This is a genomic window from Arcicella gelida (assembly GCF_034931025.1).
Lineage (GTDB): Bacteria > Bacteroidota > Bacteroidia > Cytophagales > Spirosomataceae > Arcicella > Arcicella gelida.
In genome coordinates, this window is record NZ_JAYGIL010000029.1 from 1 (window position 1) to 57,671 (window position 57,671).

Sequence of the window (57,671 nt, forward strand, 5' to 3'; positions counted from 1 at the left end):
CTTAGCAGTAACAAAATACAGAAAAACCCCGAAAATTGCCAGTATTGACACTTCTTCGGGGTTATTTTATTGGCAATGTGTTGATTATTAAATATTTACAAGATTAAAGGGAAGCCAATGTCAAACGTTGACCAAAACAATAGTTTGTTAACAAAAAAATCCTCAGTAGATAATTACTGAGGATTTTTGTATTTAGTCTCTTTTACTACTCTTTTTCTCTTGTTTTGCCGCTCTTTTTTCCTTGAGGGTTTTGGTTGGTTCTTTTTTAACCTCTTTGATTGAGCCTTTGTCCTTTGCCATTGTATGTTTTGTTTAGTTGATACAAGGTAGTTTAAAATCAGCGATAATTTTGTGCTTGATATTCTTTAATTTTTTTAATTGCTGATTATAACAAACAAAATCAACTCAATAAATCTTCAAGAAATATTTTACCCGCAGATTTACAGAGATAAATATCGCTGATTGTCGCTGACAAAATATCAGTAAATAGAAATTTGAGCATAGTGAATAAAGCCTACCGCCTAAAGCAATTCAATCAATTCTTCAACACTTCAAATTCAACTCTTCGGTTAATGGCTTGATTTTCAGGAGTATCGTTGGCTACTTTTGGTCTGGTTTTGCCATAACCTTTGGCTTTAATTCTTTCTGCTGGAACACCCTGAGTAAGTAAATAATTACGAACAACATCAGCACGTTCTTGCGATAATTTGTTATTTATTTCATCTGTACCCACATTATCCGTATGTCCGCTTACTTCTGAAACTAATTTTGTATTTGTCTTGAAGAAATTGGCAATTCTATTCAGCTCTGGATATGATTCTGGTTGTAAAGCGGCTTTCCCAAATTCAAAGAAAATATTATTCATTTCAACTTTTGTACCTGCTTCGATAGGCTTTACTGTCATGTCTTTGCCTTCTACTTCCAAGTATTTTCCAGAAATTTTACTTAAATCAATGTTCTGAGAAGTACCAATATAACCGTTGATTTTAGTACTGATACCATAATTAGTACCATAAGGCAACACAATTTTATAGATTCCAGTATTTGGGTCTGGCGTGGCGATGCCCAACTCTTTTCCTGTACTTAAATCTTCATAAATAACTTGGGCATTTTGTGGTACTTTCCCTGTTTTACCATCAATTACTTTTCCAGAAACTAATACCACAGCATCCGATTTTGTTGGCTGAATTGGTTTTCTATCATCCGATTTTCTTGTTCCACCACCTATTGGCGTTGTTGTTACGCTTGGTTTGTTATCCGCTTCGATAGGTTTTGGAGCGTCTAACTTTAACCTAAAAATGTCTTTTTTACCCAAAGAGTTATTGCTAGAAACAAAATAAGCATAATCGCCAGCCGCAGAAATGGTATAATAAGCATCATACTGGTCGGTATTGATGGGTTCGCCGATGTTGATGGGTTCTGTCCAATGAATCCAAGTATCGTCTTTTCTTTTACTTACCCAAATATCATTACTTCCTTTTCCGCCTTCTCTATTGCTCGAAAAGTATAGCGTTTTACCATCTGGAGCTAAAAAAGGCGTAGTTTCGGTAAAGTTGGTATTAATCTCGTCGCCTAAATTCATTACTTCCGACCACGTTCCATCATTTTCTAGAAAGGAGGCATAAATATCATCTTCGTCCGAATTCTTTTTTTCAGAAAAAGCCATTAAAAGTACTTTGCCATCGTTTGAAAGAAAACCATATTCGTTTTTTCCTTTGCTGAGGCGTTCGTATTTTGGAATGATTACTTTCTTCGGAATATCCCAACCATTTGCAGACTTTTTAGCAATCGAAAAACCACGAGTTTCGTATTGTCCGTTTACATAAGCACCTTTCAATAAGATTGTTTGTCCGTCTGGTGAAATACTTAGAATTGAATTATATTGATCTCGATTTAAACTTTCGGGCATTCTTCTAGCGGCAGACCAAGCACCCATTACATTTTCAGCAAACCAAATATCTTGCGAACCAGAAATTTGGTCTGTTCCAGCTACGCCATATTTATTTTGCGGATGACTTTTTCTTCCGAAGTACAAAATTCTTCCATCAGGAGCAATGACGGGATTTAATTCAGAGTATTCAGAATTGACCGCAGCACCTAAGCTTTCAGGCTTATTTTGTGCCATCGTATCTGATAAACACATGAATGAAAAGGAAGAAAAAAAGAAAAAAATGAGGTTTTTCATACAAAGAATAACACAATCGAGATTAGGTTTGGAACGAAAATTACACAAAAACATTGTTTTAAGCTTTATTAATCATTTTCCCAATGAGTTCGCCTTCGTGAGAATCATTTCTGAGTTTTTCTATTAAAGAATCAATGTTATCGTCGATAATCAAGAATTTAGCATTGGCTTCTCTGACAAACCCTTCAGTGACCATTTTATTAAGCATCACAATTAAATCATCATAAAAACCATTGGTATTTAATAAACCAATCGGCATTTTATGCAATCCAATTTGTCGCCAAGTAAGAATTTCGAATAATTCATCCAAAGTACCCCAACCACCTGGTAAAGCAATAACAGCATCAGCCTTTTCAGCCATTAATTGTTTACGAACGTGCATAGAATCTACAACGATACATTCAGTTAAGCCTTTATGTTGTACTTCCCACTCTTCCATAAATGATGGAATAATTCCCGTTACTTCACCGCTATTTTCAAGTACTGCATCAGCAACAACACCCATTAATCCGCCACTTCCGCCACCGTAAATTAATCTAAGCGATTGTTTCGCAAGGACTTCGCCAAGATTTTTGGCGGTAGATTTATAAATTTCATTTCGCCCAAAAGATGAGCCACAGTACACTAAAACGTTTTTCATGAATTAATAATATTTATGCGTTGAGGATGAATAAGGACTGCTTGTTTTCCACTTGTTGTTTTAAAAGAATAAAGATACAACGCAATTACTCTGAAACATTGATTTCAGCATCAAGATTTGGGTTGAGATGATGTTTAATTCTAATGCTTTTTACCCATGTTTTTACCCTAGTTTCTGCAAAATGGTGAATGGGTGAAACAATGGAAGCCAAAGTAACCAAACAAAGAAGCGTAATGATTGGCGAACGATTCGACAGTTTGGTAATGGAAGGTTCAAGAATGATATTTAGAAATTCAAACAATAAAAGAAGTGAGACTACTCCTATCCATTCTAAAATGGTAGGATTTACCTGACGTTTATACAACACGACGCTAACCATAATGATGGTCAGGATAAATATGGTAATACCAACGTATTGTACATGTTGCGAACGTTCCAAAGCTTGTTGTGATTGCGTCTCTTTGAGGTGTTCTTGTCTGAAAATTTCTAAGAAAGTATATTTCCCAATCTCTTTAAATTTATCCAAATTATACAAACTGTCTTTTGCGGCACTCGCCAAGATATGGTATTTCAACGCAAGCCTTGCATCTGATTTTTCATAAGCTTGAAATAGTAATTGAGCCGTTTGATTAATCAAAGTATAGGATTTATGTTTTTGAGTTTCAGCTAAAGCTTTCTTGGCAAAGTAAATAGCAGAATCTCTTTGATTACTTTTCCAATAATTCTTGCCCATTTCAAGGTAAATGTCACCTGAAATAGGTAAACGATGATGATTATTGAAAGAAAGCACTGATTGGAAATAGCTTTTTGCTAATGGAATATTACCCATCTTATCATAGACTTGCCCCATCGCTAATGCCGTAGCTGCCACACTTCTGATAGAATATCGTAAAGAAGATTGATAATTCTTTTGAAGATAAACCAATGCAGAATCTAATTTCCCTAAATCTTTATACATAAAACCAATCATCAAATTGATAGGAATGGTGTTTTCAGGAATATGATAGCGATGAATCAAATCACGACATTTAAGTAAGTATTCTAAACCCATACTGTAATCTAATTTGCCATAAGCCAAGCCCAAAGACATAAAAACTCTAGCTTGCAAAACGGGGTCACCGAAAGTTTCACTGAGTTCATTGGTTTTAAGGAGTAATCCTATCGCTTTTTCTTGCTGATTCATCTCCAATAAAAGGGAACTTATGCTTATACCACAAGAGATTTGCCCTTTGATATAATTGATTTTTTGAGCCAAGCGAAGTCCTTCTTGTCCGTAGAGATAAGCCTTTTCAGCATTTTCGAAATGATAAGCACGAGACAAGAAAAGCAAAATGTTTACTCTGTTGCTATCTATCTTTTCTATTTGCAAGGCTTTTAATAAACTATCCTTTGATGGAAATGGATACTTTTCATTTTGTGCAAAAGAAAACATTGCTAAAAAAGTAAAGGCAGTCAGAAAGCAGAAGGTTCTCATAGATTGATAATTTGTATTTAAAGTGAATATAATTAAACTTTAACAATATTCACTAGCCAGTATGGCTAAATACAAGTAATCAATTTTTGACAATTCCTTCCTGCACGTTGCAGGAACAAAACATCGGTTGATATTTCCTTGCTGCACGTTGCAGGAGCAAAACATCGGTTGATATTTCCTTGCTGCACGTTGCAGGAGCAAAACATCGGTTGATATTTCCTTCCTGCACGTTGCAGGAGCAAAACATCGGTTGATATTTCCTTCCTGCACGTTGCAGGAGCAAAACATTGGTTGATATTTCCTTCCTGCACGTTGCAGGAGCAAAACATTGGTTGATATTTCCTTCCTGCACGTTGCAGGAGCAAAACATTGGTTGATATTTCCTTCCTGCACGTTGCAGGAACAAAACATCGGATGTAAATTCTTTCCTCCGAGTTGGAGCGAGCAATCATCGGATGTAAATTCTTTCCTCCGAGCTGGAGCGAGCAATTATCGGGTGTAAATTCCTTCCTCCGAGTTGGAGCGAGCAATCATCGGGTGTAAATTCCTTCCTCCGAGTTGGAGCGAGCAATCATCGGGTGTAAATTCTTTCCTCCGAGTTGGAGCGACAAAATATCAAATAAAAAAGCTAACAGCTCAAAACTAATCGCTCACCGCTAATCTACAATAAAGCCTCCAAAGCTTTTTTCACAGAAGTATATTGATATTGAAAAGATGTTTCCGAAGTAATTCTTTGATTCAAGACATAATTGCCTCCTAAAACGATGCTCGCCATTTCTCCGAATACCAATTTCAATACCCAAGCAGGTACATTGGGCATAAAGAAAGGTTTTTTAAGGATTTCAGCGGAGGTTTTTGTCAATTCATAATTGTTCACAGGATTGGGAGCAACCGCATTATAAACGCCTGTCATCGAATCGTCAGTAAGCGATTGAATAAATAATTCGCACAAATCATCAATATGAATCCAAGATTGATACTGTTTGCCAGTTCCCAAAGCAGCACCCACACCGAAACGCACAGGCAATAATATTTTAGGCAAAGCACCACCTTTGGTACTCAGAACGATACCAGTACGTAATTTTGTAGTTCTGATGCCCAGTTGTTCTACTTCATCAGCCACGGCTTCCCACTGAATACAGCATTCAGCCACAAAATCATTGCCAGAAGGATGTTGTTCAGTAATGATTTCGTCACCAGTATCAGCACCATAAAAACCAATGCCCGAAGCAGAAGTAAAAGCTTGAATTTTATGAGGAAGCGTTTTTAAACTTTCTGTGATTAAATGAAGCGATTTAGTTCTACTTTCAATGATTTCCTTTTTTCTTGCATCCGTCCATTTTTCATCCGCAATCCCAGCTCCTGCCAAATGCACCAAGTAGTCGGCTTCCAGCAAAGCTTTCTCGTCGATGATGCTATTTTTAATGTCCCAATGATAGATTTTTACTTTTCCAGCAGTATTAGTAGGTTTTCTGCTAAGATGCGAAACCGTAAAACCATTGGCAATCAGTATTTGTGTAAGGCGAGTACCAACTAAGCCCGAACCACCTGTGATGAGTACATTCATAAATCGCTATTATTTGAAAAAAAACAGACGATTTTCGCTGTTCATAAGAATAACTCAAAAAGTAATTAAGAGTTTAGAAAGATTGAGGAAGAACAATTTTTAAACAATATACCAAAAATTATCTATCTTCGATTTTATAAGTATAGGCAAATTGCCCAAAAAACCTGATTATAGTAGCGTAATTATAACCCGAAATGATGAATCAACACTTAAAAAAACTTTTACCAATGTTGGATGTATTTGGAATCTTTGAAAGAGATCCATTTGGTAATTCAATGCTTGTAAAAAGAATTATCATGATTGTGTTAGGATGGATAACATACTCTCGTTTAAGAGGCATCAATAAAACAAGAATCAGCGGAACAGAACATTTAGAAGGCTTACCGAATGAAGGCGTACTATTTTTATCGAATCATCAAACTTATTTTATGGATGTGATATGTTTATATCATATTTTCTTTAGTGTAAAATGGGGTTTTCGCAACTCTGTAAACTTCCCGATATATCTGTTTGCACCACGTTCAAAAGTATTTTATGTAGCGGCTTCTGAAACAATGAATGAAGGCGGATTGATTCCAAGAGTATTTTCGCAAGCAGGTGCCATTTTAGTGAATCGTTCTTGGCGAGAAAAAGGGAAAGATGTTAAGAAAGAAGTAGATACAGCGGCAGAAGATAAAGTAGGCAAAGGATTATCCTATGGTTGGGTAGTAAGTTTTCCGCAAGGAACAACCACTCCTTATGCTCCACTTCGCAAAGGAACGGCACATTTAATTAAAACACATAACCCGATAGTTGTTCCAGTAGTGATTAATGGTTTTAGAAGAGCTTTTGATAAAAAAGGACTTCGATTCAAGAAGCGAAATACCACGCTTTCTGTTACTTTCAAAGAGCCGATTCGCTTCGATAAAGATATGCCAACCGAAGAAATAATGGATATTTTAAGAGATAAGATAGAACAAAAAATACCAGTTCAAAAACTGGTTTGGCTAAGAGATAAAGAGTAAAACTATGTTAAACAAAACAAGGGGCATAGTAATTAATTATATTCGTTACCGAGAAACATCTGTAATTGTGAATATTTATACCGAAGAATTTGGGATACAAACCTACATTGAAAATGGCGTAAGAAGTGCGAAATCAAAGAATAAAATAGCCTTGTTTCAGCCACTTACTTTATTAGATTTAGTGATTTACCAGAAAGGAAAAAATGCTGGAGCTAATAAACAGATTCATCGCATTGCAGAAATTAAATGTAATACTCCTTTTCATACTTTGCCTTATGATATTTATAAATCTTCGATTGCTCTTTTTATCACAGAAATCTTAGGGAAATCACTCAAAGAAGAAACGGGGAATCATTTCTTATTTGAGTTTTTACATAATTCAATCATTTGGTTGGATGAAATAGAAGAACATTTTGAGAATTTCCATTTACAATTCTTATTGCAATTGGGTACTTATTTGGGTTTTTCACCTGAAAATGCACATGAAATTTCTAATGAGTTGAGGATACATAATTTGCCAGTACTTAGTTTATCATTAGAAAACCAATTAGACGTTTTGTTGAATACACCATATCATCAATCGCCCAAAATTGATAGAAATAGTAGAAATCAATTATTAGAATCTATCATTTTATTCTACCGACTTCATGTAGATACTTTAGGAGAAATAAAATCTTTAACGGTTTTGAAGGAAGTGATGAGGTAGGAGTATTATGATTGGTCAGTTAGCAAATGGATTAACAACGGTTAGATTCTCAATCCAACTAAAATCATTAACGTTTCTAGTGTAAAGTTCATAACCGTATAATAAAGCTGTAGAGGCTATGATACTATCACCAACTGACATTTTCTTTTTTTGTCGTAAATCAATGGCTAATTCCACCACATTTTTATCTATTGGAATTATATTTAATAGAGAGAATAAACTCTGAAAGTATCTTTTATCTATGAGATTAATTTGATGATACCCTAAAACTTCTAGCCTAGAAATTTCAGAAACATAACTTTCAGATTGATTAATAATAGGTCTCAAAAATTGAAATTCTATCTGAGAGGAGTAGATAATAATATTACTATCGAAAATTTTCATGAGTGTTAATCTCTAAATGGCATTTTTCTATCTTGTCGACTTAATTCAAAATTTTCCATAAAGCTTTCAAAATTATCAATTGTTTTTCCTCCTTGTTCAACAACACGCTGATGATGAGCAATTTCTGTTTTGCTTAATTCATCAGCTTGGTTTGAAACAATAACTCCAAACCTTTTTAGTAGTGGAAGAAGTAATTCCACATCTTTATCGTTAAGAATATCTAAAACTATCCTTGTCATGTTGTTGATTTTTAATCAAATATAATGATTTTACTCGCTAAATCTTTCGCTTCAATTCAAAATGTTTACCCAAGTATAATCGTCTTACTTGTTCGTCGTCTGCTAATTCTTGTGGCGTACCAGCTTTCAAGATTTTTCCTTCAAAAAGTAAATAAGCACGGTCGGTGATTGAAAGTGTTTCATCCACATTGTGGTCGGTAATCAAAATTCCTATATTTCTGTACTTCAATTTGGCTACAATTCCTTGAATTTCTTCCACGGCAATCGGGTCAACCCCAGCGAAAGGCTCATCCAACAAAATAAATTTGGGGTCAACAGCCAAAGCACGAGCAATCTCAGTTCTACGACGCTCACCACCAGAAAGTACTTGTCCCAAGTTTTTACGCACGTGTGTCAACGAAAATTCTTCTAAAAGCGATTCCGTTTTTTCACGTTGTTCTTGTTTAGAAAGCTTAGTCATTTCCAAAACTGCTAAAATATTTTCCTCTACCGAAAGACTTCTAAAAACTGAAGCTTCCTGTGCCAAGTAACCAATTCCCAATCTGGCACGTTTGTACATCGGTAGATTCGTTACTTCCAAATCATCCAAAAACACTTTCCCTGAATTTGGTTTTACCAAGCCTGTGGCCATGTAAAACGAAGTAGTTTTTCCAGCACCATTAGGCCCGAGCAAACCCACAATTTCTCCCTGAGCTACTTGGTAACTAACATTATCATTAACGGTACGCTGTCCGTATTTTTTTACTAAATTTTCTGTTCTTAAAATCATAATTTGAATCAGAAGTAAAATCTTTTTTTAATATTATCCATGGCTGGTATCCCTACCAGCCATTAAAACCCCTAAACCTTAATACCCTTCAACATCAACTGAAAGGATTTTCTTCCTTGCCATTCGTTGATTTCTATGGTGTAGCATATTGAAAAGGGTTTGCCTTCTTGTAGTTGGTCAAAATAGTCTTCCACCATTCCGAATCCTACACAAGTATAAGCAGGAGAACCTTCTTGAAAAACATTTATTTTTAAATGCTTTTCTTTCATTTTCAAAGGCTTACCGTATAAATATACATTTTCAGAAACAAAAACGGGAGTCATATTGTGGGGACCAAATGGCGACATCTGAGAGATGATTCTATGAAATTTATCCGATATTTCTACCAAAGGCAATTTCAAATCTATGTCAATCATGGGCGACAATTGTTCTGGCAATATTTTTCGATTGACGACCTCTTCAAATTTACGTCTAAAATTTTCTATCTCAGCGATTTCCAAGGTTAAACCTGCGGCAAAAGTATGTCCACCAAATTGTATCAAATGTTCTGAACATTCTTCAATGGCATCATATACATCAAAACCTGGAACAGACCGAGCCGAACCCGCAGCGTGTCCATGCGATTCTGTCAAAATAATCGTAGGACGGTGATACTTTTCGATACATCTACTTGCTACGATACCGATAACGCCTTTGTGCCAATCGTTTTTAAAAAGTACTGTACTTTTGGCGGATTTCAGAAAATCGTCTTCTTCAATAATGGCTAAAGCTTCGGCAGTAATGTTTGTGTCAAAGTTTTTTCTATCATTATTATGTTTGGTAATGATGTTGGCAAAGTCGGTGGCTTCTTCTTCGTTGTCGGTCAATAGTAAATTAACGGCATCATAAGCATGTTTGATTCTTCCAGCGGCATTAATTCTTGGTCCTAAACCAAAAACTACTTTCGTAATGTCCATTTTACCCGCCAAACTTGCCGATTGCATCAATGCTTTCAATCCTGTTCTTGGATTGGAGTTCAATTGTTGCAAACCGTAAAAAGCCATAACTCTATTTTCGCCTGTAATTGGTACAATATCACAAGAAATAGAAGTAACGACTAAATCTAAGTAAGGCATTAGTAATTCCTGAGAAATACCATGTGTTTGGCAGTACGCTTGTAACAATTTAAAACCAACGCCACAACCTGTTAATTCTTTGTAAGGATAGGCACAATCAGCCCTTTTGGGGTCGAGTATTGCCACTGCTGGCGGAAGGTCGTTATCATCGGGGCGGTGATGGTCGCATACGATAAAGTCAACGCCATGTTCTTTTGCCCAAGTAATTTTTTCTTTGGATTTAATCCCACAATCTAAGCTCACTATCAATCCAAATCCTTCATTAGCAGCTTTTTCCACACCAGCTTGCGAAACGCCATAACCTTCGGCATAGCGGTCAGGAATATAAAATTCTAAAGGACAGTCTTCGGCATTTTGAAAAATAACATTTTTCAAAAAACCATAGAAAGTTGCTACCGAAGTAGTTCCGTCCACATCGTAGTCGCCATAAATCATTATTTTTTCGCCAGAAGAAATGGCTTTCGTCAAGCGTTCAACTGCTTTGTCCATGTCTTTCATCAAGAATGGGTCGTGCAGATGAGCTAAATCTGGGCGAAAAAATGCTTTGGCTTCTTCAAAAGTATTAATATCACGCTGTGCTAAAAGCGTAGCAATTTCCGTTGAAACATTGATTGCTTCAGCGACTTGTTTTATTTTTTCTGTGGAAGGAATGGGTTTATAAATCCAACGTTTTTCTGTCATAAGGCAAAAATACAAAGACCTGCAAGGTTTCGGAAGCCTTGCAGGTCTAATCTATATAATTTAAGAAAAATTAAGCTTAAAGAATGGTTTTAAACTCCTTCTGCTACTACTTCTTTTACTTCTGGTACCATACGAGTTAAAAGATTTTCAATCCCTTGTTTCAAAGTCATCGTTGACGACGGACAACCTGAACATGAACCTTGAAGTAATACTTTCACGGTACCTTCATTGAAAGAGTGAAAATTGATAGCTCCACCATCAGATTCTACCGCTGGACGAACGTACTGTTCTAAAACAGCTTTGATTTTCACAACTGTTTCAGAATCTTGCTCTCCTCCTATTACATCGTTTGCAGCAATTGTTGCTTTCGTGAATACTTCTTTTTTCTCTTCAAAGAAACCTTTCAAAAATTGTTTCAAACCAAATAGTTCATCTTCCCATTTTGTCTCTTCGTCTTTGGTAACGGTGACAAAATTTGATGAAATGAATACTCGTTTGACAAAATCAAAGCCGAATAAAGCAACTGCCAAAGGTGAATTTTTGCCTTCTGCTACTGCATCTGATGGCGTAGCGTAGTCGAACGATAAACCTTCAGGAGCTAACACAAAGTTCAAGACAAACTTCATTGAGTTTGGGTTTGGCGTTGATTCTGTGTAAATTAATATCTGCTGTTTTAACATGAGTTCTATTTAATTTGTATCTGGATTTGGTCGTATTTTAAAAATGTGCTGAATTGAGTATAAAATTAGCAAGCAATCAGGAAACATTTAAAACACAAAATTAGTTTTCAGAAACGTATAAATGTCAGAATACCTACAAAAAAATAGTGTTTGGCTACTTCCAATATCAATTGTTCTATCTGCAATTGGTTATGTTTGGATATTATATTACTTGCCAAGAACCCAATTCAATGTTTTTATCAGTATTATCGCTTTACTTTTTGGCTTGTATTTTTTAATCGTAAAAAGTTCGCTGAAGTATTTCAATATAAAGTACTTATTGGGTATTGCTGCTGTTTTAAGGGTGCTGTTATTATTTGCAACCCCGAATTTATCGGATGATTTTTACCGATTTGTCTGGGATGGACGATTAATTGTTGCAGGCAAAAATCCATATTTATATTTGCCAAATGAGTTTCCAGAAAATCCTCTTTTTTCTTATTTAAACTCTCCGAATTATTACACCGTTTATCCACCTTTCAACCAATTTATTTTTGGTCTTGCTTCATGGTTTTTTCCAGAAAACTTGTTGGGAAATATCGTTATGCTAAGAATTATCATCGTATTGGCAGATGTTGGAGTAATGTTTTTACTTTATCAACTGAAAAGAAAACGTGTATTACTTTATGCTTTTAATCCTTTAATTATCATCGAACTAACGGGTAATTTACATTTTGAAGGATTGATGATTTTCTGGTTTTTATCTGCCATTTGTTTTTTTGTTCGTCATCAGAAACAAGTTTCTGGACGAGATAAAATTTGGGGAGTGATATGTTTTACTTTGTCGGTCGCCACCAAATTAATACCCTTGATTTTTTTGCCTTTAATCATCAAAAAGATTGGCTTTAAAAACGGAATCTGCTTATCTTTTTTTTCGGCTTTTTTATTTGTGCTACTTTGGCTTCCTTTTTTTGACAGAGAGATAATCAGTAATTTCTTTTCAAGTATCGACCTTTACTTTCAAAGTTTTCAGTTCAATGCCTGTGTGTATTACATCATTCGAGAAATTGGTTTTTTGATACTTGGTTTCGATGTCGTTTGGTGGGTTGGTGGAATCTTGGGGCTTTCAGCTTTGTCTATTATCCTGAATTTATCTTGGGGGAAATTTTGGTGGAAGCAAGACAATTTCAGCAATTTACTAAAAAATGAAGGGGAAGGAATGACAGAAAAAATACTTGAAACTTTCTATCTATCAGCATTACTGATTGTAACGACGTATTATTTTTTCGCTACAACGGTACATCCTTGGTACATCGCTACGGTTTTTACTTTATCCTTACTTACTCCTTACCGTTTCGGAATTGTGTGGTCTGCAATGGTGATGCTTTCTTACTTTGCCTATCGACAAGTGCCTGTTAATGAGTCACTTTATCTGATTGCTATCGAATATTTAGTCGTAATTGGTACGATGCTTTATGAGCTGAAAATAAGCCGTTTAGCGATTTATCCACACCAAAAGTAGATTTTTTGTTGGCATTCCCTGCTTTTATCACGAACTTAGAGGGACAATTCGGAGAACTCCACTGTCAAAAAAGCTAACCTAAAATACGTTTTCAGAAAATGTTAGATATCATCCAACTGCTTCCTGATTCCATTGCGAACCAGATTGCCGCCGGCGAAGTCGTTCAACGACCAGCTTCTGTGGTGAAAGAGCTTTTGGAAAATTCCATTGACGCCCAGTCAACCAATATTCAATTAATCGTCAGAGAAGCGGGGAAAACCTTAATTCAAGTAATTGATAACGGGTTGGGTATGTCCGAAACAGATGCAAGAATGTGTTTTGAGCGTCATGCTACTTCAAAAATTCGTACTTCCGACGACCTCTTCAAAATCAGAACGATGGGTTTTCGAGGCGAAGCGATGGCATCTATCGCTGCCGTTGCACAAGTAGAAATGCGTACTCGTAGAACAACCGACGAATTAGGTGTTTTAATAAAAATAGAAGCTTCAGAATTAAAAGCACAAGAAGCTATCGCTACGCCAGAAGGTACGAGTATTCAGGTGAAAAACCTGTTTTTTAATGTGCCAGCTCGTAGAAATTTCCTAAAGTCTAATCCTGTTGAAATGCGTCATATCATCGACGAATTTCAAAGAGTAGCTTTATCCAATCCTGAAATTTCATTCTCTTTACATCATAACGATACCGAAGTATATAATTTGCCTGCGGGTAAATTGAGCCGAAGAATTGTAGATTTATTCGGGAAAGGTTATCGAGAACAATTAGCTTCTTGCGAAGAAGAAACCTCTTTCGTAAGTGTTCGTGGTTATGTTGGTAAACCAGAGTACGCCAAAAAAACTCGTGGGGAACAGTTCTTTTTTGCCAATAATCGTTTCATCAAAAACAGCTATTTGAATCACGCTGTGATGAGTTCTTTTGAAGGATTAATTCCAGAAGGTTCACATCCGTTTTACGTACTTTTTATTGAAATCGACCCAATTCACATTGATATAAACGTTCATCCGACCAAAACTGAAATTAAGTTTGATGACGAACGAACGGTTTATGCCATTGTACAAGCGGCGGTTCGAAAATCTATGAGCCAGCATAATTTGATGCCATCTTTGGATTTTGAAACAGATGTGAATTTTGCCAATAATATTTTTCAGTTCAACGGTTCGCCTTTTGAAAAAACAAAAGAAACCGCTGTAAGTGCTTTTGCAAGAACGACGGAAACACCTTTTAGAGAAAAAACGAATCTGACAAATTGGAATAAATTATATGAAGGGCTGAATCGTCAGCTTGATGATTTTGAAAGAAAAGAACCTGAAATAGAACAAACGAAAGTTGATTTTGGTGATACCACAGAAAGTACTTCTTTCCTGCTGAAAAGTAAGGCAAATGATATTGGAAGTAATCGTCCGCAAAGAGCTTCGCAAGATTCTGAGGCATCTACTTTTCAGATTCATAATCGCTACATTATTTCTCAAGTAAAATCTGGAATGCTTTTGATTGACCAACGTGCGGCTTATGAAAGAATTTTATATGAGAAATTCTCGCAGAATTTACGCAAAAATGGCGGAGCGTCTCAACAGTTATTATTCCCGACAAAAGTAAAACTGACGACGGCAGATTTTCATTTATTGCTAGAAATTCAAGATGAAATCAGGAATCTTGGCTTTGTGCTGAGTGTTGTAGAACATGATTCTTTTATGGTAAATGGCATTCCTGCTGATTCTCCAGAAGAAAATGAGCAACAAATGTTGGAGGGTATTTTGGAGCAATTCAAACAAAATGAATCAGAATTACATTTAGAAAAAGCTGAAAATCTAGCAAGAGCAATGGCAAAACGTTCAGCTGGGCGTTATGGAAATCATGCTTTAACGGTTTTAGAAATGAATACTTTGGTAGAACAGCTTTTTGCTTCTTCAAACCCAAGCTATACGCCAAGTGGCGAAGTAACGATGAAGATTGTTTCTTTATCAGATATGGCAAGTTTATTCTTGCGACCATAAACAATGTTGAAAGAGTATTATAAAAATCAATAATGAAAACGAATCGAATAGCGCTACTCCTGTTAGCAATTTTTGTTTTTTCAGGCGTGGCAGTTTACTTTAAATCTTGCCAAACGACTAGCTCACAAGAAAGTGTTCCTCAAGAAGAAGTATCACTCAATCCCGCTCCAGATTTTAATGCTGATTCTGCCTATAGCTTTGTCGAAAAACAAGTAAGTTTTGGCCCAAGAGTTCCCAATACCAAAGCACACAAAGAATGTGTAACTTGGTTGGTTACAAAACTAAAACAATTAGGCTGTGAAGTAAGTACGCAAGATTTTGTAGCAACTACTTTTGATGGAAAGAAATTGAATGCAACCAATATTATCGGTTCAATCAATCCAACGGCTACGAAAAGAATTTTATTAACGGCTCACTGGGATGCACGTTCGGTAGCAGACAAAGATTCTGTAGATAAAAATAAAGCAATTGATGCTGCAAATGACGGAGGAAGTGGCGTTGGAGTATTGTTAGAATTAGCAAGAAGTATTCAACAGGCGAAAACTAAACCTAATGTTGGTGTTGATATTATCTTTTTTGATGTGGAAGATGTTGGCGAACCAGAAGATTTTAAAGGTGAACATGGACAGAATTCTTGGTGCTTAGGGTCACAATATTGGGCAAGTCATAAACACAAAGAAAATTATACGGCTTATTATGGTATTAATTTAGACATGGTTGGTGCTAAAGGAGCAGTTTTCCCACATGAAGGTACTTCAATGCAATACGCACCGATGATTGTGAGGAACGTTTGGGATATTGCTAGTAGATTAGGCTATTCTAATTTATTTATTGATGCAGATGGCGGAGGTTTGGTTGACGACCACGTTCCTGTAAACGATGTAGCAAAAATTCAAATGATTGATATTATTGAATTAAGACCAAACGACCCAAAAACTTTTGGAGCATATCATCATACGCATCAAGATAATATGTCTGTGATTGATAAAAATACCTTAAAGGCTGTCGGACAAACTGTTTTAACTGTTTTGTATCAAGAATAAGCTTTAGGCGGTAGGCTATATGCTTTAGGCAAGCACAACAGCCTATTGCCTAAAGCTTATAACCTACGGCTTTTAGACTTCACAAGATAATTCTTACTTTTGTGAGAAGTATTATAAAACATATACTTACTAACCACATATTTTTGGGTTAATCTATCACTTTCAATCAACATCCAATGGAACAAACAGAAGTTTTAAAACACGTTCATCTAAATGATGTTCATGTGTCACTTGGGGCAAAAATGGTACCTTTTGCAGGATATTCAATGCCTGTCTTATATTCAAACCTTATTCAAGAACATATTGGTGTTCGTACTGGAGTAGGTGTTTTTGATGTATCGCACATGGGCGAGTTTGTTGTAAAAGGCGAACGTGCCACAGAGTTTTTGCAATATGTTACTTCTAATGATGTTTCGGTTTTGGTTGATGGAAAAGTACAGTATTCATGTTTACCAAACGATAAAGGCGGAATTGTAGATGACCTTTTGGTATATCGTTGGAACGAAAACGAGTATTATTTAGTAGTAAATGCTTCGAATATTGAAAAAGATTGGAACTGGCTACAGCAAAATAATACATTCGGTGTAGAAATGGAAAACATTTCAGACAAATTGAGTCTTTTTGCAGTACAAGGACCAAAGGCTATTGATACCTTGAAAAAGCTGACTGACTTAGATTTAGATTCGATGGAGTATTATTCTTTTAAAACAGGAACAATTGCTGGTATTGGTGATGTTTTGATTTCTTCAACAGGTTATACTGGCGCTGGCGGTTTTGAAGTATATGTTTGGAATAAAGATGCTGAAGCAATGTGGAAAGCTATTTTCGAAGCAGGTGCAGAGTTCAATATTATGCCTGTAGGTTTAGGTGCAAGAGATACTTTGCGTACAGAAATGGGCTATTGTTTATACGGAAATGATATTGACGATAGTACTTCGCCGATTGAAGCAGGTTTAGGATGGATTACCAAATTCAATAAAGAATTTATCAATTCTGAATTCCATAAAAAAATTAAAGAGAATGGACCAACACGTAAATTAGTTGGTTTTGAAATGATTGATAGAGGTATTCCTCGCCAACATTACGAAATTATGGATGCCGCTGGCAACATCATTGGCGAAGTAACTTCAGGAACACAGTCGCCTACGCTTAGTAAAGGAATTGGAATGGGTTATATCACCAAAGAATACACCAAAGTAGGTTCGGAAGTATATATCAATATCCGTAACAAATATTTGAAGGCAGTAGTGACCAAAATGCCCTTTTTGAAGTAAAATGTGAATTAGATTTTTTTGAAATTATGCAAAAAATAGACGTTTGTATCAGTCCAGAGTTATTACATTTATATAATATCGAAAATTCGATTGTAGTTGTTGTAGATATTTTTAGAGCTACTTCTTGCATGACAACTGCTTTCGCCAATGGTGTAGAAGCAATCATTCCAGTATCAACAATTGAAGAATGTGTAAGTTATCAACAAAAAGGATACTTAGCAGCGGCCGAACGTGACGGTAAAACACCAGAAGGTTTTGATTTTGATAACTCTCCTTTCAGTTACATGACTGAAAAAGTGAATGGTGCAACGGTTTGTGTTACCACAACCAACGGTACTTTGGCTATTACAAAGTCTAAATCGGCTGTAAAAGTAATGGTAGGCTCTTTCTTGAACTTGGGGGCTTTAACGAATTACTTAAAAGAACAACAATACGATATTTTGGTATTATGTGCAGGCTGGAAAGGTAAACCGAACTTAGAAGATACGCTTTTTGCAGGAGCTTTAGTAGAGCGTTTGCAAGAAGAATTTATGGTAGAAGATGATTCTGCTTTGATGGCGTTGCGTCAATATGAATTAGCTAAAAATGATTTATTATCGTTTGTAGCATCTTCCTCTCACGTAAAAAGATTACAACGTTTAGGAATTCAAAAAGACATCGCTTATTGTTTACAGCAAGATTTATACGATGTTTTACCCGTTATGCGTGGGAATACTTTAGTAAAAATGTAATTTCTGTAACACGAGTTTCCAACTCGTGGATTGTAATGATTTTATTTTATGGAGGTATTTGAAGTACTTCCATAAAATAATAAATCAATAATAACCAAAAGTATAACTTCCCCAGAAGCTTTGATAGTCTGCCTCTGCTGATGCTGTATAAGGAATCATCTTTACGGTGCTTATCATCCATCTGCCATCTTTAGTAATAGGGAAACTTACTTCACCTTTTGAATTACTTCTTAGTTTCTTCATGCTTGTTTTACCATGCTTTACCCACCAAGCTAACACTAAAGCATTGCTAAATACTTCGTTATCGAATAATACTTTAAACGTTAATAAATCACCACTTTTTATTAAATAAGGATTCATCGTTGGAATTATCTCCAATCTCATACCTGTATTCTTAGAAAACGTTTCGTCTTTGGTTTCACCTACCTGAAACAACGTTTTAACACAACGCTGATAGAACTCTCTTCCTTTTTTATTTTCAAGACCTTTCTCTTTTCTTAGTTTAATAATGTTATCAAGTCCTTCAGAACGTAAGTATTCATTAAACTTCTTGGCATCTAATTGTATAAATTTATTAGTGTTGTTAAATGCTAGCAGATGATTTCCTTCTGAAGAGAAAGTAACAGGAATCTTGACCGAATCTTTCGTAGCAATTTGACCTCTAATATCCTTCTCTCCTTCTTTAGAGTAGTGTGTCAATTTAGAAATAGTAAACTTACTAGCATCTACCTTTTCGCCAGTGTAATTTTCTCCGACAAAAACATCTACAGTAGTGTGTTCATTTATTTTTAGTAGAAATTTTAAAGGCTGTAACCAAAACTCGTGCGAGAATGATAAAAATGAAAAGAAAGTAAGTAGGCAGAAGAGAAGAGTATATTTTTTCATATTCCTGAAAACAATAATGTTTGATGAAGTTAATATTAACCTAAAAATACAATATTATAAGTTCTTTTTCTAAAAGATTGGGTTTGCTTCTCTTTTTTACCTACGTAAGAAAAGAGAGACAAACCCAATTAATTTATTAGCATTTAATCTAACAATTCTTTCCATCTACATCACAAACCTCTCCAGAAATTGCCTGTACTTGTTTTTCTTGAGCCAGTTTTTCAAAGATTTCTTTAAATACTTCTGAAGGTTGTGCGCCAGAAACAGCATATTTTTTATCGAAAATAAAGAAAGGTACTCCAGAAATTCCTTGTTGACGGAAATAGTGCATTTCTTCTTTTACTTCATCAGAAGCTTCGTCTGACTGAAGAATGCCAATTGTTTTTTCAGCAGACCAACCAAATTGATTCATCACTTCAGCCACAACGCTTGCGTCTGTTAAATCCACTCTGTCGATAAAATAGGCTTTCATCAAAGCTTCTTTTACTTCAACCTGAATCCCTTCTTGCAAAGAAATCGTAAGTATTCTGTGGAAAGCAAAAGTATTGATAGCTTTAGGAAGGTTTTCAAAATCAAAATCTAAATCCTCCGATTCTGCGGCTTGCTCAACTTGACGAAACTTTTGGGCATAATTAGCACCGAAACGTCCTTCCATGTGTTCGCTGAAGGGAATACCCTCTTTCGGAACAGTTGGGTCTAGTTGAAAAGGATGATAGATAACTTGCAGAGTACAAGAACTTTGTGTATCTTGAATAGCTTTTTCTAACCTACGCTTACCGATATAACACCAAGGACAAACAATGTCCGAAACAACATCTACACGAATAATTGGTTTTGTATTCATATTTATAAAATTATAATTCCTTACGAAAGTAGTGCTAAGCAATTAACAGAAAGCTATTAGCCATATTATCAGATAGTTAAACAATTAGCCTTAAAATCTATTATATACTTTAGATTAACACCACCAAGAGACTATTCTCAAATTTTTACGTATTCATTATTAAAACCGCTTTTTGCGATTGAAAATTCAATTTCGATTTTAGATTCATTAAATCAACTAAAAATCAAATAGTTATATATTTCAAGTTTTAAATTAATTTTTACGTTATGAAAAAAATCTATCTTTTTGCAGTGGTTGCACTCCTTGCTTTAGCGTCTTGTAATCGTAACAGTTTTCAAATTGGTTCTGCTTGTCATCGAGAAATCGAAGATGAAGTATTTAAACCCAATTATCAATCGTTCACAACCGTTGAAAAACAGTTTACCATGATTGATACCACCTACAAATTTCAGGCTGTGATTGATGAAATCGGCAATCAAATGAAATTAAGAGGCTATGAAGATTCAAAAGAACGCCCCAACTTAATTGTCTTTTATGCACTTTTTCCTACAGATGTCAATCTTTCTGTGCTACAACGTTCTTTCAGAGGGCTAGGCAAAGAAAATATGAATGAGGAACTGAGAAGAGTAAAACTCAGAAAAGGAACACTTCTTTTACAATTTGTTGAAAATGATAGTAATCGTCCTATTTGGATGGGTTATGCTGCGGGAATTGCTGCGCCAGAAACACATAGTATTGACGAGAAAGCCTTGAGAATAGCGACTCGACAAATTTTTGATAATTACAGAATTTTTGCCAAAGATTACATCGCTGGAAAACCTGTTTCTACGCAAACAATCGCATTGAAGTAATGAGTAAGCAAGTAATATTCTTAATAAGTAAGCATTGTTACAATGTCCTCATGTTGAGGAAACATTTGTAGCAATGCTTTTCTATCTTTCATTTCAAAATCCTCAAAGTCAAAACCAGGAGCAACAGTACAGCCAACTAAGGAATAAGTATTTCCTTCGGCAGGTTTTGAGCCAAACCATTTTCCAGCAGGAACCACTGCTTGGAATACTTCTCCACGGTCAGGATTATTACCGAGACGAATAATTTCTAAAGTGCCGTCTTCATCCAAAACATAAATATTTAAAGCAGTGCCTGCATAGAAATGCCACATTTCATCAGAAGCAATACGATGTAATGCTGAAATATGATGACTTTCCAACAAAAAATAAATACCTGTTGAAAATACTCTTTCTCCTTTAAAACGTGCGGGTAATGCTGTTTGGACAATACTTTCATTCGCACGATAGGTTTCTACAAAGTAGCCACCTTCAGGATGAGTATTCATTTGATAATTTTCAATCCAAAATTGGGCTGTTTTAGTCGATGACATCCTTAAAAAATCTTTCGTCAAAAGTGAATATTTCAATATTTTTAATCTTCACATCCTGAAAATCTGGGTGTAAGGGATTAATCAAATAATTAATTTCTTGAGGAACAATCGCAGAAGGTACTCCTAAAGCGATAGATTGTTCTGTTTTAAGCCAATGGTCTGTAAAAGAAGCTAATACGCCAGCGTCAAATATTTTAGCCCAGTCTTTTGGTAAAATGGAAGCATCCAAAGAAGCAATTTGATTATCTGGAATATCTAAAGTGATAATGGCGTAATCGTCTTCTGGATAATATTGTCCGATATGTACTAATACTTCTAATAAAGCCAGCGAGCGATGTGAAGCCGTATAAAGTAACGAAGTACCTCTCCTATTCCAACGCTGCCCCTTTAAACTTGCTCCAAAGCCAGATAAATCTCTTGCTCTTTTAAATTTACTAATTCTAAAAACTTCCATTTTTAAGAGAATAATCCGTGTTCTATATAAATTAATTCTCTTTCAATGATTTCATAGCCCAAAGAAGTATCCAATAATTCTGTAGGACGTTTTCCGCCCAAAGCGGGTACACGAGAGTGCATCCAGCCGTTGAAACGTTCAAGGCTTCCAAAAGTTTCTTGTCCTAATTCATACAGTTTTGCCAAGCGAATCAATTTTGCAGAAGCATCTTTATCTAAACGTTGGTCGTCTCGATAACGTTGAATCGTTCTTTCTGAAATATTCAATACTTCTGCCATTTCTTTGTTAGAAAAAGCAATTTGCTTTGCCAAACTATCTAAAGCTTGTTTTGGTAAACCCTCTTTGGCAATTTCTATCAAGTCAAAATCATGTCTGATTTCTCTGTTGATGATTGCTTGTCCACCCAACAATACAATTAAAGTTGGAATGGGTAATATATTTTGTGTTTTCATCTAAACCTTATCTTGTCAATATGTCGTAAATATAACGACAATTGTCGTAATGGCAAAATTGGATGAGATGATATTTTTATGGTGATGGTTCAAACGATATTATTTGTTAAATATTTTAAGAATTTTTAATAAAATGCAACATTCGTAAATGCTTCTGTGTCATTAGTTTGAATTTAAGTTATTGGTTGTCTAATAGATGAAAACTTTTTAACTTGAAGGTTAAGAAGTTTGAACACTATGAATCCTCAACCTTTAGCACTGGAGCAAACACATTACATAGACAAACATTTACCACTCGTAGAGGCTTGCCGTAAGGGCGAACGAAAGGCTCAGTATGAGATTTATAGGCTTTATGCAAAGGCTATGTTCAATGTTGCTGTCCGAATTGTAAATCATGTTGGCGAAGCAGAGGACGTCCTGCAAGATGCTTTTTTGGATGCTTTTCAAAAAATTCATGATTTCAAACAAACAAGTACTTTCGGTGCTTGGTTAAAACAGATTGTCATCAATCGAGCGTTAAATCATTTACGCAATAGGAAAGTACAATTAATTGATATTGAAGATGCAGGAGATATTCCAGATGAAGCAACGTATGACGAAGAAGGAATAGAACTTAATATTCAGAGAGTACAAAATGCCATTCAACAATTACCAGATGGTTTTAGAACAGTACTTTGTTTGTATTTATTAGAAGGTTATGACCACGAAGAAATTGCAGAAATTTTGGGCGTGGCAGAATCTACTTCTCGAACACAATACATCAGAGCCAAAAAGCGATTGTTGGAGATTTTAAAACAATAAAGACCTTTTCTTTTTAAGAGAGATCAGGCTTAAAGCGTTATGAAAAAGACAAAAGTAGAAAGATTCATTCGTGATAACCGAGAAAACTTTGATCAGTTTGAAGTACCTGCTGGTTTGTGGGATAAAATAGACAAAGGCTTAGGGAATTTAGATACCTTTCCGGGAGAAACATCCTTTGTAGAAAAGAAAAATATTATCAGTTTCAAACAGAAATATTGGGCGATGGCAGCAAGTCTTGCTTTGCTCATAGGTTGTTTCTTTGTGTATAATATTGGTTTCAAGTCACAAAATACCGACAAAATTATTGCTACCGTAAGCCCCGAATATGGTGATAAAATGGTTCAGTATGCAAGTTTGATTGAAACGAAGCGTGAAGAAATCAGACAAATTGAGGCTCACGACCCAGTACTTTACAAAGAGTTTTCCGCAGAAATAGAGAATCTGAACAAAGACTATCAAAACCTGAAAGCAGAATTGCCCCAAACGCCAAATCAGGAAGAGTTAGTTAAAGCCATGATTCAGAATTTACAAGTACAATTAGATATTTTAAATAGGCAATTGTCTATTATTCAGAAAATTAAAGATTATCAGAACAATCCGACAAGAAGCATTTGAGGTAAACAGTTTAATCGAAGCATGTCATGAAAAAGTTATTGAATATATTAGCATTAAGTGTTTTAGTAATTAATGGCACTTTAGCCCAAGAAATAAGAGTACATATAAGTGATTCAACAGAAAGTAAAGCATTCGAAAATCATTTAAGGGCAAGTATTGCCACAACGAGAAATATTGCTGTTCGAACAATTAATGGTGTAGCCACAACACTAAGAAATATTGAGCATCAACCTTTGCCAGCAACGTCAGCCAGCCCAAATTATGCTTATGGCGAAGCTATCATTCAGGAAACGGCTACGGTAGAAAAGAAAAAGGTAATCAGTAAATCGTTTCCAGTAGATGCCAAAAACTTTTTAAACATCAATAATCAACACGGTGAAGTAAAAGTAGAACTTTGGAATAAAAACGAAATCAAAGTAGATATTACCATCATTGGTTACGGTAAATCTGATGCTGAAGCACAAATGCTGATTGATAATGTAGAAATCATTGAAAGAAAAGAAGGCGATAAAATAGCTTTCAAGACAATGATTGATACCGATGAAAAAAGTAATGGAAATGGTAGCTGGAGTTGGGCAAATAGTTTAACCAATAGTTTTAACTGGAGTAGCAGTAAGAAAACGATGGAAAAGCGTGGTGTAGAAATTAACTATATGATTTTTATGCCAAAATCTAATTCTTTGACCGTGGCAAATAAATATGGAAAAACAATCATTCCACAGTTTTCAGCACCATTAAAAATTACTTCTAATTACGGTAGTTTTGTTTCTGATAAATTGACGGGTGGAGGAAAAGACATTTTCGTACAATATGGTTCTGGTAATATCAAACAAATGGACGATGGTGATTTGCACATTGCTTATTCAAAACTAAATATTGAAAAGGCGGATAATTTAAAACTTACGAATAATTATGGTTCGATGATTCTGGATGACATCAATCATTTAGATGGAACAATTCAATATTCAAGCGGGAAAATTGGAAAGATTAATCAAACAGGAAAGTTGTCAATCAGTTATTCAGATGGCGTTCAATTGGCGGAGTTATCAAAGACTTTAAAAACCTTAGATATTCGTTCTAATTATACAGCCGTAAAATTACCTGTAACGGGCGATTGCAACGCAGATTTTGAAGTAACAACTACTTATGCCAATTTTAGGTATCCAGAAAATAAATGTACTCTAACGGTGAACCCGGATAATAAAGAAGACGAAGAACGTAGAATGGGCATACAATCAACCAAAGTATATAAAGGAAAAATTGGAAAAGGCTCTGCCACAAAAATTACGATTAAGACCAATTATGCTGGTGTAAAATTCACTGAAAAATAAATAAAAAGCCTAACGCAATAAAAACGTTAGGCTTTTTTTATGTCAAAATATTGAATATCAACTGTTAAGTTATCCAGTAATTGTCGTGTCCGTTCAGGGCGAGCATCAGTAATAAACACTTGATTGAATGTTCCGTCAGTCATCATAATGATTAATTGTTGAATTCTTCTATCGTCAAGCTTATCAAAAATGTCATCTAGCAATAAAATCGGAGCAAAACCTTTTGTAATACTTAGCATTTCAAATTGAGCCAATTTGAGAGCAATTACAAAAGATTTCTGTTGACCTTGTGAACCGAATTTTCGAAGCGTAAAGCCATTAATTTCAAAAATGAAGTCATCCTTATGGCTTCCCATCGTTGTGCGCTGTGCTGCTAAATCTCGTTGTCTATTTCTGTGAAAAACAGTGGTGAAATCGTCACTTCCCACTTCTGATTCATAAATCATGTCAACGCTTTCTCTGGCATCAGATAATACTTCATAATGTTTTTTGAAAATCGGCAGAAAAGTATTGGCAAAAGTCAAGCGAGCGTCATATATCTTCTGTGAAATTTCTACTAAAGGGTCGGTATAAATATCTAATAATAAATCATCAACATAATTGCGTTCTGCAAACTGCTTTAGTAAAGAGTTTCTTTGAAGTAACAAGCGATTATACTGTAAAAGATTTTCTAAGTACGCTGAGTCTAACTGTGACATTACTCCGTCGAAGAATTTTCTTCTTTCTTCACTCCCATCACGAATCACATCAGTATCATTTGGAGAAAGTAATACGACAGGAAATTTACCAATATGTTCTGATAATCTTTCGTAGGCTTTTTTATCGTGCAAAACAGCTTTTTTTTGTCCTTTTTGTAAGGCAATCGTAATTAAAGTCGATTTTTCATTTTCGAAATCTCCTTCAATCATCATAAAATCAGCGTCATGATTAATGCTCAAGTTATCTTGATTAGAGATGGCACTTTTTGTTAAAGCCAAAAAGTAAATAGCATCTAACAAATTAGTTTTTCCACTTCCATTTTCGCCAACAATACAATTTATCCGAGGTGAAAACTCGAAAGAATCGTAGTCGTAACTCTTGAAATTGGTCAAACTAAGTTTTTGTAAATACATGAAAAGAAAATAAAAACGTATTGAATTGAAAAATTGAGCGTAAAAATGAGCAAAACCTGTATTTAAGTATCAATGAATAATACAAAATACTTTGTGTGTTCTTTGTTTTGTACTAATTTCGTAGTGCAAATTAAAGACTGTTTGATGGGATTGCAAATCACAGGCAGTTTAGCATCGGATTTATCTCCGAATAAGCAGTGTTAAGGTGAAACTTACAATTCACTTATTCACAAATCACTCATTCATAATTGTAGAAAATGGCAAAGAAAGCTGAAAACAAAGTAAAATACTCGAAGGAGACCTATATGTACTGGTACGAGTCGATGGTACTTCAACGCAAATTTGAAGAGCGTGCTGGTCAGTTGTATGGACAACAAAAAATTAAAGGTTTTTGTCACCTTTACATCGGACAAGAAGCTTGTTCATCAGGAGCAAGATCTGCATTGAAAGACGGCGACAAGTATATCACTGCATATCGTGACCACGGTATTCCTTTAGCTTTAGGTTCAGACCCTAATACGGTTATGGCTGAGTTGTTCGGAAAAGCTACTGGTATCTCTAAAGGTAAAGGAGGTTCGATGCACATTTTTGATAAATCTGTAGGATTTGTAGGTGGACACGGAATTGTGGGTGCTCAAATTCCATTAGGAGCAGGTTTAGCTTTTGCTGAAAAATATAACAAAACTGGTAATCTTGCCATTTGTTATTTTGGTGACGGTGCGGTTCGTCAAGGAGCTTTGCATGAAGCATTCAACATGGCAATGACTTGGAAGTTACCTGCAATCTTTGTAGTAGAGAACAACGGTTATGCAATGGGTACTTCGGTTTCTCGTACTTCTAACGTAACTGACCTTTATACAATCGGTGAAGCTTATGACATGCCTTCTGAAGCAGTTGATGCAATGAGCGTTGAAGCAGTTCACGAAGCGGTTTCTCGTGCGGCTGACCGTGCTAGAGCTGGTGAAGGACCAACTTTCTTAGAGTTCAAAACTTATCGTTATAGAGGTCACTCAATGTCTGACCCTCAGAAATATCGTACAAAAGAAGAGGTTGAAGCATACAAAATGCGTGACCCAATTGAACAAGTGAGAAAAGCGATTTTGGATAACGAAATTGCAACAGAAGAAGATTTAGCAGCGATTGATGCAGCGATTAAAGTAAGAGTAGAAGCTTCTGTTAAATTTGCTGAAGAATCTCCTTGGCCAGATCCAGTAGAAATTTTTACAGATGTTTATGTAGAGGAATATCCTTTCCCTGTAGAATAAACTATTGAAATACACAAAAAAGCCGTTCCAATTTTCTTTGGGACGGCTTTTTTAGTTTATCCAGTCGAACGATACTCTATCGTGTTCAGGATGTGCAACTTCTGGCGTTTTTTTGCTATTTACATTTTTTCGATTGAAGTTTCGTCTTGTCTGAAAATCTCTCCAATCGTTGCGTTGGAAAATGGCTAAGCTTTGCCTCATGTTATTACTGTTTTAAATATTGAAATATTACTATACAAATGTATAATCAATGCTTGAAATGAATATTAAACAATTGATTATATGAATGTTAACAAATTAAGTTATAATGTGAGTTCAAAGAATAGTACAAAAAAATGCCATTCTTACTAAGAATGGCGTTTAATGCTAAATTCCAAATGTTTTAAAGTTTTGGATTCATATTGGTGAATTTTTTAAAAGTCTCGTTATTACAAAATAAAAAAACCATTGCTTATAAACAGCTAAATGTTTACAGATCAATGGATTGATAGATTGTTTTGTCGCAAATGTAAAATACTTTACCAAGAAAGTAATATTAAATTTCACCTTTCTGTAAAACCTCTAAAAAGAAGAAGAGATTAACTTTGAATAAATTCAATCGTTAATCTCTTCTAAAGAATTCTAATGGAATAACCTTAGTTATTTGCCACTATTAAGCAGGAAGAACTTCTACAAAAGAACGTCCTTTAAATCCTTTTTTAAAGTGAACAGTACCGTCAATCAAAGCAAATAAAGTATGATCTTTACCAAGACCTACATTTTGACCAGGATTGTGTGCTGTACCTCTTTGACGAACAATAATGTTCCCTGAAATTGCAGGCTGACCTCCAAAAATTTTGATTCCAAGACGCTTACTATGCGACTCACGACCGTTTTTCGAACTACCCGCACCTTTTTTGTGTGCCATTGTTTTGTTAGTTTATCGATTTAACGTTTTAATTTTCGTTTTGAAGAAACTCTTAACGAATAAAATTAATCATTAAATACTAAAATGAAATTCCTTCAATTAAAACTTTAGTTAAATTCTGACGGTGACCGTTCTGTTTTTGGTATCCTTTACGACGTTTCTTTTTGAAAACAATTACTTTTTCTCCACGAACGTGAGCTAAAATTTTACCTGTTACAGTAGCACCTGCTACAGTTGGAAGACCAATTTTGATGTCTCCGTCATTATCGACAAGAAGAACCTTATCGAAAACCAGTGCAGCGCCTTCCTCGCCCGCCAAACGGTGGGTGTAGAGGAAAAGGTCTTTCTCAACTTTAAATTGCTGACCAGCGATTTCTACGATTGCGTACATTTTATTATTAGTTATAATTTTATTGGGTCGCAAAGATACGTATTATGTTTTGAAAAGAGAAAGGAATTTTCTATATTTATTATAAATTATTTAACAAATGAGCAACGATAATCTATTTCGTAATAATCTAATAGTAAGATAGTTATGGATAAAGCTAAAATGTGGATGTATTCGTTTTCAACAATAATGCACTAGAGGTACATAATTTATAGAATTATACGTTAGTTAATTAGCATCAATCTCATTTGTATAAGATAATAAAATGCGAAGTAGAAATTTAGTAATACGAATTGGAATAATTTTTGTCTGTTTAATTTATGGCACTTGTTTTGGTGCTTATAGTCAAAACAAGAAAGTAGAGATTGTAAAGTTTGAACATCTCCAAAAAGTACTAAATCAAGTATCAGATACAACTGTTGTTTTGCATTTTTGGGCAACTTGGTGCAGACCTTGTATGGAAGAACTACCTTTTTTTGAGGAGCTTAACACAACATATAATCCACAAAAAATAAAGTTTATTTTAGTGAGTATGGATTTTGTGAAAGATGCCGAAACGAGCTTGAAAAATGTATTAGAACGAAATAAAATTAAATCTAAAGTAGTGTTATTGGATGAACCAGACTATAATTCTTGGATTGATTTGATTGATAAAGAATGGTCTGGAACGATTCCTGCAACGTTGGTACTCAATTCAAATCTGAGGAAAAGAAAATTTTATGAAGGGAAAGTAAATGTTTCAACATTTAGTGATGAACTAAAAAAAATGTGTCCTGTTACCATACAAAACTGAATACTGTAATAACTAACAAAAATTATATTTAACAATTAAACTTATTAAGACATTAACTTCTAAATGATTTAGATAATTAAAATATATCAGAAAATGAAAACATACACAAAGAATATAAAGACGATTTTTTTACTAGGAATCATCTTAACGAGTTTGTTCGGATTTACACAAAGTGTGGACGAAAACAGACAAAGAGCAGATAAAGGATATGCAATTGGCGACGTTGTTACTGATTTTAAACTAAAAAGTACTTCAGGCAGTTTTGTTTCAATGGCAGATAATCGCTCTGTGAAAGGTTATATCATCGTTTTTACTTGTAATCATTGCCCGTTTTCAAAAGCTTACGAGAGCAGAGTGATGGCTTTAGATAAAAAGTTTGCATCGCAGGGTTATCCAGTAATAGCGATTAATCCGAATGACCCAAGTGCTTATGAGGAAGATTCTTTCGAGAATATGCAAGCAGTTGCTAAAGCCAAAGGATACACTTTTCCTTATTTGCAAGACGAAAGTCAGCTTACTTCAAAGGCTTTTGGTGTATCAAGAACACCGTCTGTTTATGTAGTAAAAAAGGAAGGGGATAAATTTATTTTACAATACATTGGAGGAATTGATGATAATACGCAAGATGCCAATGCCGTTACAAAACGTTATGTTGAAGATGCTGTTAATAATCTTTTAGCAGGAAGACCAGTGGTTGGAAATTTTACTAAAACGGTTGGCTGTGCTGTTAAATGGAAAGGAGTTTAACATAAATTTTTCAAAGACGATTAGAGGTTTGTTTATACATGAAAAGAGGTTACCAATTGGTAACCTCTTTTTTGGTTGTAAAAGGATTTATTTAATCCGTAAATTACTTATTTGCTGTAATATCGGTTAAAGCAAATAATGGTTTTCCTTTCGCCTCTGGATTTTTGAAGACTAAGTAAAGATTATGCGAACCCAATAATGGCGTTTTTAACGAAATATTAGTAGCTGATTGTGATGATTTACTTACTTCTCCGCTACCAACTAATTGTCCCGTAGGGCTGTCTAAATGAATTTCAATGATACCGCCAGCAGTACGTTCGTCGCTTGCAAAAGCGGCTAAACTGAATGCTTTAATTCCTGTAAAATCGATATTACTAAAAGAAATATATGAATTATCTGTCGTGGCGATAACGGCTTCACCGAGTCCATCAATCGTATATTTCATCGTTTCTTTTTGCGTATCAAAAGAATTTGCTTTGAATTTCGCACTTCTCAAAGTTAGGCTTGTCGCACCAGTTAAAGAGCCTAAATTATTGCCACCTTTGTCAGTATAACTTGCAGAGAAGATATAAGTACCCGCTTTGCCATTGTCTTTTGTAAGGTATTCACCCTTTACAGGCTTACTTGCTTTTTTATCATCAGCTAATGAAAGAATATATTTTACCATTTCTTTCGTATCATCTTTTGTCAATTGTGGATGAGCCGCCATTACTTGTTCGCCCCAAACACCACCACCACCTTTGATGATTTTTTCAACCAATTCACCTAAAGCTCTGCTTTTGCCTTTATACTTTTTAGCAACTTCTTTATAGCTTGGTCCGATAGATTTCTTGTCGATTGAATGGCAAGATTTACAATCAGATAATTCGATTAAACGTTTACCCGTTGAAACGCTTAGATTAGCTTGATGTCCTTGTGCAATAACAGTTTTATCAAATCCTTCTAAGTAATCAATATTTACTTGTACTTCGTCTTCTTTGATTTTCTTGTTGGCTAAAGAACCATCTTCTTTGTCAGAAACATTTACTTCATAAGCAATTTTTTCATCGTTCCAGTAGAATGTTTTATTGCCTTTTACGGCTAATACTACTTTCGGAATATCGTTTCCAACTTTTACTTCAAGAGTAGTACTGGTTACATTTCCTGCCGAATCAGTTACTTTCAAAGTTGGCTTATAAACACCTGCTTTTGTGAAAGTGAAGCTAGGGTTCGCTAAGTTACTTTTAGCACCTTTAGCGAAAGTCCATTCGTATTTCAAGACATCATTTTCGTAATCCATTGTTCCTGCTGAAGAGAAACTTACTTTTAAAGGTAATGCTCCCGCTTTTTTATCAGCATTGGCAACTACAACTGGACTACGATTTCCTGCATTGAAGGTAATGTGTGAAAGACGAGCATCATCGTTTTGAGCAAACCAATTTTGTCCATACTCCAATAAATACAAAGATCCATCTTTCGCAAATTGCATATCCATTGGATGGCTGAATTTGGTATTTGGCATAAAACGCTCCATCGAAATAAAATCTCCGTTTGGTTTCATACTTACCAAGTTAATCCAATCACGCATCCAATCGTAAGCAAAGAATTTTCCATCTAAATATTTCGGAAATTTCACTTTAGAATTTGCATCAAAATCATCGAAATAATACACTGGTCCACCCATCGCATTACGTCCGCCTTTGCCAACAATTGCTCCGAATTCTGGAGAATCAGCATAAGGATAATAAATAAATGCTTTTTGTGCTGCTGGTAATTCACGTAAGCCTGTGTTGTGCGGAGAATCATTGATTGGATGTGCAGGGTCAAATTTTGTCCAAGTACTGTCTTTATTGAAATCTCTTTGATTATAAGCACGGTTATCAGCAACAAAAAGTGGCCAGCCAAAATAACCTGCTTTACGAGCTTGATTTACTTCATCGTGTCCACGAGGACCATATTTTGTTGAATTTTCACCAGCATCTGGTCCTACTTCACCCCAGTATAAAAATCCAGTTCTTTGGTCAACAGAAATTCTGTATGGGTTTCTATTGCCCATTACATAAATTTCAGGACGAGTTTTATCGGTACCAACTGGGAATAAATTGCCCTCAGGAATAGTATATGAACCATCAGCTGTTGGTTTAATTCTTAAAATTTTACCTCTTAAATCATTTGTATTAGAAGAAGTATAACGAGCATCCCAACCCGAACGACCAGCTTTATTGTCAATCGGTGCATAGCCTTGTGAAGCAAAAGGATTGGTATCATCACCAGTAGAAAGGAATAAATTTCCTTTGCTGTCCCAAGCAACCGAACCGCCCGTATGGCAACATTCAGTACGCTTTACAGGGACACGTAATACTACTTTTTCGGTACTAAGTAAAAGGGAATCTTTTACATCATCATAGACAAAACGAGATAAACGATTGGCTGTATCGGCACCAACCATCCCAACCGATGGAGCGTAGTACAAGTAAATCCATTTATTTTTATTGAAATCAGGGTCGATATTTACACCCATTAAGCCATATTCAAATTTTGAATAAACGCTTAAATCTGCCACTACTTTTGTCGCATTTTTCTTTGGGTCATAAACTTTTAACAAACCTTTTCTTTCACCAAAAATTACTTTACCGTTGTCTAAAACAACTAATTCTGTTGGTTCATCTAATTTCTCGTCTAAAACAGTTTTCACATAACGGTTTTCATCTGGAGGTAAAGCACTTTTTACTTTAGAATAATCTAAAGCTGGACCATCAGCAGCCCATTGTAAAGCACCTAAAACGTGTTTTAAAGGAATTTCTTCCGAAAAAGTCTCATCTGTATGTCCCCAATTGGTATAAAAAGCTCTTCCACCATCAAATTCATGGTACCAAGCCATTGGGTGAAAATTGCCCATTTTACCTTCTTTGAAAGAATTCTCATCAACAGTATATAAAACCTTTACATCTGTGTTGAAATTTTTAAAGCTATAAAATTCGTCTTTACGCTCTAAACTTTCAGGCATAAAATTGGTAGAAATATGAGTGCGGTCTTTGATGATGAATTTACCATTTTGCACATTTGATACATTTTTACCCGGATGACCATTAAAATATCCGCCAACCAATTTGCCATACCAAGGCCAGTCGTATTCAGTATCCGAAGCCGCATGAATACCCAAAAAAGCACCACCTGCTTGAATATAACGTTCAAAAGCAATTTGTTGTGGCTCTGTTAATACATTGCCAGTTGTACTGTTAAATACAACGACACTGTATTTTTTCAGATTAGCTTCGTTGAAATTGTCGGCATTTTCAGTAGTATCAACAGAAAAGCCATTATCAATACCCATTTTTTGAATCGCTTTCGTACAGAAAGGAATAGAGGAATGGCGAAAACCTGCTGTTTTGGAGAAAATAAGTACCTTTTTCCCTTTTAGAGAATTGGTATTTTGGGCAAATAAAGCATTTGTACAGAAGCACAAGAACAGTATAAATGCCTGAAATTTAAGTTTCATAAGTAAAATAAATTAGGACTGGATGAATTAAATAAAATTGAGCTTGAATCAGCGCAGAGAATACGCCTATGTATTGATAATAATTGATAAAGATAAGTTTTTGTTGGAATTTTATTATCACACCTTGTGAGGATAAATATAGACAAGTATAGAACAGTTAGAGAAAAAGTAAACGATATATACTATTTTCATTCGAAATAATATATATCGTTCTGGTAATGATTGCCTTTTAGAAAGGTTTATGTTTAATGACTGAGATCTACTTTTTCTTTTTTGAAAGCAATTGGTATCTTAAAAGTGCTTCCAAATAATAATAATCAGCATAAACTAAAGGCACATCAATTTCTGATTTTAGAGGCTTCGCTCCTACGCTGTGCTTCAAAATAAAATGATTGTTTTCGCCTAAATTAGCTTTATAATCAGGGCTAGAAAGGCTGGTCAACATCATTTCAGCAGCTTTGAAGTACTCTTTACCTTTTTTGCCAGTATAAGTTGATAATTCTAACAAAGCCGAAGCCGTAACAGCACCAGCCGAAGCATCACGTTCTTCATTAGGAATATTTGGTGCGTTGAAATCCCAATATGGAATTTTATCCGCAGGTAAATTTGGGTTGTTCAAATAGAAATTGGCAATTTTTTCAGCCATGTCTAAATACTTTTTTTGTTTGGTTTCACGGTACATTACAGTATAACCATACATTGCCCAAGCTTGTCCTCTCGCCCATGCCGAAGCGTCTGAATAACCTTGGTGTGTTACTTTTGCCAAAGGTTGTCCTTTTTCGTCATAACAAATTACATGGAAACTACTGCCATCTGGACGGAAATGATTTTTTAAAGTACTGTCAGCGTGCGAAAGACAAAGATTGTACAGCTCTTTATTCCCTGAAGTTTTAGCAGCCCAAAACAAAAATTCAAGGTTCATCATGTTGTCAATAATAACAGGATAATTGTACTGTTTTAATTTATTCCACGATTTGATTAAGCCAACATTTGGGTCGAAACGAGTCGCTAAAGACTTCGCTCCTACTAGCATAATATCTTTGTATTCAGCATTTTTGGTAAGACGATAGCCATTTCCAAATGGGCAATACAACATAAAACCCAAATCGTGCGTACCAGTATTGAACTGTTCCTTTTTCACAGCCATCGACCAATTGTGAGCAGCTTCTTTCCAAAAAGGGTTTTTGGTTTCCTCAAAAATATACCAAAGCGAACCGCCAAAGAAACCGCTACACCACCATTCTGTAGGCATATCTCTTGGACTGCCATCTTTATTGGTTGATTGTGGCGTTTTGCTATAATCTGGATGGGCTTTTAGCATACCTTCATATTGTTTGGCAGCAAAAGCAAATTCTTTTTTGACATCAATTTTAGATTGAGCCGAAGCCCCAAATACACAGCAAGAGAGTAACAATAAAAGCGTTTTTTTCATAGTTAATAGAGAATTAGTTGAGATGAAAAATTATCGTAATTCAGCAATTTGAACGAAATCCATATCTGTGAAATCTAAATTTTCGCCAGCCATTGCCCAAATAAAAGAGTAATTAGAAGTACCAGCACCAGAGTGAATAGACCAAGGAGGCGATAAAATAGCTTGATGATTTGCAACAACTAAATGACGAGTTTCCTGTGGCTGACCCATTAAATGAAATACTCTGTGTTCAGGGTTCAAATCGAAATACAAGTAAGCTTCCATTCGTCTATCATGAACGTGTGCTGGCATCGTATTCCAAACGCTACCATTTTTCAAAACGGTTAAACCCATTACTACTTGGCAACTCTGAATACCACCAAGGTGAATATATTTATAGATTGTTCGTTCATTTGCCGTTTCAACAGAACCTAAAGAAACAGGAGACGCTTCTTCTTTACTCATTTTACGAGTAGGGAAAATTTGATGAGCTGGAGCCGATAACAAGAAAAACTGTGCAGGGTTATCAGCATCACTACTTTTGAAAATGACTGATTTTACTCCTTTACCAATATAAAGAGCATCTAGTTTTGATAATTCGTAGCTTACACCATCTGCTTCAATCGAACCATTTCCACCCACGTTGATGATACCGATTTCTCGTCTTTCTAAGAAATAATCCGATTTCAAATTATCATAAGTCTGTAAAGTAAGTTCATCCGTAGTTGGCATTGCTCCGCCTAGTACTACTCTGTCGTAATGAGTATATACAAAATGTATCTCGTTTGGTTTAAAAACACTTTCAATTAAGAAATTCTCCCTTAATTGTGCTGTGGTAAAGGTCTGAGCCTCTTTTTCACTAATTGCTTGATAGATTTTCATGAAAAAAAATAGAATTGATGTAATGTTGAATATTATGTAATCACAAAGAGTCGAACTTTTTAGATTTATACTGTTTTATTAACATTATATTTTTAAATATTGTGAAAAATCAAAACCCCAAGGATAAGTGGTTGATTTCCTTATCCTTGGGGTTTTATCTGAAATGTTATTTATCTTGATTACCAATCTCTTCCACGATGATGTCCACGTCCAAAAATCGGAACAGTCACAACAATTACTGGGCGAGAAGGTCTTCTTACTTCTCTGTAAACCACTCGTTCTTGATAGCGATTACGAATATCATAAGGATTGCGAGGGTCTAAAGGATAATATCTATTTGCCCAAGCTCTTCTACTGTCACAAAAATCAAAAGGATCAACATTGCTACGGAAATCAACTTCGTTCCAACGGCTATGGCGATATGGGTCATAAACAGGACGTGGGTCAAATGGATTACGAGGGTCATAGTTAGGGCTACGAGTATCGAATGGATTACGTCTGTCAAAATTATAATTTCCGTAACGATTGTTATCACATCTTGCATAAACATCGTAATTATTGTTGTTACGATTATCGTATCTATCATCGTCTCTATTATTTCTGTTATCACGGTCTCGGTCAGGATAATTTTGTTGTTGATTATAATCCCTATCACGGTTTTGGAAATCTCTATCTCTGTTAGAATAGTTACGATCTTGAGTCATTGCTGTATTTGCCAATCCAACTGTGAAAATTATCAAGCTAAATAATTTGATAGTCATGTTCTTTACGGTTTATTGTGTTACACCAGCTTTAGTTTTAGAAATATTTCTTTTACTCTTTTGATGATATATTGATAAAACGCAATTATTCGAATCGCTATTTTAGGGCAACGTGTTAATGATATGTTAATGTTTTTTCGCTCTTAAATACAAAAAAGCCGTGATACGATATTTGTTTCGCATCACGGCTTGAAAGATAAATTTAAATTTAAGATTTAGATATTAAAGAGATTTAAACAGATTTGAGGTTAAACGAAATTAGTTTAATGAAATAAAACGGTCTTGATTAACAGGTTCAGGGTTTTTAGTACCAATGTTTACGTTTTTCACAATTTTGCTTTCGCCATCAGTAATTTCAAAGCTATATGCACCATCTTCCAACTCGCTCAAATCAAATTTACCATGATATTTCTGGCTGTTTTTACCTACTCTTTCTTTGTGTAACACATCCCCTTTTTCATTTTTCAATGAAATATATAAGTTCTTGCTCGTCGTTTTCTCAATCAATACGTTCATTTTCATGGTATTGATAGTTTGGTACATTCCTACAGCAAATGATTTTTTGTTACTTGCTGGCTCGTTTGTGTTAGTAGCACTTGCTACAAATGACATTACTGATAATACTGCAATTGCGAAAGATTTAATGAAAGTTCTCATTTTTTTAAGTTGTTTAGATTTTAAATTAATTTTTATAAAAAATAAAAGTTTAGAAATTACAATGTTTGGTTTTTACTGATACTCATAAGATTTTTATGCCATAATTTATAAGTGTTTCATTTTCAATTAGTTAAAGGTGTTAATAAGATTTAGAGGTGTTCGTTTTTATTACAGTTGTTGTTCGGTTTAGTACGTTTTCAATTTTTAGAGCATTTTTTGTTTCCTTGTTTTTGATGTGTCAAAGTTATGGGTAAAAACCAGTACCTTGCAATACAAAATACCATAATCGGTCGTTTATCTTTGTGAATGGTAAATGTTCCTGATATTCAACAGATTTTTGGTTTAAGCGGATGCTTTAAAATTGATGAGTGTTTTAACTCAGAAAGTAACTGTTTTTCTGAATCTCAGACATAAGATGCAAGCAAGAATTATAATGTTGCATGCAAGAAAAAAAATTATCATAAATTTTTATATGATTATCAAGCTCCGCAACCACTCTTACTTCTGCATAGACATTCCCAATAAAAGCGTATTAATATTGTAATAGCCTCAAACAAGAAATTTTAGAAATATTTTAATTCAAAATAATTATTCAAATGGCAGCAGAAGAAAAAAGTATCGGAAGAAAATTATTGAGTTTCTTTATTACTGAAGAAACTGCTCATACAGCGAATACAAGTAATAGTGTTCCAGCTCCTCAAATAGCAAAAGAAGAGGCTGTTGTAATACCAAAATCTGTTGAAAATGGCGTAATGGATAAAAAATTTATCGACCATTTTGTGCAATTGCTTGAAAACTCCAATTTAAAAGGACCAGACTATTTTGAATACATGCAAGCTTTGAAAGGCTTGTCGGGCTTGGGTCTTTCGGAAGAAAAACAATTTCAGGCAGCTTGGGCAAGTTTTAAAGCAATGGGCGGAGTAACAGATGTTGGCATACTAACAAATACTGCAAATCAATATATTGGAATATTAGATGCCGACCGACAAGCATTTTTGAAAGATGTAGAAGCGGCAATTAGCCAAAAAGTTGGCGGATTGAAAAGTGAACTGAAAAAGACCGAAGACGAAAATGAAAATATCGCCAAGCTAATCGTAGAATTACAGCGAAAGATGGAAGAAAATCAATCGAAAGTAAAAAAGTTGACTGGAGATATTGAAGAACAAAGTGGGAAAATTACTATCAATAAGAGTAATTATGAAATGACACATCGTTCTTTCGTTGAACAAATAAAAGGCGATATCGCAAAGATTGTTGCCTACTTGAAATAACATTTTTCTAAATCAAACATTTAAAATTTAAACAACCAAAACAATGACAGATTTATCACAAATCGGAGGGAATCAACCGACAAAATCATTTTGGAGTAAGCCCGAAGGTATTACTTCATTATTCTTCTTGGCTGCAATTGGCGCTTTCGGCTTGTATTACTTTAATATTATCGTTGAGTTTTTGATAAAAGTTACCGCTAACACGCTTTATCTAGGTTTTCTATTGGCTATTTTAGGTTTTTTCATTTTCCTGATTACCAGTAAAGACGTTCGTACAGCTGTATTCTTTTTGTTTAAAATGCTGATGAGAAATATTACAGGAATTGTTGTTCAACTCGACCCAATTGCCATTATGAAAATTTACATTTCTGATTTACGTGAAAAGCGTGAACAAATGTCGAAACAAATAGATATTCTGGCTGGTCAATTGGTGAAATTGAACAAGAAAATTGGCGAAAATAACGAAAACATCAAAGCTAAATTCGGCGAAGCTAACAAAGCCAACAGCATGACCGATAAACCCGGCATGAAAGAAGCTGCTTCATTAGCAAGTATCGAAGCTGCAGGTTTGCAAGAAATGAACGAGAAACTTTTACCATTACAACGCAACATGAAAACCATTTTAGGTTTCATGGAAAAAGTACAGTCTTCGGCAGATTATATTATTAAGGAAACTGAAATCAAAGTAAAATTAAAAGAAGCTGAATACGAAATTGTAAAGAGTAGCTCGAATGCCTTGAAAACAGCGATAAGTATTTTCAAAGGTAATCCAGATAAGAAATTCTACTTCGATGAATCAATGGAGTATATTCAAGATGATATGAGTAAAAAATTGGGGGAAATGAAACGTGCGATGGATTACTCAATGGATTTTATCAATTCGGTAGATATTCAAAATGGTATATTGACCGACAAGGGGCAATCAATGTTGGATGCTTACAACAAAGGCGAATTCAGTTTGATTACTTTAGATGGTCCTTCAGATTCAGGTAAAAAAGAAATAAATCCTTCAAAAGATTCTTCTTATAAAGGTTTATTAGATTAAAAATTCCTTCTCTAAATTGTAACTCAAAGTAAATCTTTGGGTTACAATTTTTCATCTCATAAGCAATAAACTTTATTTTCGTACCTTTGTAAATGTTTTCAGGAAAAGCGATTTACCGCAATCCGATGACAGATAACATTTATAAATTATGACTTTCGAAGATTTTCAACTCAATCGCCAATTATATAATGCCATCGATGAAGCTGGCTATCAAGCACCTACGCCAATTCAAGAGCAAGCCATTCCATTAGTAATGGGCGGGCATGATGTACTGGGAATTGCCCAAACAGGTACAGGAAAAACCGCTGCCTATTTACTGCCAATTTTGATGAAAGTAAAATACGCACAAGGTAAAATGATGCGTGTACTTATCCTTGCTCCTACTCGTGAATTGGTCATGCAAATTGATGAAACCGTAAAACAATTAGCAAAATATACAGACATTCGTCACATCGCTTTATTTGGTGGTTTAGGCCCTAAAACACAGATTGAGGCTTTACAAGCGGGTGTTGATATTATTATTGCTACGCCGGGTAGATTTTTAGATTTATATTCTAAAGGAGAAATTGGCGTAAAAGAATTAAAAACTTTAGTACTCGACGAAGCTGATAAAATGATGGATATGGGTTTTATGCCTCAAATCCGTAATATTTTAGAAGTAATTCCTTCAAAGAAAAGACAAAATTTGTTGTTTTCGGCAACTTTTCCGCCAAGAGTAGAAAACCTTTCGCACGAATTTCTGGAATTTCCGCATAAAGTAGAAGTAAGTCCGCAAGCCACAACGGCGGATATGGTGAAACAACGTTTGTTTGAAGTACCCAATTTCATGACCAAAATTAACCTTTTGGGAATGTTGATGCGTGACCATGAAACTTTTAACAGAACCATTATTTTTTGTAGAAGTAAAGAAATTGCCGACAATATTTTTAAATACTTAGCCAGAAAAGTCGTTGGAGAGAACAAGATTCGAGTGATTCACGCTAACAAGGGGCAAAATACCAGAATCAATTCGATGGAAGATTTCAAAGAAGGAAATATCCAAGTATTGGTAGCGACAGATGTGGCTGCCAGAGGAATTGATATTCAAATGGTTAGTCACGTAATTAATTTTGATGTGCCTTTGATTTACGAAGATTATGTTCACAGAATCGGGCGTACTGGTCGTGCCAATAATAAAGGCGAAGCTATTACTTTTATGACGGAAGCGGAGGAATATCACATTGGTAAAATTGAAAAAATCATCAAAATGCCTATTCCACGTGAGCCACTTCCAGAAGAACTAGAAGTATTACAAACACCATTTGTTGAAAAACAAATTATGTTGCGTGAAATTGATGAGCAGAAAAAGCGTGAAGATCCAGATTTTAAAGGTGCTTTCCACGAGAAAAAAGACCGAAAAATAAAAGCTAAAGAAAAAGAAGTAAAAAACAAAAAACTACACATCACTGCTGGTAAAGATGCCCGCAAAAAAACATTTGGAAAAGCTAAACGTGAAGACCCACGTAGAGGAAGAAGATAATAAACGTGTAGGTTTTGGAATACAGGGTGTCGAGTCTAATCCTACATTTTTTAAAGCAATGTTGAGCAATGTCATTTTAAACTCTTAACTATTATATAATTGTATTTTATGAACAATCAGCCACAAAGTTTAATTGCTCATATTGAATTTGAAGAAAAAGTAAAAAAAATAGGTACAGTTTTCGAAAATGACAAAACGCTATTTTTTACGGTTAGCTATTTAATTCTAACTGCTATAGGTATGGTTTTTAGTGTAGCATATTTTCTGGCTTTTGGGATAAATGTTTTAGATTATTCTCAAATTAGTGACTTTATCCTAATTGCTTTTAAAGACCCTTTTTACCTGATATTTAGCTGTTTGACAATCCTTTTTACGATAGGAATATATTATTTTAATAAATGGGCGATGTTTAAATTTCCCAAGTTATTTACTTGGCAGGAAACAAAACTTGGGTTCAAACAATCAGCTAATTATTATTTCTTTGGGTATTTATTGGTGTTGTTATTATACATTCCAGAGGCAGCTTATTTGTACAGTATGTATAAAAGCAAAGAAGTAAAAACAGGTAAAGGACAAATTGTACAAGTATATTATAATTCAAGTTCACAGATAGGGAAACTACCTTTCCCAATGCTGGTTGGTACCACAAGTAATTTTATTTTCTTATATCATCCCGAAACAAAAACTACTGAAATCGTTCCCTTTAATAATATAAGCAAAATAGTCATTGTAGATTCAAGTCATGTTAGCAAAGCTCAAACAAGCACTCCTAAACCTCGCTAAACCTGAAAGAGCCATACAAACGGCTTGTTTTTTCAAAACTGGCGAAGGGCAATACGGCGAAGGCGATATTTTTATTGGCATTACCAACCCCGAAGTAAGAACTTTGGTAAAAGAGTTTTGGAAAGTAATTACACTTGCTGATATTCAGATTTTATTAGCCGATAAAATCCATGAATTTAGATTTACAGGCTTGATGATTTTGGTAGAACAATTTCAGAAAGCAAATGAAGAGAAAAGAACTGAAATCGTTGAATTTTACCTGAAAAACCTTCCGCAAATCAATAATTGGGATTTGGTTGATTGTTCATGCTATAAAATTTTGGGAGAATTTTTATTGGATAAAGACCGACAAGTACTTTATCAATTAGCAGAAAGTAAGCATTTGTGGTCTGAGAGAATTGCTGTAGTTTCTACGATGGCTTTTATCAGAAAAAGTCAGTTTTTAGATTGTTTCCGATTATCAGAGTTTTTTCTCACACATCCACACGACTTGATGCACAAGGCCTGTGGATGGATGTTGCGTGAGATTGGAAAAAGAGATGAATTGGCTTTGGAGGAATTTTTAGAAGAAAACCTCACAAAAATGCCAAGAACGATGCTTCGTTATGCGATTGAAAAAATGGAAGACAAAAAACGTTTATCCTACTTAAAACGCTAATTATCCGATTGCCATTTTTACTAAATCTGCTGTATTTTTTGCTTTAGTTTTCTTCATCATGTTCGCACGGTGGTTATCAACAGTGCGAATACTTAGGAACAATTTATCAGCAATTTCTCGGCTATTGTAGCCTTGTACGATATGTTCTAGGATTTGTTTTTCTTTCGGAGTGATTTTTTGGAAAATCGGTCTGCTCGTATCAGGTTGATTTCCAGTCGTTTTTGAAAGAAGTTCGTCGATAATAACTTCTGAAATTTCTGGTGGAAAATACTTTCTTCCTTCCGAAACTACATTAATCGCCCGCATGAGTTCTTCTTTACCAGTATCTTTTAACAAGTAGCCACTAGCACCATTTTCAACAGAATTGATGATATATTCACGGTTATTGTGCATTGAAAAAATAAGAATGCGTACATCAGGATATTCTTCTGAAATAATTTTGGCAGCTTCTATACCTGTCATTTTAGGCATAGTCAAATCCAAAATAACAACATTGGGTGACAAAGCTTTTATTTTCTCGATGGCATCTAAGCCATCAGAAGCTTCTCCGATTACTTTCACGCTTTCTTCGTCTTCCAAGAGCATCTTCATGCCTTTTCTGACAACGTCGTGATCATCTGCTAATAATACTGTAATTGGGTTCATAATTTTTGTTGATTATATACAGAGAGTAATTATAAAATACTTATGTACCAGAAACCGCTAGTGCTTTTAATGTTGAATTTATTAATTTTTTTCAAGATATTCAACTTAAGCACTAGGATACTCGTTCAGTATTTTTTCTCCGCTTAGTAATTAGTTTGTTGTTTGTGGCAATCGGAATGTTAACTAAGATACTAGTCCCCTTTCCTGTTTTAGATTGAATTTTACAAGTACCATTTAATAATTCGGCTCTTGTTTGCATATTTTTTAAACCACTACCACCTAAAGATTTTCGGATGGCTGGCAAGTCGAAACCAATTCCGTTGTCAGAAATAGTTAATCGAATAGAACCCTCATTCTCTACCATTTCTACTTTTATTTTTTCCGACTTTGAATATTTTACTGCATTATGAATCGCTTCTTGTGTGATTCTATAAAGGCATACTTCTACTCCTTCTGGCAATCGTTGAATTTTCTTTTCTTGAAATTCGATACTAATGCCCGACATTTTGCCTACTTGTTCCGTCAAGATTCTGATTGCTGGCGTTACGCCAAAATCACTCAGTACAGAAGGCGCTAAATTAAATGCCACAGTTCTGGTAGCTTCGATGGTTTCTTGAATCAGTTTTTGTAATTCATCAAATGATTTATCTTGTTTAGGATTGATGAATGAAAAGCTTTTTACTTTTTCTCCATGCAATCTTAAACCCGTCAACATTTGTCCGATTCCATCGTGTAATTCTCTGGCTAATCTTTTACGTTCCATTTCCTGACCTTCCATCAAGGAGGCAGAACGTACTTTCTCTTCGGCTAATTGTAATTTAAACTTCTCTTCTGTAGCTTGTACCAAAGCTTGCTGAGTTTTGAGAAGTGTTTCATTGGTTTGGCGTAGTTCACTTTCCGAATCTGTCAATTTTTTGATGACAAGTCGAATATAATTAGCAATTGGGCGGAAGATGACAAAGCCTTCTAAAATAAGAATACTGAACAAAATGATGAATAAAATCAATTCAATCTTTTTCGTCGTATCAACTCTTGCTCTTGATTCAACATCGTACTGAAAAACGATTTTGTTCATCATTTTCAGAAAAAGCCTTTCGTTTACCAATACTTGATGTAATGCAGCACGCATGGTTTCGTCCTGATTATTTACAGGTTTATTAATACGTTCGCTGATTAATTTAGCATTTGATAAAATGGTTTGAAAAATAGGATCTACTTCTCTAAACATGCTATCAATTTTAGGGCTATTTCTTACGGTATAAGTTTTTCCGTCGGTTTTTAAATCTTTGTTTTTTAATCCTTCATGGCTTTGTCCCCACAAAGTGATAATTTCTTTAATATCTTCCGAATAATGCTCGGCATCAGCTTGGAAAATATCTGGACGGCACAACAGAATGGCTGTTTTAGAAAGCCTCTGGCTTAGCATCCTTTGTCGTCCTGCAATATTGACAACATGAGAGTCATCAATCAACGAATTCAGAAATACTTGAATAATAATTTGTCCAGACATAGAAAGTAACGCCACCATCGTGAGGGCTATCACATAGAGGCGAGTAAGTCTGTGGAAAATTTGACTATCAAGTGGCTTCATAACTTGAAATATACCAAACTTTCGGAAAAAATCATTTATAGTTTTCAAGTAATTTGCTGATTGTGAGATTGTTGAAAATTTTTCTTTGAAAAATCATGTAATGGGATTTTACAAACTGATAATTCGCAAGTTTTTGTGAATATCAATTTGTAAAATCATTCTTGCTAAACACCAACAAATACTTGTCCCTCTTCTACTTTTACGGGATAAGTCTTAATTGTGTACTCATCGCCGCTCAAGCATTCTCCTGTTTGTAATGAGAACGTTTTTTTATGGAAAGGACAGGCTACTTTGGGTTCATTATCAGCACCTGTTGAGCCAATCATTCCTCTTGATAATGCCATTTGTTGGCGGTGTGGGCATTGGTTTTGCGTAGCATACCATTCACCACGACGAGTAAAATTATAAATGGCAATTTGTTCGCCTTCAATCAAGGCACAAGCGCCACCATTTTCTGGAATATCTTCAACACTGCATGCTACATGCCAAGTGATTGTTTCTTCTGCTATCATTGTTGTAATTATGATTGTGTGAATTGTGAATGAACTTACAGGAATTAATTACTTGTAAGTTCATTCATACTAAACTATTTTACTTCCATTCAGCTGCCTTGATTTGATCACGCATTGGTTCAAATTTGGCATAAGGGTCTTTCATTTTTGGTGCATTCACAAAGTGCGTGAAACGCTTACGAAGTTCTGGATTGGTTACTACTTCTTTCCATTCGCATTTGTAAGCTTCTACCAAAAACTGCATTTCTTTTTCAAACTGTTCGTTCATTCCTAAAGCATCATCAATAATTACTGATTTCAAATAATTGATGCCACCTTCCATTTTATCTAACCAAGGAGCAGTACGAGTAAGCGGTTCAGCCGTTTTGATATAGAACATCAAGAAACGGTCGATGTATTTCAAGCAAGTTTCTGAATCAATATCAGTAGCTAATAATTCTGCATGACGAGGTTTTACGCCACCGTTTCCGCATACATATAAATTCCAACCTTTTTCTGTAGCGATGATACCGAAATCTTTTGATTGTGCTTCGGCACATTCACGAGTACAGCCCGAAACTGCTGACTTTAATTTGTGCGGAGAACGTAAACCACGATAACGCTCTTCAACTTCAATCGAAAACGAAACGGCATCTTGTACACCAAAACGACACCAAGTAGAACCTACGCAAGATTTTACGGTTCTTAAAGATTTGCCATAAGCATGACCAGACTCGAAACCTGCATTAACAAGTTCTTCCCAAATGTCTGGTAAATCACTTACGTGTGCACCAAACAAGTCTATTCTTTGTCCACCTGTGATTTTTGTATAAAGATTATACTTTAGCGCTACTTGTCCGATAATGATTAATTTCTCAGGAGTAATTTCTCCACCTGGAATTCTTGGTACTACCGAATAAGTACCATTTTTTTGAATATTAGCTAAGTAACGGTCATTAGAATCTTGAACGGTAGCATTACCTTTTTCCAAAATCATTTCGTTCCATAAACTTGCAATGATTGAAGCCACCGCTGGTTTACAAACTTCACAACCATCTCCTTTTCCTAGATTATCTAAGGTTTCGTCATAAGTTTTGTAGCCTTTGATTTTTACCAAATCAAATAATTCCTGACGAGTATAGTCGAAGTGTTCGCAAAGGACGTTTCTCACAAAAACACCTTGCGATTTCATCGTTTCGTTAATCAAATCTTTCACCATTGGCACGCAACCACCGCAACCTGTACCAGCTTTTGTACATTTTTTGATGCCATCAAGTGTTGTTACTTTATTCTCGATGATTTCATGACAAATTCCACCTTTAGTTACAGCTTCGCAAGAACAAATCAAAGCTTCGTCTGGTAAAGACAGTACGCCTGAACTTGCATGTTCTCCTCCGCCTCTTGAACCCAGCATCAAATCTTCTGGGTCGGCAGGTAAAAGCACTTTATTTTTAGTGTTTTGCAACAGCATATTATACTGTTCTGCATCACCAACCAAAATCCCTCCTAATAAGTACTTGCCATCGTTTGAGATATTGATTCTTTTGTAAATACCTTTTGCAGTATTTTCAAATACGATAGTTTGTGCATTTGGTTCTTGAATGAAAGCATCACCAAAACTTGCTACGTCGATACCAATTAATTTTAATTTGGTTGACATATCAAAAGGTTTAAACTCTTTTTCGCCGCCAATAATTGAACTTGCTACAACTTCTGCCATTTCGTAACCTGGTGCAACCAAACCATAAATCATGTGATGTGCCAATGCACATTCGCCAATGGCAAAAATATTAGGGTCTGATGTTTGAAGTTTATCATTTACGATAATACCACCACGAGAACCTACTTCTAATCCAGCAATTTTGGCGACTTCATCACGAGGTTTAATACCTGCAGAAATTACCAACATATCTACATCAAGCTTAGAGCCATCGGCGAAGCTCATTCCTTCGATAATGCCATCTCCAACAATTTCCTGAGTATTTTTATTCAGATGAATTTGTAAGCCTAATGCTTCTAACTTTGTTTGAAGTGTTTTTGAACCAGCTTCATCAATTTGTCTTGGCATTAACCTTGGTGCAAATTCAATTACATGTGTTTCTTCTAATCCTAAATCTAATAAAGCTTTTGCTGCTTCTAATCCTAATAAGCCACCGCCAATTACTGCACCTTTTTTAGCCGTTTTAGCGTGTGACTGCATCAAATCTAAATCCTCAATGGTTCTATACACGAATACACCATCTTTTTCAACACCAGGAATCGGTGGCACAAATGCCGCAGAACCTGTTGCTAATACCAAGTAATCGTAGCTAAGAACGATTCCATGATGCGAGCGTACCGTTTTAGCATCTTTATCAATATCAACAACTGGGTCAGAAAGATAAAGTGTTATACCATTCTCTTTGTACCAACTGCTTGGTGCCATTGTCAAATCGTCTGCGGTTTTACCAGCAAAGTATTCTGACAAGTGTACACGGTCGTAAGCGGGGCGAGCCTCTTCGCCAAAAACGACCAGATCAAAACTTTTAGACACATCTTTTGAAATAAGTTTTTCGCAAAACTTATAACCGACCATGCCGTTCCCCACTACGACAATTTTCTTTTTCATAAATGATACAAGATTATGATTGACACTTTTAATAATTAATACTTATACGAAATGACTTGATGTTTTCTAGTAACTAAGTATTTATTCGAAAACTTTAAAGCCGTAATTGTATTTGGATGAAAATGAGTATTTATAACTATTTTTAGAAAAAATATAAATTTCAATAATTGTACTTTAAATATAAACCTGTTTTTCCTAAAAATGCGTAAAAATGCTTAATTCATGTTCAAATTTAAACCTATTTTTTGTGATTTTGCAAATTTTTTGAGAAAATTAATAATTTTTGAATCTTTTATTTTGATTATTAACAATTATATGCCATGTTTGTATCGAAATCACAACTGAGTATTTATAATCATCATTGTTCAAGTATAAAATACTAAAATATGAATATTCCAAGATTAACTTTAATTGGTGCTGGCCCAGGAGACATTGAGCTCATTACTGTAAAAGGGATTCGAGCAATTAAGTCGGCGGATGTAGTATTATATGATGCACTTACCAATGAAGAGTTATTAGAGTTTGCTCATCCAAAGGCACTTCGTATTTATGTCGGAAAACGCTTAGGGAAATATGTTTACACGCAAGACGAGATTAATCAGAAGATTGTTAGTTTGGCTTTAGAGTATGGACACGTTGTGAGATTGAAAGGTGGCGATCCATTTGTATTTGGAAGAGGTTTTGAAGAGATAGAATACGCAAGAAATTTTAATATCGAATGTGAAGTTGTGTCAGGAGTTACTTCGGCGATTGCCGCACCAGCATCAATCGGTATTCCAGTAACGACGAGAGGTTTTTCAGAAAGCTTTTGGGTAATTACAGGAACTACAAAGGCTGGAGAGTTATCAAAAGATATAACATTGGCAGCACAATCAACGGCAACAGTGGTTATTTTGATGGGAATGAGTAAGTTGTCTCAAATCTGTGAATTGTTTGCCTCGAATGGCAAAAGTGAAACACCCATCGCAATTATACAAAATGGTACTCGTAATAATGTGAATTTCGCAATCGGTACAGTATCTACTATTATCCAAAGCGTTAAAGAACAGCAAATTTCAAATCCAGCTGTGATTGTTATCGGTGAAGTGGTGAGTTTACATCCTTCATTTATTGAAAAGTTTAGTGACGAATTGGCTCTGAGCAATAAGCTATAATTAGCGTTTAAGGAAACCAGAAAGTTTTTATTAACGATTGTTATTAAAATTTACACAATCAGTTTTTTCTTCCCTTCAGCATCCGTTGAAAAAAGTCTATCGTGGGGGCGATAGATTTTAACAAATCGGAGAAATTCACAGAAGATGATTTCTCTGTTTTACAAAAAGGTTATGAAAAATATCAGTACAAACAAGCCGCTTGATTCATTGAATGTATTTTCATTCAAAGGAATTCAAATGCAAACATTTCACATTACTTGGATTACATTCTTTTTCTGTTTCTTTGGTTGGTTTGGTATTGCACCATTGATGAAAATCGTAAAAGACGATTTAGGCTTAACAAAAGGACAAATTGGTAACATCATTATCGCATCGGTTTCTGCAACGATTTTTGCCCGTTTAATCATTGGTCGCTTATGCGATACTTTAGGCCCAAGACTTACTTATACTTGGTTGTTAGCAATTGGTTCAATTCCAGTAATGACAATCGGTTTAGCAAATAGTTACGAATCATTTTTACTTTTCAGACTTGCGATTAGTGTAATTGGCGCATCGTTCGTTATCACGCAATATCATACTTCTGCAATGTTTGCTCCAAATATTAAAGGTACAGCCAACGCAGTAGCTGGAGGTTGGGGGAATCTTGGCGGAGGAATCACAAACATGGTAATGCCTTTGATTTTCGCTGCTTTCGTAGGTGCTGGTTATGTAAATCATGATGCTTGGAGATATGCCATGGTAATTCCAGGTGCGATTTTATTAATCATGTCATTTGTTTACTACAGATTTACACAAGATACTCCTGCTGGAAATTATGCAAACATCAAAAGAGAAGCCGTACAAAAAGGTTCTTTCTGGTCGGCAGCATCAGATTATCGTACTTGGATATTGTTTTTAGCTTATGGTGCTTGTTTCGGAATTGAAATTACATTTGATAACGTAGCAGCATTATATTTTACAGAAAACTTCTCTTGCGATTTAAAAACAGCAGGACTTTTAGCTGGAGCATTCGGATTCATGAACCTTTTCGCTAGAGCAATCGGAGGAATTGTTGCTGATAAAGTTGGTAAAACGTATGGTATGAAAGGAAAAGGCTGGTTGTTAGCTGGGTTATTGGCAATGGAAGGTTTAGGTATCATGTTATTTGCACAAACAGGTTCAATTGGTTTTGCAGTAATGGCGATGTTAGGTTTTGCAATGTTCTTGAAAATGGCAAACGGAGCTACTTATGCTATCGTTCCTTTTATAGATTCAAAAAATGTAGGTTCAGTAGCAGGAATTGTAGGTGCAGGTGGAAATTTAGGCGGAGTACTTGCTGGATTTTTATTCAAATCAGAAACGATTACTTATGCTGAGGCATTTATGTATATTGGAATAAGTGTAGCTGTGATTGGGGGATTAACAGCACTCATTAAATTCGACAGAAAAGCATTACCAGTAACAGAACAAACGTTAGAAGTAGCTTAACACCTCTTTAGACCAAACTTTGCAAGCAGAAGTGCTTGCAAATCCATCTCCAAATTTTTGAGAAAACGTTATTTGAAATATTGTGCTATTAACCATTCTAAATAGAATTAGAATTTTAAATCGATAGTGGGGGCTATCGACTGAAAATTAAAGAAAAACCCGAACGAGATGGGGGTCTCAGTTCGGGCGAAATTGCGTAAACTCTGTTAAAATTTTTCACAATCAATCACAAAAGTATGAAAAAATCTTACATTTTTAAACTTGCTTTGGTCTTATTTTTGGGTACTTCTACCCAATTCATCGCAAAAGCTCAGTTCACTTTGCAAGGGCAAATGAGAACTCGTACAGAAGTACGAAATGGTTTGGGAAATTTAGTAGCAAACGATGCTAAATCGGCGGCTTTTACTTCTCAAAGAACAAGATTAAATTTTGGTTATAAATGGGACAGAGTAACCTTTGGTGCTGCTATTCAAGATGTACGTGTTTGGGGACAAGATGCTTCTTCTATTTCAAATGCTGACGGAGCAAAATTGATGCTTCATGAAGGTTGGGCAGAAGTAACTTTAGCTAACAAAGCTGATACTACGATTAAATTCAAATTAGTTGATTTATTGAGTATCAAAATTGGTCGCCAAGAATTGATTTATGATGATGTTCGTTTAATTGGTAACCTTGATTGGTTACAACAAGGTCGCCGTCATGACATGGTTTTATTGAAAGGTGTACACCATGGCTGGCAATTTGATGTTGGTTTGGCTTTCAACCAAAATGCAGATGCTTTTGGCATTACTGGAACAGGTTATGTTCCTGCTAATTTAAGCCCAACAACAAGAACTTCAACTGGCGTTTTAGTACCAACACCTGCAGGAATTATTCCTTTGACTGTAGGCGGAGGAATCGGAGCTAATTCAGTAAAAACAGGTGGTGCTTTGGCATGGATTAACCCTCCATCGACCAATGGTGCTTCACAAGATTATAAGTCTTTCAAAAGTGTTTATATCAGTAGAAAGTTTAACCAAACTAAATTCTCTGGTTTATTTTTTCAAGATGATTTTAGTGCTTATCGTTTAGATTCAGTTGGAAGTGCTTCTACAGGTTACGTTTATGGTAGAAGGTTCGTTGCTGCTAGTGCAACAGATGCTTTCGATTACGGACAATCACGTAGTCGTACAACTTATGGTTTGATGATAAATCACACGATTGGCAATGCTTCAGGCTTTGGAAAAATCGCTTTACAAGGAGCTTATTATGGACAAACTGGTAAAGACCGTGAAGGAAATGACATGGATGCGTATCACTACACATTGGCTGCTACTTATCAAAAAAGTAGATGGGCATTTACTTTAGGATACGATGTGCTTTCTGGAAACGATGGTTCAAGTGCGACGAACAATTACAAAGCTTCGACTGGAAAGAATAATCGCTTCGACCCACTTTACGGAACGCCACACAGACATTGGGGATATATGGATTACTTTTATGTAGGCACAAACTCGCCTGCTGGAGGTTTGAATAACGGATATTTCAAAGCAAAATATACAACAAATACTGTAACAGTTGGTGTTGATTATCACTCATTTGCATTGAACAAAGCAACAACAAAAGGTGATGGAACATTGGTAGGAACAGATTTAGGGAATGAAATTGATTTTACATTGAATTACAATATGAATAAATTCACAAACCTTGAATTGGGCTATTCTGTGATGATGGCAACCGCCAATATGCCATTTGCAAAAGGACAAGCCACTACCGATGTTGCAGCTAATAACTTTAACAAAACTGGAACATGGTTTTATGCCATGATTAACATTCGTCCAGATTTCTTTTACGCTAAACCAGTAGCGATTAAATAATTAGTGAGTTAGTGAATGAGTGATTTAGTGATTGATGTTTTTGAAGCATTGTTTTTTAAAATAATCACTAATTCACTCAATCGCTCAATCACTCAATAATACAATATAGCTTCTTGTTTCGATGGGGGTCGAAACGAGAAGTATTCTTAAATAAAAAAAAACAAAAAACATGAAAACTCTGTTAAAAAACTCAATTGCTGTAATCTGTTTGATGGTACTTTCCATTGCAGTTTCGGCTTCACGAATGAATCCACCAGCGAGAAAAATTAAATTAGGATTTATTCCACTTACAGACTGTGCTCCTCTTGTTGCAGCCAAAGAATTAGGTCTTTTTGCAAAATATGGTGTTGATGTAGAACTTTCAAAAGAAGCCTCTTGGGCAAATATTCGTGATAAAGTATTGAATGGCGAATTGGACGGAGCACACTGTTTATTTTCGATGCCACTTTCAGTTTATACTGGTGTTGGTGGAAAAGCTGGCTCAGAAATGAAAATAGCAATGGTTTTGAATAACAATGGTCAAGCCATTACACTTTCAAAAGATTTCTGTGGTTTGGTTGGTTATAAAGAAATGAACAAAGTAGCGGCAGCCATCAAAGATGTTAAAACTCGAAAAGAAGTAACATTTGCGATGACTTTCCCTGGCGGAACGCATGACATTTGGTTGAGAAACTGGTTAGCAGCCGCAGGTGTAAACCAAAAATCAGTAGGTATTATTACCATTCCACCGCCACAAATGGTTGCGAATATGCGTGTTGATAACATGGAAGGTTTCAGCGTAGGCGAACCTTGGAACGGCGTAGCAGCAGCCCAAAATGTTGGTTTCACCCACATTGCTTCACAAGATATTTGGCAACATCACCCAGAAAAAGCTTTGGTAGTAAATTCAAAATTTGCTGCGGAAGAAAAAGAAGATTTGAAAAAAGTAATGAAAGCCATTATCGAAGCTTGCAAATGGTTGGATAATATGGGAAATCGTAAAAAAGCTGCTGGCTGGTTAACGAAACCATATTATGTAAATGCTCCATTACAAGTAATTGAGGCTCGTTTGTTAGGCTCAAGTGATTTAGGTTGTGATTTAGGCGTTCAGAAATATAAAGGAGATTACATGACTTTCTATAACAATGGTGTGGTAAGTACTCCTCGTAAATCTCACGCTATGTGGTTTTTGGCACAATATGTTCGCTTTGGATATTTAAAAGCTGAGCCAAGTTATAAAGCCATTGCTGAAAAATTGATTCTTGATGATTTGTTTGCAGAAGTAGCGAAAGAAATGAGCGTTCCAGTTCAAGCTGACATGAAGCCTTTCAAAACTACTTATGATGTTGTTTTCGACCCAGCTAATATTGACGATTACTTAAAAGCAACAAAAAAATAAAGTTTGTCAGCGATTATCGGTTAATATTTTTAGTGTTAACCGATAATTGATAACAAGCACCAAGATTATGAAATCAGTTTCAATTAAAGATATAGCCATCAACTTTATATATTTTGTGGCAAGCATGATAATTCTGCTAGGTATCTGGCATCTAATTTCAGTCATCACAAAAGCCGAAATTCCTAATCCAGCGTCAACTTGGATTGTCTTTAAAGAACTTATTGCAGATCCATTTTATGATTATGGACCAAACGATAAAGGAATCGGAATTCAGTTATTCAGTTCATTAGGAAGAGTATCAACAGGTTTTGCTTTAGGAAGTTTAATTGCCATTCCGATGGGATTGTTAATGGGTTCAACAAAGATTGGGATGAAATTATTAAACCCAATTGTACAAATCCTTCGTCCAGTATCGCCTTTGGCTTGGTTTCCTTTAGGGTTATTAGCATTCAAAGCTTCTGACGGAGCAACGATTTTTATCATCGCTATTACGTCTTTATGGCCAACAGTGATTAATACAGCTTTTGGAGTATCAAGTATTCCAGATGATCATAAAAATGTTGGAAAAGCATTCGGCTTTTCGAAGTGGAAGTACTTAACGAGAATTATGTTGCCTTTTGCCATTCCACACATCATTACTGGTTTACGTTTATCAATCGGTATTGCTTGGGTAGTAATTGTAGCTGGCGAAATGCTTTCTGGAGGCGTTGGAATTGGCTTCTTTGTTTGGGATAGTTGGAATGGTCTTTCTTTGGAAAGAATTTTGGTCGCAATTCTTATTATCGGAACAGTTGGTTTATTGTTCGATAAAGCATTCAACGGATTACAAAATGCTTTTTCTTGGGATAAAAAATAAGCCAAGAAATCACATTTTGAATATTCATTCAAACGTCAAAATCCTTATTTCCTATGACTAACATCGTAAATACAAGTCAATTAGCTGATTCTGCTAACGACTTCCATAAAATAAATAACCGTGAAACTGCCATCGATATTAAAGACGTTACGGTAGCATTCAAAGGTTCAAAAGGTACTTTTACTGCGGTAAAAGACATTAGTTTAGAAGTAAAAAAAGGTGAAATCGTAGCATTGATTGGTCACTCAGGTTGTGGAAAATCAACATTGATGAATACCATTTCAGGAATGGTAACGCCATCATCTGGTGAAGTAATTGCTAACGGGAATATCGTAAAAGGCCCAGGCCCAGACAGAGGAATCGTTTTCCAAAACTACTCTTTATTGCCTTGGATGTCGGTTTATAAAAATATCTATGAAGCAGTTGATTCTGTTTTCAAAGATAAAAATTCTAAAGAGAAAAACGAGATTGTTGATCACTATATCCAAATGGTGAATTTAACACCACACAAGGATAAGTTGCCAGGTCAATTATCGGGAGGAATGAAACAGCGTGTAGCGATTGCTCGTGCTTTTGCCATCAATCCAAGTATTCTTTTGTTAGATGAACCTTTCGGAGCCTTAGATGCCCTTACGAAAGGTTCAATGCACATTGAATTATTGAAACTTTGGAATTTAGATAATCGTAACAAAACAATTGTAATGGTTACGCATGATATTGAAGAAGCTATTTTCTTGGCAGATAAAGTTGTTGTAATGAACAACGGGCCTGCTGCTACCATCAAGAAAATTGTTGACATCAATTTACCAAGACCAAGAAACAAAAAAGATATTACTCATGACCCTGAGTATATCAGAATTCATGACGAATTATTGAGCTTGTTGTTTGATAAGTTCTCTATTGAAGACTAAATAAAAAATCCCGAAGTTTAACACTTCGGGGTTTGTCCCTAAACCTTGGCGGAGGCATCTAGGTAATGAGATTTTGGAATGGTTAAGTGTTAATACAACGAGGGTATTGAGTAACTAAAAAAAATCCAAAACTACCTTTTCAAAGGCGTTTTTTTTGTCCTTTTTTAATAGTATTGGACAAATCTAATTAAGAACAAACACTATTGCAAATAAATAAATCAGAAAAAATATAAGATTTTTTACTAAATGCAATTTATAGATGATTAAGTAAGAAAAAATGTGTAAAGTGCAGAAACAAAGTTTTTCAGACAAATATTATTTATAAAAAATATAAATATAATAATCAAAAGTATAACCATATTAATAATTTTTAATTTAAAACCCTTGATTTTAAATAGTTAGGATGTCCTGATTTGGGGTTTTCAAAAAGATAAAAAATTTGGAGTTGATGTCAATTTTATAAATCGTCAAAAGAAATGAGCAGTAAATCAAATCTTAAAAAGTATAAATCTACCTGCTCGTATTGTGGGGTTGGTTGTGGTGTGGAAGTAACAGATTTAGGCAATGGTAGGCTGCATCTTGAAGGAGATAAAGATCACCCTTCAAGTAAAGGAATGTTGTGTTCAAAGGGAATGAATCTGCATTATACAGTAATGGATCAATCAGATAGATTGCTGTATCCAGAAATGAGATTCAACCGAAATATGCCATTACAACGAGTATCGTGGGATACTGCCCTCGACCGTACTGCTGCCATTTTCAAAACATTTATCCAAAAATATGGTCCCGACTCAGTCGGTTTTTATGTTTCTGGGCAATGTCTTACAGAAGAATACTACGTAATCAATAAGCTCATCAAAGGTTTTATTGGTTCTAATAATATTGATACCAACTCTCGTCTTTGTATGTCGTCGGCGGTGGTTGGTTATAAACTTACTTTAGGTGAAGATTCCGTTCCAGTTTGTTATGATGATATTGAACTAGCAGATTGTTTTTTTGTAACAGGTGCTAATCCAGCGTGGTGTCATCCTATTATCTGGCGAAGAGTAGAAGCACATAAACAAGCGAATCCGAATGTAAAAATTATTGTGGTTGACCCAAGACGTACGCAAACGGCTAGTCAGGCAGATTTACATTTACAAATTCATCCCGGAACAGATATTACTTTGACCAATGCCATTGGTAGAGTATTAATCGAAAAAAAATGGATTGATCAAGATTTTATTACCAACAACACTGAAGGTTTTGAGGCATATCAAACACAAGTAATGCAAAAATCGCTTGTAGAAGCGGCAGAAATTTGTGGAATTACTCCAGAAGAAATAACCTTAGCAGCACAATATATTCACGAGTCAAAAGGATTTTTATCAATGTGGACAATGGGCTTGAACCAGTCTGTTATCGGTGTGAATAAAAATCTTTCTTTAATTGATTTACATTTAATTACGGGTAAAATTGGTCGTGAGGGAAATGGACCTTTCTCACTGACAGGTCAGCCTAATGCAATGGGCGGTCGTGAAGTAGGCGGTTTGGCGAATATGTTGCCAGCCCACAGAGATTTATTGAACCTAGCTCATCGTGATGAAGTACAAACTTTTTGGGGAGGAACAAAAATTTCGGATAAACCGGGTTTCTCTGCCACAGAAATGTTTGAAGCTTTGGCAGATGGTCGCATGAAAGCGATTTGGGTAGTTTGTACAAACCCTTTAGTAAGTATGCCAGATGTTACTCTGGTAGAAAAAGCCTTAGAAAAAGCCAAATTCGTAGTTGTTCAAGATATTTCAAATCGTTCAGATACTATCAAATATGCTGATGTTGTACTTCCTGCTGCTGCATGGCTAGAAAAAGAAGGGACAATGACTAATTCTGAAAGAAGAATTACGCATTTACCTAAAGTGCTAGACGCACCAGGCGAAGCAAAATCAGACACTGAAATTATTAACCTTTTCGCTAATAAAATGGGCTTTGGCGAAGCCTTTGATTACACTTCTCTTTCTGAGGTTTACGACGAACATTGTCGTTCAACTAAAGGAACAAATATTGATATTTCAGGGCTTAATTATGAGGTTTTAAAAGAGAATAGAAGCATTCAATGGCCATATCCTGCCAATGCTGAATCTGTTGAAAAATCTTTTAAGGAGTCAGGAACAAGACGCTTGTTTACAGACGGCAAGTTCTACACCTTAAATCAAAAAGCAAAAATTCATGCAGTGCCAGACGAAAACCACTCTGAAAGCCTGAATGAAGATTTTCCTTTAGTAATGACTACTGGTCGTATCCGTGACCAATG

General features: G+C 35.3%; 53 protein-coding genes (1 of these 53 running past the window's edge). 26 read left to right on the plus strand and 27 right to left on the minus strand.

Features of this window, described 5'->3' with window-relative positions; translation table 11 throughout:
* Positions 1-535: 535 nt before the first annotated feature.
* The 4 genes from VB776_RS18975 to VB776_RS18990 form a co-directional block, all read right to left on the minus strand.
* A complete protein-coding gene (locus VB776_RS18975; RefSeq protein WP_323698446.1) occupies positions 536-2,143 on the minus strand; it encodes an OmpA family protein in 1,608 nt (535 codons plus the stop codon).
* 100 nt (positions 2,144-2,243) lie between these two features.
* Entirely contained in the window at positions 2,244-2,825 is a 582-nt protein-coding gene (locus VB776_RS18980) for an LOG family protein (RefSeq protein ID WP_323698447.1), read from the minus strand.
* 85 nt (positions 2,826-2,910) lie between these two features.
* Positions 2,911-4,299, minus strand: coding sequence for a tetratricopeptide repeat protein (locus VB776_RS18985; protein ID WP_323698448.1), 1,389 nt, complete (start codon positions 4,297-4,299; stop codon positions 2,911-2,913).
* 661 nt (positions 4,300-4,960) lie between these two features.
* The gene (locus VB776_RS18990; protein WP_323698449.1) at positions 4,961-5,866 is read right to left on the minus strand and encodes a TIGR01777 family oxidoreductase; all 906 of its coding nucleotides are present in this window, start codon (positions 5,864-5,866) and stop codon (positions 4,961-4,963) included.
* A gap of 197 nt (positions 5,867-6,063) precedes the next feature.
* Between VB776_RS18990 and VB776_RS18995 the strand changes: the two genes are divergently transcribed.
* Entirely contained in the window at positions 6,064-6,870 is an 807-nt protein-coding gene (locus VB776_RS18995) for a lysophospholipid acyltransferase family protein (RefSeq protein WP_323698450.1), read from the plus strand.
* A 4-nt stretch (positions 6,871-6,874) separates the two neighbouring features.
* A complete protein-coding gene (gene recO / locus VB776_RS19000; RefSeq protein ID WP_323698451.1) occupies positions 6,875-7,576 on the plus strand; it encodes a DNA repair protein RecO in 702 nt (233 codons plus the stop codon).
* Between the two features lie 15 nt (positions 7,577-7,591).
* Here recO and VB776_RS19005 read toward each other — a convergent pair whose 3' ends face one another.
* The 5 genes from VB776_RS19005 to VB776_RS19025 form a co-directional block, all read right to left on the minus strand.
* Positions 7,592-7,960 carry a type II toxin-antitoxin system VapC family toxin gene (locus VB776_RS19005; protein WP_323698452.1) on the minus strand — a complete coding sequence of 123 codons (369 nt, stop codon included), beginning with the start codon at positions 7,958-7,960 and terminating at the stop codon, positions 7,592-7,594.
* Between the two features lie 5 nt (positions 7,961-7,965).
* The gene (locus tag VB776_RS19010) at positions 7,966-8,199 is read right to left on the minus strand and encodes a hypothetical protein (RefSeq protein ID WP_323698453.1); all 234 of its coding nucleotides are present in this window, start codon (positions 8,197-8,199) and stop codon (positions 7,966-7,968) included.
* 37 nt (positions 8,200-8,236) lie between these two features.
* Positions 8,237-8,968: an LPS export ABC transporter ATP-binding protein gene (lptB, locus tag VB776_RS19015; protein ID WP_323698454.1), complete on the minus strand. Its 732-nt coding sequence runs from the start codon at positions 8,966-8,968 to the stop codon at positions 8,237-8,239.
* Between the two features lie 71 nt (positions 8,969-9,039).
* Positions 9,040-10,764, minus strand: coding sequence for a single-stranded-DNA-specific exonuclease RecJ (gene recJ / locus VB776_RS19020; protein ID WP_323698455.1), 1,725 nt, complete (start codon positions 10,762-10,764; stop codon positions 9,040-9,042).
* 89 nt (positions 10,765-10,853) lie between these two features.
* Complete coding sequence (locus VB776_RS19025; protein WP_407653848.1) at positions 10,854-11,444, minus strand: NifU family protein; 591 nt, start codon at positions 11,442-11,444, stop codon at positions 10,854-10,856.
* 121 nt (positions 11,445-11,565) lie between these two features.
* Here VB776_RS19025 and VB776_RS19030 point away from each other — a divergent pair, with 121 nt between their 5' ends.
* From VB776_RS19030 to VB776_RS19050, 5 genes are all read left to right on the plus strand, one after another.
* Positions 11,566-12,945 carry a hypothetical protein gene (locus VB776_RS19030; protein WP_323698456.1) on the plus strand — a complete coding sequence of 460 codons (1,380 nt, stop codon included), beginning with the start codon at positions 11,566-11,568 and terminating at the stop codon, positions 12,943-12,945.
* 98 nt (positions 12,946-13,043) lie between these two features.
* Complete coding sequence (gene mutL, locus VB776_RS19035; RefSeq protein WP_323698457.1) at positions 13,044-14,936, plus strand: DNA mismatch repair endonuclease MutL; 1,893 nt, start codon at positions 13,044-13,046, stop codon at positions 14,934-14,936.
* Between the two features lie 32 nt (positions 14,937-14,968).
* On the plus strand, positions 14,969-15,979 hold the full coding sequence (locus VB776_RS19040) for a M28 family peptidase (RefSeq protein ID WP_323698458.1): 1,011 nt from the start codon (positions 14,969-14,971) through the stop codon (positions 15,977-15,979).
* Between the two features lie 176 nt (positions 15,980-16,155).
* Complete coding sequence (gene gcvT / locus VB776_RS19045) at positions 16,156-17,253, plus strand: glycine cleavage system aminomethyltransferase GcvT (protein WP_323698459.1); 1,098 nt, start codon at positions 16,156-16,158, stop codon at positions 17,251-17,253.
* A 26-nt stretch (positions 17,254-17,279) separates the two neighbouring features.
* Positions 17,280-17,984 (plus strand): 2-phosphosulfolactate phosphatase, encoded by a 705-nt coding sequence (locus VB776_RS19050; RefSeq protein WP_323698460.1) that lies wholly within the window; start codon positions 17,280-17,282, stop codon positions 17,982-17,984.
* An 84-nt stretch (positions 17,985-18,068) separates the two neighbouring features.
* On the opposite strand, the gene VB776_RS19055 is transcribed toward VB776_RS19050, so the two are convergent.
* Together VB776_RS19055 and VB776_RS19060 are read right to left on the minus strand one after the other, a co-directional pair.
* A complete protein-coding gene (locus VB776_RS19055) occupies positions 18,069-18,869 on the minus strand; it encodes a DUF4198 domain-containing protein (protein WP_323698461.1) in 801 nt (266 codons plus the stop codon).
* A gap of 148 nt (positions 18,870-19,017) precedes the next feature.
* Entirely contained in the window at positions 19,018-19,713 is a 696-nt protein-coding gene (locus VB776_RS19060; protein ID WP_323698462.1) for a DsbA family oxidoreductase, read from the minus strand.
* Positions 19,714-19,979: 266 nt separating this feature from the next.
* On the opposite strand from VB776_RS19060, the gene VB776_RS19065 reads away from it, so the two are divergent.
* Positions 19,980-20,564 (plus strand): DUF4136 domain-containing protein, encoded by a 585-nt coding sequence (locus tag VB776_RS19065; protein WP_323698463.1) that lies wholly within the window; start codon positions 19,980-19,982, stop codon positions 20,562-20,564.
* Between the two features lie 20 nt (positions 20,565-20,584).
* Here VB776_RS19065 and VB776_RS19070 read toward each other — a convergent pair whose 3' ends face one another.
* The 3 genes from VB776_RS19070 to parS are packed head-to-tail and all read right to left on the minus strand — an operon-like array spanning position 20,585 to position 22,000.
* On the minus strand, positions 20,585-21,094 hold the full coding sequence (locus VB776_RS19070; protein WP_323698464.1) for a cupin domain-containing protein: 510 nt from the start codon (positions 21,092-21,094) through the stop codon (positions 20,585-20,587).
* Complete coding sequence (locus tag VB776_RS19075; RefSeq protein ID WP_323698465.1) at positions 21,081-21,548, minus strand: RES family NAD+ phosphorylase; 468 nt, start codon at positions 21,546-21,548, stop codon at positions 21,081-21,083. The genes VB776_RS19070 and VB776_RS19075 overlap by 14 nt, the downstream gene beginning before the upstream one ends.
* Positions 21,549-21,550: 2 nt before the next feature.
* On the minus strand, positions 21,551-22,000 hold the full coding sequence (gene parS, locus VB776_RS19080) for a type II RES/Xre toxin-antitoxin system antitoxin (protein ID WP_323258461.1): 450 nt from the start codon (positions 21,998-22,000) through the stop codon (positions 21,551-21,553).
* A gap of 237 nt (positions 22,001-22,237) precedes the next feature.
* On the opposite strand from parS, the gene VB776_RS19085 reads away from it, so the two are divergent.
* Genes VB776_RS19085 through VB776_RS19095 form a run of 3 tightly spaced genes read left to right on the plus strand, consistent with a single transcriptional unit; the run spans position 22,238 to position 24,747 of the window.
* Complete coding sequence (locus tag VB776_RS19085; RefSeq protein WP_323698466.1) at positions 22,238-22,801, plus strand: RNA polymerase sigma factor; 564 nt, start codon at positions 22,238-22,240, stop codon at positions 22,799-22,801.
* Between the two features lie 39 nt (positions 22,802-22,840).
* Positions 22,841-23,416 carry a hypothetical protein gene (locus tag VB776_RS19090; protein WP_323698467.1) on the plus strand — a complete coding sequence of 192 codons (576 nt, stop codon included), beginning with the start codon at positions 22,841-22,843 and terminating at the stop codon, positions 23,414-23,416.
* A 26-nt stretch (positions 23,417-23,442) separates the two neighbouring features.
* Complete coding sequence (locus VB776_RS19095) at positions 23,443-24,747, plus strand: hypothetical protein (RefSeq protein ID WP_323698468.1); 1,305 nt, start codon at positions 23,443-23,445, stop codon at positions 24,745-24,747.
* Positions 24,748-24,773: 26 nt separating this feature from the next.
* Here VB776_RS19095 and recF read toward each other — a convergent pair whose 3' ends face one another.
* Positions 24,774-25,859 carry a DNA replication/repair protein RecF gene (recF, locus tag VB776_RS19100; protein ID WP_323698469.1) on the minus strand — a complete coding sequence of 362 codons (1,086 nt, stop codon included), beginning with the start codon at positions 25,857-25,859 and terminating at the stop codon, positions 24,774-24,776.
* 257 nt (positions 25,860-26,116) lie between these two features.
* Between recF and pdhA the strand changes: the two genes are divergently transcribed.
* On the plus strand, positions 26,117-27,124 hold the full coding sequence (gene pdhA, locus VB776_RS19105; protein ID WP_323698470.1) for a pyruvate dehydrogenase (acetyl-transferring) E1 component subunit alpha: 1,008 nt from the start codon (positions 26,117-26,119) through the stop codon (positions 27,122-27,124).
* Positions 27,125-27,175: 51 nt separating this feature from the next.
* On the opposite strand, the gene VB776_RS19110 is transcribed toward pdhA, so the two are convergent.
* From VB776_RS19110 to rplU, 3 genes are all read right to left on the minus strand, one after another.
* Positions 27,176-27,325, minus strand: a complete 150-nt coding sequence (locus VB776_RS19110; RefSeq protein ID WP_323698471.1) for a hypothetical protein — start codon at positions 27,323-27,325, stop codon at positions 27,176-27,178.
* Positions 27,326-27,776: 451 nt separating this feature from the next.
* On the minus strand, positions 27,777-28,031 hold the full coding sequence (rpmA, locus tag VB776_RS19115; RefSeq protein WP_184136168.1) for a 50S ribosomal protein L27: 255 nt from the start codon (positions 28,029-28,031) through the stop codon (positions 27,777-27,779).
* A 79-nt stretch (positions 28,032-28,110) separates the two neighbouring features.
* Entirely contained in the window at positions 28,111-28,422 is a 312-nt protein-coding gene (gene rplU, locus VB776_RS19120) for a 50S ribosomal protein L21 (protein WP_184136166.1), read from the minus strand.
* 262 nt (positions 28,423-28,684) lie between these two features.
* Between rplU and VB776_RS19125 the strand changes: the two genes are divergently transcribed.
* Positions 28,685-29,212: a TlpA family protein disulfide reductase gene (locus tag VB776_RS19125; RefSeq protein ID WP_323698472.1), complete on the plus strand. Its 528-nt coding sequence runs from the start codon at positions 28,685-28,687 to the stop codon at positions 29,210-29,212.
* A 93-nt stretch (positions 29,213-29,305) separates the two neighbouring features.
* The gene (locus VB776_RS19130; protein WP_323698473.1) at positions 29,306-29,959 is read left to right on the plus strand and encodes a thioredoxin family protein; all 654 of its coding nucleotides are present in this window, start codon (positions 29,306-29,308) and stop codon (positions 29,957-29,959) included.
* Between the two features lie 103 nt (positions 29,960-30,062).
* Here VB776_RS19130 and VB776_RS19135 read toward each other — a convergent pair whose 3' ends face one another.
* From VB776_RS19135 to VB776_RS19155, 5 genes are all read right to left on the minus strand, one after another.
* Entirely contained in the window at positions 30,063-33,437 is a 3,375-nt protein-coding gene (locus VB776_RS19135) for a ThuA domain-containing protein (RefSeq protein WP_323698474.1), read from the minus strand.
* A 259-nt stretch (positions 33,438-33,696) separates the two neighbouring features.
* Complete coding sequence (locus VB776_RS19140; protein ID WP_323698475.1) at positions 33,697-34,869, minus strand: glycoside hydrolase family 88 protein; 1,173 nt, start codon at positions 34,867-34,869, stop codon at positions 33,697-33,699.
* Positions 34,870-34,899: 30 nt separating this feature from the next.
* Positions 34,900-35,730, minus strand: coding sequence for a 5-dehydro-4-deoxy-D-glucuronate isomerase (gene kduI, locus VB776_RS19145; protein WP_323698476.1), 831 nt, complete (start codon positions 35,728-35,730; stop codon positions 34,900-34,902).
* 179 nt (positions 35,731-35,909) lie between these two features.
* Positions 35,910-36,491 (minus strand): hypothetical protein, encoded by a 582-nt coding sequence (locus tag VB776_RS19150; protein WP_323698477.1) that lies wholly within the window; start codon positions 36,489-36,491, stop codon positions 35,910-35,912.
* 258 nt (positions 36,492-36,749) lie between these two features.
* A complete protein-coding gene (locus tag VB776_RS19155; protein ID WP_323698478.1) occupies positions 36,750-37,148 on the minus strand; it encodes a hypothetical protein in 399 nt (132 codons plus the stop codon).
* A gap of 596 nt (positions 37,149-37,744) precedes the next feature.
* Here VB776_RS19155 and VB776_RS19160 point away from each other — a divergent pair.
* The 5 genes from VB776_RS19160 (at position 37,745) to VB776_RS19180 (ending at position 42,424) form a co-directional block, all read left to right on the plus strand.
* Complete coding sequence (locus VB776_RS19160) at positions 37,745-38,419, plus strand: hypothetical protein (RefSeq protein ID WP_323698479.1); 675 nt, start codon at positions 37,745-37,747, stop codon at positions 38,417-38,419.
* 43 nt (positions 38,420-38,462) lie between these two features.
* Positions 38,463-39,464: a hypothetical protein gene (locus VB776_RS19165; protein WP_323698480.1), complete on the plus strand. Its 1,002-nt coding sequence runs from the start codon at positions 38,463-38,465 to the stop codon at positions 39,462-39,464.
* A 148-nt stretch (positions 39,465-39,612) separates the two neighbouring features.
* A complete protein-coding gene (locus VB776_RS19170) occupies positions 39,613-40,983 on the plus strand; it encodes a DEAD/DEAH box helicase (RefSeq protein WP_323698481.1) in 1,371 nt (456 codons plus the stop codon).
* 108 nt (positions 40,984-41,091) lie between these two features.
* The gene (locus tag VB776_RS19175) at positions 41,092-41,766 is read left to right on the plus strand and encodes a hypothetical protein (RefSeq protein ID WP_323698482.1); all 675 of its coding nucleotides are present in this window, start codon (positions 41,092-41,094) and stop codon (positions 41,764-41,766) included.
* On the plus strand, positions 41,726-42,424 hold the full coding sequence (locus VB776_RS19180; RefSeq protein WP_323698483.1) for a DNA alkylation repair protein: 699 nt from the start codon (positions 41,726-41,728) through the stop codon (positions 42,422-42,424). The genes VB776_RS19175 and VB776_RS19180 overlap by 41 nt, the downstream gene beginning before the upstream one ends.
* On the opposite strand, the gene VB776_RS19185 is transcribed toward VB776_RS19180, so the two are convergent.
* The 4 genes from VB776_RS19185 to nirB form a co-directional block, all read right to left on the minus strand.
* A complete protein-coding gene (locus tag VB776_RS19185; RefSeq protein WP_323698484.1) occupies positions 42,425-43,069 on the minus strand; it encodes a response regulator transcription factor in 645 nt (214 codons plus the stop codon). It lies immediately after the preceding gene.
* A gap of 112 nt (positions 43,070-43,181) precedes the next feature.
* Positions 43,182-44,660 (minus strand): ATP-binding protein, encoded by a 1,479-nt coding sequence (locus VB776_RS19190; protein WP_323698485.1) that lies wholly within the window; start codon positions 44,658-44,660, stop codon positions 43,182-43,184.
* Between the two features lie 164 nt (positions 44,661-44,824).
* Positions 44,825-45,172 carry a nitrite reductase small subunit NirD gene (gene nirD, locus VB776_RS19195; protein WP_323698486.1) on the minus strand — a complete coding sequence of 116 codons (348 nt, stop codon included), beginning with the start codon at positions 45,170-45,172 and terminating at the stop codon, positions 44,825-44,827.
* Positions 45,173-45,251: 79 nt separating this feature from the next.
* A complete protein-coding gene (gene nirB, locus VB776_RS19200; RefSeq protein ID WP_323698487.1) occupies positions 45,252-47,759 on the minus strand; it encodes a nitrite reductase large subunit NirB in 2,508 nt (835 codons plus the stop codon).
* Between the two features lie 386 nt (positions 47,760-48,145).
* On the opposite strand from nirB, the gene cobA reads away from it, so the two are divergent.
* From cobA to VB776_RS19235, 7 genes are all read left to right on the plus strand, one after another.
* Complete coding sequence (gene cobA / locus VB776_RS19205) at positions 48,146-48,913, plus strand: uroporphyrinogen-III C-methyltransferase (protein WP_323698488.1); 768 nt, start codon at positions 48,146-48,148, stop codon at positions 48,911-48,913.
* Positions 48,914-49,150: 237 nt separating this feature from the next.
* Positions 49,151-50,380, plus strand: coding sequence for an MFS transporter (locus VB776_RS19210; RefSeq protein ID WP_323698489.1), 1,230 nt, complete (start codon positions 49,151-49,153; stop codon positions 50,378-50,380).
* Positions 50,381-50,616: 236 nt separating this feature from the next.
* Entirely contained in the window at positions 50,617-52,236 is a 1,620-nt protein-coding gene (locus VB776_RS19215) for an alginate export family protein (protein ID WP_323698490.1), read from the plus strand.
* A gap of 169 nt (positions 52,237-52,405) precedes the next feature.
* Positions 52,406-53,614 (plus strand): CmpA/NrtA family ABC transporter substrate-binding protein, encoded by a 1,209-nt coding sequence (locus tag VB776_RS19220; protein ID WP_323698491.1) that lies wholly within the window; start codon positions 52,406-52,408, stop codon positions 53,612-53,614.
* A gap of 67 nt (positions 53,615-53,681) precedes the next feature.
* Positions 53,682-54,470: a nitrate ABC transporter permease gene (gene ntrB / locus VB776_RS19225; RefSeq protein ID WP_323698492.1), complete on the plus strand. Its 789-nt coding sequence runs from the start codon at positions 53,682-53,684 to the stop codon at positions 54,468-54,470.
* 53 nt (positions 54,471-54,523) lie between these two features.
* A complete protein-coding gene (locus tag VB776_RS19230) occupies positions 54,524-55,381 on the plus strand; it encodes an ABC transporter ATP-binding protein (RefSeq protein ID WP_323698493.1) in 858 nt (285 codons plus the stop codon).
* Positions 55,382-55,857: 476 nt separating this feature from the next.
* Positions 55,858-57,671 carry the 5' portion of a molybdopterin-dependent oxidoreductase gene (locus VB776_RS19235; RefSeq protein ID WP_323698494.1) on the plus strand. It continues 1,729 nt past the right edge of the window, so the window shows 1,814 of its 3,543 coding nt (coding positions 1-1,814); it begins with the start codon at positions 55,858-55,860; its stop codon lies beyond the right edge, outside the window.

Bases quoted from the DNA above. Each gene is read 5' to 3' on its own strand.
- mutL (WP_323698457.1), top strand. From the start codon at position 13,044: ATGTTAGATATCATCCAACTGCTTCCTGATTCCATTGCGAACCAGATT.
- VB776_RS19175 (WP_323698482.1), top strand. From the start codon at position 41,092: ATGAACAATCAGCCACAAAGTTTAATTGCTCATATTGAATTTGAAGAA.
- VB776_RS18980 (WP_323698447.1), bottom strand. From the start codon at position 2,825: ATGAAAAACGTTTTAGTGTACTGTGGCTCATCTTTTGGGCGAAATGAA.
- VB776_RS19155 (WP_323698478.1), bottom strand. From the start codon at position 37,148: ATGAGAACTTTCATTAAATCTTTCGCAATTGCAGTATTATCAGTAATG.
- VB776_RS19210 (WP_323698489.1), top strand. From the start codon at position 49,151: ATGCAAACATTTCACATTACTTGGATTACATTCTTTTTCTGTTTCTTT.
- VB776_RS19110 (WP_323698471.1), bottom strand. From the start codon at position 27,325: ATGAGGCAAAGCTTAGCCATTTTCCAACGCAACGATTGGAGAGATTTT.
- VB776_RS19170 (WP_323698481.1), top strand. From the start codon at position 39,613: ATGACTTTCGAAGATTTTCAACTCAATCGCCAATTATATAATGCCATC.
- VB776_RS18995 (WP_323698450.1), top strand. From the start codon at position 6,064: ATGAATCAACACTTAAAAAAACTTTTACCAATGTTGGATGTATTTGGA.
- VB776_RS19025 (WP_407653848.1), bottom strand. From the start codon at position 11,444: ATGTTAAAACAGCAGATATTAATTTACACAGAATCAACGCCAAACCCA.
- VB776_RS19125 (WP_323698472.1), top strand. From the start codon at position 28,685: ATGCGAAGTAGAAATTTAGTAATACGAATTGGAATAATTTTTGTCTGT.
- nirB (WP_323698487.1), bottom strand. From the start codon at position 47,759: ATGAAAAAGAAAATTGTCGTAGTGGGGAACGGCATGGTCGGTTATAAG.
- lptB (WP_323698454.1), bottom strand. From the start codon at position 8,968: ATGATTTTAAGAACAGAAAATTTAGTAAAAAAATACGGACAGCGTACC.
- VB776_RS19055 (WP_323698461.1), bottom strand. From the start codon at position 18,869: ATGAAAAAATATACTCTTCTCTTCTGCCTACTTACTTTCTTTTCATTT.
- VB776_RS19150 (WP_323698477.1), bottom strand. From the start codon at position 36,491: ATGACTATCAAATTATTTAGCTTGATAATTTTCACAGTTGGATTGGCA.
- VB776_RS19230 (WP_323698493.1), top strand. From the start codon at position 54,524: ATGACTAACATCGTAAATACAAGTCAATTAGCTGATTCTGCTAACGAC.
- VB776_RS19085 (WP_323698466.1), top strand. From the start codon at position 22,238: ATGAATCCTCAACCTTTAGCACTGGAGCAAACACATTACATAGACAAA.
- pdhA (WP_323698470.1), top strand. From the start codon at position 26,117: ATGGCAAAGAAAGCTGAAAACAAAGTAAAATACTCGAAGGAGACCTAT.
- VB776_RS19030 (WP_323698456.1), top strand. From the start codon at position 11,566: ATGTCAGAATACCTACAAAAAAATAGTGTTTGGCTACTTCCAATATCA.
- VB776_RS19160 (WP_323698479.1), top strand. From the start codon at position 37,745: ATGGCAGCAGAAGAAAAAAGTATCGGAAGAAAATTATTGAGTTTCTTT.
- VB776_RS19185 (WP_323698484.1), bottom strand. From the start codon at position 43,069: ATGAACCCAATTACAGTATTATTAGCAGATGATCACGACGTTGTCAGA.
- VB776_RS19070 (WP_323698464.1), bottom strand. From the start codon at position 21,094: ATGTCATCGACTAAAACAGCCCAATTTTGGATTGAAAATTATCAAATG.
- VB776_RS18985 (WP_323698448.1), bottom strand. From the start codon at position 4,299: ATGAGAACCTTCTGCTTTCTGACTGCCTTTACTTTTTTAGCAATGTTT.
- gcvT (WP_323698459.1), top strand. From the start codon at position 16,156: ATGGAACAAACAGAAGTTTTAAAACACGTTCATCTAAATGATGTTCAT.
- VB776_RS18975 (WP_323698446.1), bottom strand. From the start codon at position 2,143: ATGTGTTTATCAGATACGATGGCACAAAATAAGCCTGAAAGCTTAGGT.
- recO (WP_323698451.1), top strand. From the start codon at position 6,875: ATGTTAAACAAAACAAGGGGCATAGTAATTAATTATATTCGTTACCGA.
- VB776_RS19135 (WP_323698474.1), bottom strand. From the start codon at position 33,437: ATGAAACTTAAATTTCAGGCATTTATACTGTTCTTGTGCTTCTGTACA.
- VB776_RS19130 (WP_323698473.1), top strand. From the start codon at position 29,306: ATGAAAACATACACAAAGAATATAAAGACGATTTTTTTACTAGGAATC.
- VB776_RS19040 (WP_323698458.1), top strand. From the start codon at position 14,969: ATGAAAACGAATCGAATAGCGCTACTCCTGTTAGCAATTTTTGTTTTT.
- VB776_RS19215 (WP_323698490.1), top strand. From the start codon at position 50,617: ATGAAAAAATCTTACATTTTTAAACTTGCTTTGGTCTTATTTTTGGGT.
- parS (WP_323258461.1), bottom strand. From the start codon at position 22,000: ATGAAAACACAAAATATATTACCCATTCCAACTTTAATTGTATTGTTG.
- VB776_RS19060 (WP_323698462.1), bottom strand. From the start codon at position 19,713: ATGAATACAAAACCAATTATTCGTGTAGATGTTGTTTCGGACATTGTT.
- recF (WP_323698469.1), bottom strand. From the start codon at position 25,859: ATGTATTTACAAAAACTTAGTTTGACCAATTTCAAGAGTTACGACTAC.
- VB776_RS19010 (WP_323698453.1), bottom strand. From the start codon at position 8,199: ATGACAAGGATAGTTTTAGATATTCTTAACGATAAAGATGTGGAATTA.
- VB776_RS19075 (WP_323698465.1), bottom strand. From the start codon at position 21,548: ATGGAAGTTTTTAGAATTAGTAAATTTAAAAGAGCAAGAGATTTATCT.
- rplU (WP_184136166.1), bottom strand. From the start codon at position 28,422: ATGTACGCAATCGTAGAAATCGCTGGTCAGCAATTTAAAGTTGAGAAA.
- VB776_RS19165 (WP_323698480.1), top strand. From the start codon at position 38,463: ATGACAGATTTATCACAAATCGGAGGGAATCAACCGACAAAATCATTT.
- ntrB (WP_323698492.1), top strand. From the start codon at position 53,682: ATGAAATCAGTTTCAATTAAAGATATAGCCATCAACTTTATATATTTT.
- rpmA (WP_184136168.1), bottom strand. From the start codon at position 28,031: ATGGCACACAAAAAAGGTGCGGGTAGTTCGAAAAACGGTCGTGAGTCG.
- nirD (WP_323698486.1), bottom strand. From the start codon at position 45,172: ATGATAGCAGAAGAAACAATCACTTGGCATGTAGCATGCAGTGTTGAA.
- VB776_RS19095 (WP_323698468.1), top strand. From the start codon at position 23,443: ATGAAAAAGTTATTGAATATATTAGCATTAAGTGTTTTAGTAATTAAT.
- VB776_RS18990 (WP_323698449.1), bottom strand. From the start codon at position 5,866: ATGAATGTACTCATCACAGGTGGTTCGGGCTTAGTTGGTACTCGCCTT.
- VB776_RS19140 (WP_323698475.1), bottom strand. From the start codon at position 34,869: ATGAAAAAAACGCTTTTATTGTTACTCTCTTGCTGTGTATTTGGGGCT.
- VB776_RS19065 (WP_323698463.1), top strand. From the start codon at position 19,980: ATGAAAAAAATCTATCTTTTTGCAGTGGTTGCACTCCTTGCTTTAGCG.
- recJ (WP_323698455.1), bottom strand. From the start codon at position 10,764: ATGACAGAAAAACGTTGGATTTATAAACCCATTCCTTCCACAGAAAAA.
- kduI (WP_323698476.1), bottom strand. From the start codon at position 35,730: ATGAAAATCTATCAAGCAATTAGTGAAAAAGAGGCTCAGACCTTTACC.
- VB776_RS19005 (WP_323698452.1), bottom strand. From the start codon at position 7,960: ATGAAAATTTTCGATAGTAATATTATTATCTACTCCTCTCAGATAGAA.
- VB776_RS19050 (WP_323698460.1), top strand. From the start codon at position 17,280: ATGCAAAAAATAGACGTTTGTATCAGTCCAGAGTTATTACATTTATAT.
- VB776_RS19180 (WP_323698483.1), top strand. From the start codon at position 41,726: ATGTTAGCAAAGCTCAAACAAGCACTCCTAAACCTCGCTAAACCTGAA.
- cobA (WP_323698488.1), top strand. From the start codon at position 48,146: ATGAATATTCCAAGATTAACTTTAATTGGTGCTGGCCCAGGAGACATT.
- VB776_RS19190 (WP_323698485.1), bottom strand. From the start codon at position 44,660: ATGAAGCCACTTGATAGTCAAATTTTCCACAGACTTACTCGCCTCTAT.
- VB776_RS19090 (WP_323698467.1), top strand. From the start codon at position 22,841: ATGAAAAAGACAAAAGTAGAAAGATTCATTCGTGATAACCGAGAAAAC.
- VB776_RS19220 (WP_323698491.1), top strand. From the start codon at position 52,406: ATGAAAACTCTGTTAAAAAACTCAATTGCTGTAATCTGTTTGATGGTA.